Here is a 56,086-nt window from a genome sequence, read left to right as displayed (position 1 = left end):
AGGGCCGGGCAGGGGAACAGGCGGCTGTCGTAGGACAGGTCCAGCGCATACCAGGGGCCGCTGTCCAGCGGGCAGAGCATGGCTGCCGACTTGCCCAGCGGGTCGGCGATTTCGCCACGGGCCGCACGGCTGTACTGCGCCACGCTCTGACGCAGGTTGCCCACGGGCAAGCCGCAGCGTTCGGCCAGTAGTTCCAGGCTGTTGCCGCGTTTGGCGTTGAACAGCAGGTTGAGCAGCACCGGCAGGCGCTGGAAGTTCCACACCTTGCCCGGGCCGACCTGCTTGAGCGCCTGGCGCACCAGGGCGCGATTGAGGATCAGGATGGCCTTGCCGTTCTGCTCCTCGACCATGGCATGGCCGAGGGTGGCGCCGTACACCTCTTCGTTGCAGTAGCGCTGGCCGAAGCCGTTGACGATCATGCCGCGGGCCCAGGCCAGCGGTGGGTTGATAAAGCGCCAGGCGCTGACCTTGTCCATGCGTGCCAAGGTGCCCCCGGCGCTCTGGCCCAGGAGCAGGCCGCTGCCATCGCAGGCGGTGGTGCCCAGCGGCAGGCCGGCCAGGTACTGCGGCGCATGCCGGGCTACCAGGGCGCGGTTGAAGATGAAGCCGCCACAGCTGAGCAGCAGGCCTTTTTCGGCGCGGATCAGGGTGCGCACTGCATGGCGCTGCTCGATCTGCCGCAGGCGCTTGCGCAGCATGTCGGCCAGCGCCGGGGCGTACATATGGATGGCACTGGCCCAGCGCGCCAGGCGTGCATGGCGGCGGGCAGCGCGGCTATCGGCAGGCAGTTGCCAGGCCACCACACCGACTACCCGGTCGTGGTTGTCCAGAACCAGTTGGCGGACTTCGCACTGGCTGCGCAGGCGCACGCCCAGCTTCAAAGCGCTGGCGCGCAGCGGCGCAAACAGGCTGGCACCGGACATGCCCGGGCCTTTGGCCCGGTGGCCGCGCGGTGCGGGGCTTGCCTGCGCGGCGTAGGCCGGCACCGCTTCGTTGCCTGAGTAATAGAGGTAGTATCGGTCGCTGGGGTAGGAGGTTTTCTGCGGCGGCACACTGGCTTCGAAAGCCACGCCGTGGCGTTCCAGCCAGACCAGCTGCTCGCAGCTGCGCTCGCAGAAATCGCGCAAGGTGCCGGCCGATACCGCTTCGCCGACTTCCTGGTTCAAATAGTTGAACATTGCCTCGCTGTTGTCCGGGTACCCGGCGCGCTGCTGGTAGGGCGTGCCGCCGCCGGCATAGACCACGCCACCGCTGAGCGCCGTGGCACCGCCACCGGCGAAGCGGTCCAGGGCCAGCACGCTGAGCCCGCGGCTGGCGGCCTCGATGGCGGCGCAGACACCGGCGCCGCCAAAACCGACCACCACCAGCTCGGCCTGTGCGTGCCAGTGCAACTGTTCGGCACTGTCCACTCGCAGTGGCATCAACCCGTTCAGGCTGCTCATGCGCCGGCCTCAGCCCGCTGCCGCAATCATGCGCGCCGGCGCCGCCGTGGTGGTGTAGCTGCCATCCAGGTACACCAGCGGGGTGATGGTCGGGCTGGTGCGGATGCGCAGGATGCGGCCGATGAAAATGGTGTGGGTGCCATAGGTCATGCGCCCATCCTGGCGGCACAGAATCGACGATTGGGCATCGGCCAGAAACGGAATGCCTTCTTCGCTGGTCTGCCAGTCGCCACGCTCGAAGCGCGCCTCGCCCTTGATCGCGCCGCTGCACAGGTGCGCAAGGTCCTGCTGCTCGACACCGAGGATGTTCACGCAGAAGTCGGCACCGTCTGCCAGGGCGGCATGCGGTGAGGCGCTGGTGTTCACGCAGATCAGCAGCGACGGCGGCTCGGTGCTCAGCGAATCGACCGCGGTGGCGGCCATGGCGAAGCGCTGGGTGCCGTTGCTGGTACTGATGATGGTCACGGATTTGGCCAGGCGGCGCATGGCCTGGAGCATGTCGGCTTTGAGATTGTTGTTGTTCATCGCACGGCCTCTGGTTGGCTTGGAGTGCGATGAATTCTTGCAACCGGCGCAAGGCCCAACATCGTCCGAGGGGACTAGTCGAGGCGCGCCGTCGCTGCATGGTCCGTTTGAGGGATGTTGGCCGCCGGGCGCCTTGCTTGAATGCCGGGGTAGAGGCCGGTTGCGCCTCTGCTGCACGCGCGCCCCGGCGGACGGGGTGATCAGAGGAGAATAACAACATGCTCAACCAAGACCTGATACGCCAGCGTCTGGCCCAGCGCGCCCGCGAGCTGGTGCCGATCCTGCGTGAACGTGCCGCCCATGCCGCGCAACTTGGCCAGCTGCCGGCCGAAACCCTGCGCGATTTCCACGAAGCCGGCTTTTTTCGCATCCTCCAGCCGGCGCGCTGGGAAGGCTACGAGCTGCAGCCGCGGGATTTCTTCGAGGTGCAGATGACCCTGGCCGAAGGCTGCATGTCGTCGGCCTGGGTGCTCGGGGTGGTGGCCATCCACAACTGGCAACTGGCGCTGTTCGACGACCGCGCCGCCCAGGATGTCTGGGGCGAGGATTCCAGCGTGCTGATTTCTTCGTCCTATATGCCGGTGGGCAAGGTCGAGCGTGTCGAGGGCGGCTTCAAGCTCAGTGGACGCTGGGGTTTTTCCTCGGGCAGCAAGCACTGCCAGTGGGCATTTCTCGGCGCCCTGGTACCGCCCGAAGAAGCCGGCGGGGCGCCGGACTACCGGACCTTCCTGGTGCCGCGCAGCGACTACCAGATCATCGACAACTGGAACGTCATGGGCCTGGAGGCGACTGGCTCTCACGACATCCAGGTGAGCGATGCCTTCGTCCCCGACTACCGCACCCACCGCGCTGTCGACGGCTTCATGCAATACAGCCCGGGTAACGCGGTCAACAGTGCGCCGTTGTTCCGCCTGCCGTTCGGGCAGATCTTCGTGCGCGCGGTGTCGTCTTCGGCGATTGGGGCCCTGCAGGGCGCGATCGACTTGTTCGTCGAGCACAACCGCAGCCGCGTCGGCGTCAACGACGGGCGCAAGATGCTCCAGGACCCGGCGGCGCAAACCGCCCTGGCCAATGCCATGGTCTGCGTCGACGAGTGCCGCACGGTGTTGCTGCGCAATTTCGATTTCATGCTCCAGGCCGCCGAGGCCGGCGAAGCGCTGGCCATGCAGGCGCGGGTGAAGATGCGCTACGACTCGGCGCTGGTCGCCGACAAGTGCGCCAAGGCGGTGGCCGAGCTGATGTTCAACAGCGGCGCCTCGACGATCTTTCGCAGCCACGCCATCAACCGCGCCTTTCGCGACATTCATACCGGCCGCGCCCACGTCGCCAACAACCCGGCCAAGTACGCCTGGAACCTGGGCGGCGTGAGCATGGGCCAGGACAGCAGCGACTTCTTCCTCTGAACCGGTCGAACACAGAAACCGGCTAGTCCGTTTGCGGGATTCGAGCGGCGCGGCGATCCCCGAGCATGGTGGCAAGGCGCGGGTCCCAGGCGCCGACCGAGCCGTTAACAAGAACAAGGATCAAGCATGAAATTCTCATTGATTTACGAAGCACAGACGGTGGACTCCAGTCGCGAAGGCGACCGCAAGATCTTCGATGACACCGTCGAGCAGGCGGTGCTGGCCGACCAGCTCGGTTTCGACACCTTCTGGTGCGTGGAGCACACCGCACTGAGCAACTACTCGCACATGTCGGCGCCGGAAACCATGCTCGCCTTTGTTGCCGGCAAAACCGAGCGCATCGGCATTGGCCATGGCGTGGTGTGCCTGCCGCCGGCGATGAACCACCCGGTCAAGGTCGCCGAGCGCATCGCTACCCTCGACCTGCTGTCCAAGGGCCGGGTGCATTTTGGCGTGGGCAAGGGCGGCACCCAGCAGGAGGCCGGTACCTTCGGCTACGACCTGGCGACCCTGCAGCCGCAGATCGATGAAGCCATGTACCTGATCCCGAAAATCTTCGTTCAGGACGAGATCGAGCACCACGGCGACTTCGTGCAGATCCCCAAGCGGCCGATCCATCCCAAGCCGTACCAGGACCCACACCCACCGATGTACCTGGCCTGCACCAACACCGAATCGCTGAAGAACGCTGGTGGCCGCGGCATGGGCGCGCTGGTGCTGGGCTTCGGCGGCCCGGAAGAAATCGCCAAGAAGGTCGAGGTCTATCACCAGGCCTGGGACAACCGTGACGAGAAGAAGCAGGTGGGCTTTCGTCCCAACCGCCATATTGCCGCGCTGTGCCCGGCCATCGTCCTTGACGACAACGAACTGGCGCGGCGCATCGGCATCCGTGGCCAGCGCTACTTCATGGAGTCGCTGGGCTACTGGTACGGCGGCGGCGAGCGTCCGGACCCGGAAAAGTGGAAGGACGATACCTACGTCGACGGCAACGGCCAGGCGGTGATCAAGTCGCGCTTTGCCTCCGAGGAAGTCAGCGTCGACTTCTCCGACCCGACCATGGCGATGATGAACCCCAACCATGCCTATGGCACGGTCGAAGATTGCATCGGTTACGTGCAACGCCTGATCGACGCCGGCGCCGACGAGATCCTGTTCATCTGCCAGATGGGCACCGTGCCGCAATGGGCCCAGCTGGAGACCCTGCGCAACATCGGCGAGAAGGTAATTCCGCATTTTCGCAAGCAGTAAGGGTAAGCATCGCGGGTCAAAGCCGCTCCTGTGTAGGCGCGGGCTTGTCCCGCGAAACTAGCCCGCTCCCGCTAGTCCCAACAGACGATGCCCGGCCTTGCGCGTCGGGCTTGAATAGCGCTCAACACGTCGATCAACGCGAGGATAACAAGCATGGATATCCGCGGTCTGGGTTACGTCACCCTGCTGTCCACCGACCTGGCGCAATGGCGTCATTACGCAACCCAGGTGCTGGGCATGATGGTGGCCGGTGAGGGCGCTGACAGCGCGCACCTGTACCTGAAAATGGACGAGCGCCCGTACCGTATCCTGGTGCTCCGCAGCGAGCAGGACGGCTTCGGTGCCTGCGGTTGGGAGCTGGCCGGCGAGGCCGCGTTCGAGCAGGCGATCGCCGAGCTGCAGCAGGCCGATATCGCGGTTGAGCGCGGCAACGCTGCCCAGGCTGAACTGCGCAAGGTCCAGGCCCTGGCGCAGTTCAGCGACCCGGACGGCAACCGCCACGAGCTGTTCTGGGGCCCGCGCCAGGATTTTGCCCGCTTTGTCTCGCCGGTGGCGGTCAAGGGCTTTGTCACCCATGAGCTGGGCATGGGCCACGTGGTGCTGCCGGCGCCAACCTTTGAGCGCTGCCGCGATTTTTATCAGCGGGTCATGGGCTTTGGTCTTTCGGACCTGATGAAAGTGCGCTTCACCCCTGACCCGGCCGAGCCGGAAAAACGCATTCACTTCCTGCACTGCAACAACGGCCGTCACCACTCCCTGGCGATCTTCGAATGCCCGGTGCCCCATGGCTGCGTGCACATGATGGTCGAGGTCGACGGCCTGGACGAGGTCGGCCGCGCCCTGGACCGCATGCACGCCCACGGCGTCAAGCTCTCGGCCACCCTCGGCCAGCACACCAACGACCAGATGGTCTCGTTCTACATGAAAACCCCGGCAGGCTTTGACCTGGAGTACGGCTGTGACGGCCTGGTGGTCGACTGGAACCAGCACACCCCCTTCGAAAGCACGGTGGTCAGCCACTGGGGCCACGACTTCAGTGTCGGCCGCCAATGAGGACAACGATGATGGACAAACAAATGACCACGGCGCAGATGGTCGGCCAGCTACGTGACGGCATGACCCTCGGCATCGGTGGCTGGGGCCCGCGGCGCAAGCCCATGGCGCTGATCCGCGAGATCCTGCGTTCCGACCTCAAGGACCTGACCGTGGTCGCCTACGGCGGCGCCGACGTCGGCATGCTCTGCGCGGCCGGCAAGGTGAAGAAGCTGGTGTTCGCCTTCGTCTCGCTCGATTTCATTCCGCTCGAGCCGTACTTTCGCAAGGCCCGCCAGGACGCCGCCATCGAGGTGATGGAGATCGACGAAGGCATGCTCCTGCTTGGCCTGCGCGCCGCGGCCATGGGCGTACCGTTCATTCCCACGGCGGTCGGCCTGGGCACCGATGTGCTGCGCCACAACCCGCAGATCAAGCTGGTGGCTTCGCCCTATGCCGACGGCAAGGACTGGGTGGCGATGCCGGCGCTCACGCTCGACGCCGCGCTGATCCACGTCGACCGTGCCGATGCCCGCGGGGTCTGCCAGATCAGCGGCCCCGACCATTACATGGATGACCTGTTCGTCCGCGCTGCCCGCCACAGCTACGTCACTTGCGATCACCTGGTCGACAGCGACTACTTCCACAGTGCGCCGGAGCGCGCTCATCAAGTGTTCTGGGAGCGCAACCTGACCACCGCGGTGGCCCATGTGCCGGGCGGTGCGCACCCCTCGTCGTGCGCGCCGCTGTACGGCTTCGATGTGCCGCACTTCAAGGCCTACACCGCCTCGGCCCAGGCCGAGGAGGGCTGGCAGGCCTATGTCGAGCAATTTGTCGCCTGCTCCCACGAGCAGTACCTGGAACAGGTCGGTGGCCTGGCCGCCATCCGCCAGCTTCCCCTGCCGGTTTTCTAAGCGAGTTTCCCTATGACCACGCCAGCTACGACGTACAGCCTCGCCGAACTGATGATCTGCGCCGCCTCCGAGGCCTGGCGCGACGACGGTGAAGTCCTGGCCACCGGCATCGGGGTGATCCCGCGCCTGGCCGCCTCCCTGAGCATGCTGACCAGCAACCCGCAGCTGTTGATGACCGACTCGGAAGCCTACATGGTCGCTGAACCGGTACCCCTCGGCGCGCGCAACGGCTATCAAGCCAAGCGCGATAGCTGGATGGGTTTTTCGCGAATCTTCGACAACGTCTGGGGCGGCAAGCGCCACGCGCTGGTCGGTCCGATCCAGATCGACCGCTTCGGCCAGGCCAACCTGTCGTGCATCGGCGACTACGCCCGGCCCAAGGCGCAGATGCTCGGGGTGCGCGGCCTGCCGGGCAACTCGATCAGCCATGCCAACTCGTTTTTCGTGCCCAGCCACAACCGCCGGGTGTTCGTCGAAGGCGAGGTCGATATGGTCTCGTCGATCGGCTACAACCCCGCGCGCCTGGCCCGTGGCTGGGCGCTGGACGAGGTGGACATCCGCCTGATCGTCACCGACCTGTGCGTCCTCGATTTCCAGGGCCCGCAGCACCAGGTGCGGATTCGCTCGCTGCACCCGGGGGTGAGCGTCGACGAGGTCCAGGACAACACCGGCTTCGCCTTGCAGGTGGACGCCGATTGCCCGGTCACCGCCGCGCCAAGCGAGGCGCAGCTGCAGCTGATCCGTCGCCTCGACCCGCACAACCTGCGGGCCAGCCAGTTGAAAGACAACCCCGCCGGCCAGCGCAACCTGCGTTGAGCCGGGCCCGGGCAGTACGCCTTGCCGGAGAAGCAATCGATGAGCGAGCAGAACAATAACAACCAGGCCGAGGTGGTGCTGTACGAGGTCCGTGGCGAGGTGGCCATGGTCACCATGAACCGCCCGGAGTACCACAATGCCCAGAACTCGCGCATGACCTACGCGCTGGACGCGGCGTTTCGCCGGGCCTGCGCCGACGACGCGATCAAGGTCATCGTGCTGTGCGGGGCCGGCCGGCATTTTTCGGCCGGCCACGACATCGGCACGCCGGAGCGCGACGTCAACCAGAGCTTCGAGCGCGTCAGCCTGTGGTACGACCACGTCGACAAGCCGGGCGGCGAGTTTCTCTATGCCCGCGAGCAGGAAGTGTACCTGGGCATGTGCCGGCGCTGGCGCGAGATGCCCAAGCCGACCATCGCCATGGTCCAGGGCGCGTGCATTGCCGGCGGCCTGATGCTGGCCTGGGTCTGCGACCTGATCGTCGCCAGCGAGGATGCCTACTTCACTGATCCGGTGGTGCGCATGGGCATCCCCGGGGTCGAATACTTTGCCCACGTGCATGAGCTCAACCCGCGGATCGCCAAGGAGTTCCTGTTCATGGGCACACCGATGCCGGCGCCGCGCGCCTACCAGATGGGCATGGTCAACCGGGTGGTGGCGCGCGAGGCCCTGGAGCAGGAAACCCTGGCCATCGCCGAACGCATTGCGCAGATGCCGCGCCTGGGCCTGCAACTGAGCAAGCAGGCGGTGAACAATGCCGAGGACCTGATGGGCAAGCGCGCGACCATGGACATGGTATTCGGCCTGCATCACTTCGCCCACGCCCACAACGAACTGGTGTCCGGCGACCGCCTGGGTGGCTACGACGCCCGCGCCATGGCCAGTTCCCAGCGCAAGCCGGAGGGGGCGTAAGCATGACGGTCTGCCTGCAAACACCGCTCACCGAACTGCTGGGTTGTCGCTACCCGATCATCCAGACCGCCATGGGCTGGGTTGCCGAGCCGCAACTGGTGGCCGCCACCGGCAACGCCGGCGGCTTCGGCTTTCTGGCCGGGGCAACCATTGAACCGGCGCGCATGGAGGCGGCGATCGTCGAAACCAAGCGTCTCAGCGCCCAGCCGTTCGGGGTCAACTTTCACATGTACCAGGCCAATGCCGCCGACATCGTCGAGCTGGTGCTGCGCCACAAGGTCAAGGCGGTGAGTTACAGCCGCTCGCCGGGCAAGCAGATGATCGCCCGGCTCAAGGACGCCGGCGTAGTGTGCATACCCACGGTCGGCGCCCTCAAGCATGCGCAGAAAGCCGTGGAAATGGGCGCCGATGCAGTGACCATCCAGGGCGGCGAGGGCGGCGGGCATACCGGTTCGGTGCCGACTTCGCTGCTGCTCGGCCAGGTGGTCGATGCGCTCAAGGTGCCGGTGGTGGCCGCCGGCGGTTTCAAGGACGGCCAAGGCCTGGTCGCGGCCCTGGCCTATGGCGCGGCGGGCATTGCCATGGGCACGCGCTTTTTGATGAGTGCAGAAAGCCCGGTGCCAACCGCAACCCTGGCCCGTTACCTGGCGGTCAAGGACCCGGCGGCCGTGATTGTCAGCCGCGCCATCGACGGCATGCCGCAACGGATGATCCGCAACGAGCTGCTCGATGCGCTGGAAGCCAGCGGCGGCCTCAAACGCTGGTTGCTGGCGCTCAAAAGCGGCCTGGCCTACCGCCGCCACAGCGGCACCAGCCTGGCGCAGTTGCTCGCCAGCGCCCTGAAAATGCGCGGCAGCGGCGAACTGAGCGCGGCGCAGGCGCTGATGGCCGCCAACGCGCCGATGGTGATCCAGAAGGCCATGGTCGATGGCCTGCCGGCCGAGGGCGTACTGCCGGCCGGGCAAGTGGCCGCGAGCATTCATAGCCTGCCGAGCTGCGCCGAACTGATCGAACAGATCGTCCGTGACGCCGAAGCGCGCCTGGGCGAACTGAGCCGCCGTATTTCATGAAGGGGAAAGGCATGAGCACATTTAGCGTCACTATCGACAACGGCATCGCCGAGCTGGTCTTCGACCGGCCACCGGTCAATGCCTTCGACTGCCAGGGCTGGGCGGCGATCGCCAGCGCCATCGAAGCGCTGGGCCGCGATGCGCAGGTGCGGGTGATCGTCATCCGCGCCGAAGGCCGCGGCTTCTGCGCCGGCGTCGATATCAAGGAACTGGCCGCCGACGGCAACCTGATCGTCGCGGTCAACAAGGGTAACTACGACAGTTTCAAGGCCATTCACCGCAACCCGAAACCGGTGATCGTCGCCGTGCACGGCTTTGTCCTGGGTGGTGGTATCGGTATCTGCGGCGCCGCCGACATCGTCGTCGCCGCCGACTGCGCGCGCTTTGGCGTGCCTGAGGTGGACCGCGGCGCCATGGGCGGCGGTGCCCACCTGCAGCGCCTGTTCCCGGTGCAGAAGGTGCGCCACATGTACTTCACCGGCGAGATGATCGATGCCGCCCAAGCCTACCGCCTGGGCGCCGTCGAACGGGTGGTCAAGCGCGAGGCGTTGCGCGAGACCGCCCTGCAGATCGCCCGCAGCATTGCCGCCAAGAGCCCGGCGATGATCGCCCTGGCCAAAGAAGCGCTCAACGGCATCGAGGACGGCAATCTGGAAGACAAATACCGCTGGGAGCAGGGCTTCACCCTCGAAGCCTACCGCACCCAGGATTCCCAGGAAGCGCGTGACTCGTTCGTCGAGAAGCGCGATGCCCACTTCAACGGCTGAAGGCACCGCCATGGACCTGACTTACACTGCGGCCCAACAGGCTTTCCGCGCCGAGGCACGGGCCTGGCTTGCGGCCAACGTACCAGCGCAACCGCTGCAATCATTCGACACAGAGCTTGGCTTTGCCCAGCATCGGGCCTGGGAGGCCCGGCTCAACGAAGGCCGCTGGGGCATGGTCACTTGGCCGACCGAGCTGGGCGGGCGTGGCTGCGACCTGATCGAATGGCTGATTTTCGAAGAAGAGTACTACCGCGCCGGGGCGCCAGCGCGGGTCAACCAGAACGGCATCTTCCTGCTCGGCCCGACCCTGATGGAGTACGGCAGCGAAGCGCAGAAAGCGCGCTTTCTGCCGCGCATGGCCAACGGCCAGGACATCTGGGCCCAGGGCTGGTCGGAGCCGGGTGCCGGTTCCGACATGGCGGCGATCCGCTCAAAAGCCGAGCGGGTCGGCGATCACTATGTGATCAACGGCCAGAAAACCTGGTCGACCCGGGCGGTCTGGGCTGATTGGGTGTTCGGCATCTTTCGCACCGACCCCAACTCCCAGCGCCACCATGGCCTGACCTTCATCCTGTTGCCGCTCGACACCCCCGGCATCAGTGTACGGCCGATCCCGCAGCTCAATGGCTTGCCGGGTTTTGCCGAAATCTTCTTCGATGACGTCAAGGTGCCGGTGGAGAACGCCCTGGGCGGCGAGGGCATGGGCTGGCACGTGGCGATGTCTACTGCCGGTTTCGAGCGCGGGCTGATGCTGCGCTCGCCGGCACGCTTTCAGGAAACCGCCCGGCGCCTGGTACAGCTGTACCTGGCCAACCGCGAGGCCGCCGACCGAGACCCGGCCATTGCCGAGGCGGTGATGCGCGCCTGGCTGGACGCCGAGGCCTACACCCTGGCGACCTACATGACCGCCTCGCAACTGGTCAAGGGCGGCAAGATCGGCCCGGAATCCTCGACCAACAAGATTTTCTGGTCGGAGCTCGACCAGCGCATGCACGAAACCGCCCTGAGCATCCTTGGCCTGCGCGCCGAGCTGCTGCCCGAGGCGCCGGCCGCCGGCGATGTCGGCCAGTGGCTGGACGGTTTCCTGTTTGCCCAGGCCGGGCCGATCTATGCCGGCACCAACGAGATCCAGCGCAACATCATCGCCGAGCGCATGCTCGGCATGCCCCGCGCCTGAGGAGCAGACCATGGACTTTAGTTTCAGCAGCGATCAATTGCTGTTCCAGGACAACGTGCGCAGCTTTCTGCTCAATGAAGTGACCCCGGAACGCCTGCGTGAACTGTGGCAGAGCGACAGCGGGCGCTGCGCTGCGCTGTGGGGGCAATTGGTGGAACTGGGCCTGAGCGCCATCACCGTGCCGGAAGCCTGCGGCGGCATGGGCATGAACGAACTGGATTTCATCCTCCTGGCCCAGGAGTGCGGGTACGCCGGGTTACCCGAGCCGCTGGTGGACACCATTCTGGTTGGCGTGCCGCTGCTCGCCGGCCTTGATGCGCAGCATGCGCCGCTCCAGCAGCGCTGGCTGGCGCGGATAGCCGAGGGCCGGGCGCGCCTGGCGGTGGCCGAACCGGGCAATCCGCTGGTCAGCGATGCGCATGTCGCCGACCTGCTGTTGCTGGCCCATGGCGACGAGGTGCATGCCGTGGAGCGCAGCGCGGTGAGCCTCATCCGCAATGCGTCGGTAGACCCCAGCCGCCAGTTGTTCCAGGTGCAGTGGACACCGAGTGCTTCTACCTGCGTGGCCAGCGCTGAACAGGCGCAGCACTTGTGGGCTGGCGCGTTCAACCGCGGCGCCCTGGGCAATGCCGCGCAACTGCTGGGGCTGGCCAAGCGCATGGTCGACCTGGCAGTGGACTACAGCTTCGAGCGCAAGCAGTTCGGCAAACCGGTGGGCTCGTTCCAGGCGGTCAAGCACCTGATGGCTAATGTCGCAGTGCAGATCGAGTTCGCCAAGGGCCCGCTGTACCGCGCCGCCCATGCCGTTGCCCATAACCTGCCGGGCCAGGCCGTGCAGGTGTCCCACGCCAAGCTTGCTTGCGCCGAAGCGGCGGCGCTGGCGGCGAAGAACGCCATCCAGGTGCACGGCGCCATGGGTTACACCTGGGAGGTCGACCTGCAGCTGTTCATGAAGCGTGCCTGGGCCCTGGACAAATGCTGGGGCGACCGTGGCCTGCACAAGGCGCGGGTACGCGCCGCGCTATTCGACACTGGCCTGGCGATTGGCGCCGGCAGCACATTCTGATCCTGTCTTGTTGAGGTAGACCATGCCTGAAGCCTATATCGTCGACGCCCTGCGCACGCCCACCGGGCGGCGCAAGGGCGGCCTGAGCCAGATTCACGCCGCCGACCTGGGCGCCCATGTGCTGCGTGCGCTGGTCGAGCGTAACGGCATCCCCGAAGACGACTACGACGACGTGATTTTCGGTTGCGTCGACACCATCGGCCCGCTGGCCGGCGACATCGCCCGCACCAGCTGGCTGGCTGCCGGGCTCTCCGAGCAGGTCCCCGGTACCACCATCGACCGCCAGTGCGGTTCGTCCCAGCAGGCCGTGCACTTTGCTGCGCAAGCGGTGATGAGCGGCACCCAGGACGTGGTGATCGCCGGGGGCGTGCAGACCATGACCCAGATCCCGATTTCCTCGGCCATGACCGCCGCCGGACCCCTGGGTTTTCAAGACCCGTTCAGCGGCTCCGAGGGCTGGGTGCGGCGTTACGGCGCGCAGCCACCGACCCAGTTCCGCGCAGCGCAGATGATTGCCGAGCACTGGGACCTGAGCCGCGGCGAACTTGAGGCCTACGCACTGGAATCTCACCAGCGGGCCTTGCGTGCCATTGAGCACGGTTACTTCGAGCGCGAGATCGTCCCGCTGGCGGGGGTCGAGCATGACGAGACGCCGCGCCACACCAGCCTGGCGAAGATGGCCGAGCTGGAATACCTGTTTGGTTGTGACCGGGTGACGGCGGCGGTGTCGAGCCAGACCTGCGATGCTGCCAGTGCCTTGCTGATCGTCTCGGGGACGGCCTTGAAGCGCTACGGCCTGACGCCGCGGGCGCGCATTCATCACCTCAGCGTACGCGGCGACGACCCGGTGTGGATGCTCACCGCACCGATCCCGGCCACCGCCCATGCGCTCAAGCGCGCCGGCATGACCCTGGCCGACATCGACCGGGTGGAAATCAACGAAGCCTTCGCCTCGGTGGCCATGGCCTGGCTCAAGGAGACCGGCTACCCCCACGCGCAGACCAACGTCAATGGCGGCGCCATCGCCCTCGGCCACCCGCTCGGCGCCACCGGCACGCGGCTGATGTGCAGCCTGCTCCATGAGCTGGAGCGCAGTGGCGGCCGCTATGGCCTGCAGACCATGTGCGAAGGCGGCGGCCAGGCCAACGTGACCATTATCGAGCGCCTGTAGGCGCCAGCAACCACACAGGGGAGAGCGACAATGCACAGCTGCAAGAACCGCGTAGTGATCATCACCGGCGCCGGCGGCGGGCTCGGCCGCGCCTATGCCCAGGCCTTTGCCAGCGAAGGCGCGAAGGTGCTGGTCAACGATATCAACCGTGATGCGGCCCAGGCGGTGGTGGCGCAGATCCAGGCGGCAGGCGGCGTGGCGGCGGCCAACAGCGACGACATCACCCGCTATGACGACGCCGGGCTGATCGTGCGCCAGGCCATCGAGACCTTTGGTGGCCTGGATGTGCTGGTCAACAACGCCGGCATCTGCCGCGACCGGATGTTCGCCAGCCTCACCGAGGCGGACTGGGATGCGGTGATGGCCGTGCACCTCAAGGGCCACTTTTGCCTGGCCAGCCATGCCGTGCGCTACTGGCGCGAGCAGGTCAAGGGCGGCGCCAAGCTCACCGCGCGGATCATCAACACCAGTTCCGGCGCCGGCTTGCAGGGCTCGATTGGCCAGTCCAACTATGCTGCGGCCAAGGGCGGTATTGCTTCGCTGACCCTGGTGCAGGCGGCGGAGCTGGGGCGCTACGGCATCACCGCCAACGCCCTGGCGCCGGCGGCGCGTACCGGTATGACCGAAGCAGTGTTTGCCGAGGTGATGAAGCGGCCGGAGCAGGGCTTTGACTACTTCGCCCCGGAGAATGTCGCGCCATTGGTGGTGTGGCTCGGTTCGGCGGCGTCCCAGGCGGTGACCGGGCAGATGTTTGAAGTCGAGGGCGGCAAGTTGTCGATTGCCGACGGCTGGCGGCGCGGGCCCCAGGTGGATAACCAGGGGCGCTGGGCGCTGGCTGATGTGGGCGCAGCGGTGGAGCACCTATTGGCTGAGTCGCTGCCAGCACAGAAAGTCTATGGCAGTTGATTGAGGTTTTGCGCCGATGAGGCGGGCCGCGCCATCCGCGAGGGTGGCGCGGTTTTTTGCATTTATGGGCTGGCTGCACTGGCCCTATCGCTGGCAAGCCAGCTCCCACAGGTCCCGTACCAACCTTGAGGGCACTGCCAATCCAGTGGGAGCCGGACTTGCCGGCGATCGAGCGCGCAGCGGTCGCAATCCAGCCGCCACCTGATGTGCTGGCAGTGCTGGCCCTATCGCTGGCAAGCCAGCTCCCACAGGTCTCGCACCAACCTTGAGGGCACTGCCAATCCAGTGGGAGCCGGACTTGCCGGCGATCGAGCGCGCAGCGGTCGCAATCCAGCCGCCACCTGATGTGCTGGCAGTACTGGCCCTATCGCTGGCAAGCCAGCTCCCACAGGTCCCGTACCAACCTTGAGGGCACTGCCAATCCAGTGGGAGCGGGCTTGACCCGCGATCGGCTGCAATCCAGGCACATCGGCCATACGGACTAGGCGAGGCAAACGATTCTGCCGCCAACGCATCTGGCCACACTCGCCGGTACATCCGCCAGACGAGTAAAAGGCGCCGCGATGGAATTTGCATTCAGCGACGAACAGGAAATGATCCGTACTTCGGCCGAGGGCTTTCTCGCCGATGTCTCCAATTGCGCCGCCGTGCGCGCGGCCATGGGCAGCGACAAAGGCTACGACCCGGCCCTCTGGCAGCGCCTGTGCACCGAGATGTACTGGCCGGCGATTCACATCCCCGAGGCCTACGGTGGCCTGGGCCTGGGCTTTGTCGAACTGAACATCCTGCTCGAACAGATGGGCCGGCGGTTGTTCTGCTCACCGTTCTTCGCCACCGCCTGCCTGGCCACACCCGCTTTGCTGCTGACCGCTGACGAGGCGCAAAAAAACACCTGGCTTGCGCCCATTGCCGAGGGCCGCCTCACCGCCACCCTGGCGTTCACTCGCGGCAGCGGCTGGGGCGCGGAGGATATCCAGGCCACGGCCAGCGCCGAAGGCGAGGGCTTTGTCGTCGATGGCCTGTTCGGCCAGGTGATCGACGGCGACTGCGCCGGCTTGTTGATCGTTGCTGCCCGTACTCCGGGCAGCACCAGTGAGAGCGGGATCAGCCTGTTTGCCGTCGAGGCCGGCCGCGAAGGCATCGAGCGCCAGTGGCTGCCGACCATGGACCAGACCCGGCGCCTGGCGCGCCTGCAGTTCAACCGCGTCTATCTGGGCCCCGAGGCACTGCTGGGTGAGGTCGGCAACGCTTGGCCGGCCTTGCACAAGGTGCTGCAGTTGGCCTGCATTGGTCTTGCCGCAGAGCAGGTCGGCGGGGCCCAGCAGGTCCTCGACCTGAGCGTCGCGTATATGCAGGAGCGCCAGCAGTTCGGCCGCCCGATCGCCAGCTTTCAGGCCCTCAAGCACCGCGCCGCCGACATGATGCTGCAGGTCGAGTGCGCACGCTCGGCCAGCTACTACGCCGCCTGTGTGGCCCAGGAAGTGCTCGACCCGCAGGGCGACCCGCAGGTGGCCGCCGAGCTGCCGCTGGCCGCCGCCCTGGCCAAGGCGCAGTGCTCGCAAAGCTATTTTCACTGTGCGGCGGAGTCGATCCAGCTGCATGGCGGCGTCGGTTTCACCTGGGAATACGACCCACACCTGTATTTCAAGCGTGCCCGCGCCAGCGAGAGCTACCTCGGCGCACCGGCCTGGCATCTGCAGCAGATCGCCACGCTGATCATCGGAGAGCAGCCATGAAAATCAGTTTCAGTGAACAGGACGAGCGCTTTCGTCAGGAGGTCGCCGACTGGCTGGCCGGCAACCTTTGCGGTGAGTTCGAGCCCCTGCGCTTTCGCGGTGGTCCGGGCGACGAACACATGTACCCGCAGCAGCGCAAAGCCTGGGAGCGCAAGCTGGCCGAAGGCCGCTGGACCTGTGTCGGCTGGGCGCCGGAGCATGGCGGCCGGGGCTTGTCGATCAGCCAGCAGGTGATCTTCCATGAAGAGTACGCCCGCGCCGGCGGCCCCGGGCGCATGGGTCATATCGGCGAAGGCTTGGCCGGGCCGACCATCGCCGCCTTCGGCAACGACGAGCAAAGGCGCCGCCTGCTGCCCGGCATCGTCAGCGGCACGCAGTTTTGGTGCCAGGGCTACTCGGAACCAAGCGCAGGCTCCGATCTTGCCAACGTCAAGACCCGCGCCAGTCTTGAACACGGCAGATGGGTGATCAACGGCCAGAAGGTCTGGACCTCGCTGGCCCACGAGTCGGACTGGTGCTTCGTGATCGCCCGCACGGAGCCTGGCAGCGTCGGCCATCGCGGCCTGTCGTTCCTGCTGGTGCCGATGGCCCAGGCCGGCATCAGCGTGCGGCCGATCGAGCAGATGACCGGTACCTCGGAATTCAACGAAGTGTTCTTCGACAACGCCAGCACCGATGCCGCCAACCTCATCGGCCAGCCGGGTGACGGCTGGAAGATCGCCATGGCCTTGCTCGGCTTCGAGCGCGGGGTCTCGACCCTCGGTCAGCAGATGCAGTTTGCCAACGAACTGAACGAGGTCATCGCCATCGCCAAGGCCAATGGCGCAGCCCGCGACCCGCTGCTGCGCCAGCGCCTGGCCGAAGCCTGGTGCGGCTTGCGGATCATGCGCTACAACTCGCTGCGCATGCTCTCCGGTGCCCAGGACGGCGCGCTGCGCAAGGAGGCGACCATCTACAAGCTGTTCTGGTCCAGCTGGCACGCCAACCTCGGCAAGCTGGCCATGGACGTGCTCGGCCCCGACGCCGAACTGCTCGAGGCCGCGCCCTACCAGCTCACCCGGCTGCAATCGCTGTACCTGTTCAGTCGCGCCGACACCCTGTACGGCGGCAGCAACGAGATCCAGCGCAACATCATCGCCGAGCGCGCCCTGGGCATGCCCAAAGAACCGCGCCTGCGTCCCTGACCGAAGGAGTTAGTCGATGTCCACCCCCAACTATGTAGCGGGCCATGGCCTGTTGCGCGGCAAGTCCGTGCTGATCACTGCGGCGGCCGGTTCCGGTATCGGTTTTTCCGCCGCCTTGCGTGCCGCCGAAGAGGGCTGCCGGGCTTTGATGATCAGTGATATCCACGAAGGCCGCCTGTACGAGGCGGTGGGCAAGATTCGCCAGGCCACTGGGCTTGCCGAGGTATTTGGCGTGCTGTGCAACGTCACCGACGAAGCCCAGGTGCAGCACCTGGTCAGCTGCGCCGAGCGCGACCTGCACGGCGTTGATGTGCTGATCAACAACGCCGGCCTCGGCGGCTCACGGGCGCTGGTCGACATGCCCGACCAGGAGTGGCAGCGGGTGCTCGACGTCACCCTCACCGGCACCATGCGCATGACCCGCGCGATGTTGCCGAAGATGATGGAGCGCCGCGCCGGGGTCATCGTCAACAACGCCTCGGTGCTCGGCTGGCGCGCGCAGAAGGAGCAATCGCACTACGCCGCGGCCAAGGCCGGGGTCATGGCCCTGACCCGTTGCGCGGCGGTCGAGGCGGCCAGCCACGGTATCCGCATCAATGCGGTCAGCCCGAGTATCGCCCTGCATGATTTTCTCGCCCGCTCCGCACCCCAGGCAGTGCTTGAACAGCTGGCGGCCAACGAAGCCTTCGGTCGCGCCGCCGAAGTCTGGGAGGTGGCCAACGTGATGATGTTCCTGGCCAGCGACTACAGCTCGTACATGACCGGCGAAGTGCTGTCGGTTTCCAGCCAGAGGGCCTGAGTATGACCCGCATATTCGACACGCCGCACGCCTTGCACGAAGCCGTCGGCGAGGTGCTGGGCGTCAGCGACTGGCTGCTCATCGACCAGGCGCGCATCGACCTGTTCGCCGAGGCCAGTGGCGATCACCAGTGGATTCATGTCGACCCGCAGCGCGCCGCCAGCGGCCCGTTTGGCGCCTGCATCGCCCACGGCTACCTGAGCCTGGCCCTGGTCAACCTGTTCCTGCCGCAGATCGTCGACGTGCGCGGCATCGCCATGGGCGTCAACTATGGCTGCGAACGCGTGCGTTTTCCCAGCGTGGTGCCGGTGGGTTCGCGGGTGCGGGGCAATGCCCAGCTGATCAGCGCCGAGCAGGTCAGTGGCGGCGTGCAGGCGGTGATCCGCGTCAGCGTCGAAATCGAGGGCCAGCAGCGCCCGGGTTGTGTGGTCGACACCATCAGCCGTTATTACCCCGCCTGAATCCAGGCATCGGAGCACTTGAACATGAATGAAGCCGTTATCGTTTCTACCGCCCGCACGCCGATCGGCAAGGCCTTTCGCGGTGCTTTCAACGACACCGAAGCGCCTGCTCTCGGCGGCCATGTGCTGCGCGAGGCCGTACGGCGCGCGGGCATCGAGGCCGACCAGGTCGATGATGTGATCATCGGCGCCGCCGCCCAGCAGGGCACCCAGGGCTACAACCTCGGGCGCTTGTGCGCGATTGCCGGCGGCCTGCCGTCGTCGGTGGCCGGGATGGCCGTCGAGCGCCAGTGCGCCTCGGGCCTGATGAGCATTGCCCTGGCGGCCAAGGGCATTATCTGCAATGAAATCGACATCGCCGTTGCCGGCGGCCTGGAGTCGATCTCGCTGGTGCAGAACAAGCACAAGAACCTCTACCGCAATCAGTCCAGCGCCGTGCTTGAGCGCGACCCGCAGGCGTACATCCCGATGATCGAAACCGGCGAAATCGTTGCCCAGCGCTACGGCGTGTCGCGCCACGAGCAGGATGCCTATGCCTTGCAGAGCCAGATGCGCACCGCCCAGGCGCAAGCCGCTGGCCTGTTCGACCTGGAACTGGCGCCGCTGAGCACACGCAAGGCGATCGTCGACAAGGCCAGCGGCGAGACCCGCTTCGAGACCGTGACCTTGCTGCACGACGAATGCAATCGCGCCGACACCACCCTGGCCAGCCTCACCGCGCTGGAGCCGGTGTGGCAGGGCGGGCAGTGGACCGAGCCCGGGCGTTTCATCACTGCCGGCAACGCCTCGCAGCTGTCTGACGGCGCATCGGCCTCGGTGTTGATGAGCGCCAAGCGGGCCGAACAACGCGGCCTCGCACCGCTGGGTATCTATCGTGGCCTGGCGGTGGCCGGTTGCAATGCCGATGAGATGGGCATCGGCCCGGTCTACGCCATTCCCAAACTGCTCAAGCGCCATGGCCTGAGGGTTGAGGACATTGGCCTGTGGGAGCTCAATGAAGCCTTCGCCAGCCAGGTTTTGTACTGCCGCGATACTCTGGGTATCGACAACCAGCGCCTGAACGTCAACGGCGGGGCGATTGCCATCGGCCACCCGTTTGGCATGTCGGGTGCGCGCATGGTTGGCCACGCCCTGATCGAGGGCAAGCGCCGCGGCGTGCGCTATGTGGTGGTAAGCATGTGTATTGGCGGTGGCATGGGCGCCGCTGCATTGTTCGAGGTGGCTTGAGCATGAACCTACCGACTGCGCAGGAAGTCCAGGGCCTGATGGCCCGTTACATCGAGCTGGTCGATGCCGGGGATATCGAGGCGATCGTGCAGATGTACGCCGATGACGCCACGGTCGAAGACCCGTTTGGCCAGCCGCCGATCCACGGCCGCGAGCAGATTGCCGCGTTCTATCGCCAGGGTTTGGGCGCGGGCAAGGTCCGCGCCTGCCTGACCGGGCCGGTACGGGCCAGCCATAACGGCTGCGGGGCGATGCCGTTTCGCGTCGAGATGGTCTGGAACGGCCAGCCCTGTGCACTGGATATCATCGATGTGATGCGCTTTGATGAGCACGGCCGGATCCAGACGATGCAAGCCTACTGGAGCGAGGTCAACCTCAGCGTGCGCGAGCCGCAGTAGGGTTCAGGCAAGGCCCACCCCACCGGGGTGTGGCCTTGCGGGAGGCAGCGCTTACTGCGACTTTGCCGCGTCGAGAAACGCCGGGCGCTCGCCGCCACCATGCACGGCAATGTCGGCGCCGCTGACATAACGGGCCAGTGACGAGGCCAGGTACAGGCAGCTGTCACCGATGTCTTCGGGGCTGGCCAGGCGTTGCAGCGGGATGGTCGCCGCGACCTCGGCCAGGTCGCCTTCATCGCCATAGTGCAGGGCTGCCTGCTCGGTGAGGATCAGCCCGGCGGTGACGGCGTTGACCCGTACCTTGGGTGCCCACTCTACCGCCAGCGAGCGGCTCAGGTTGAGCAAGCCGGCCTTGGCCGCGCCGTAGGCGGCAGTGCCGGGGGAAGGGCGGGTGGCGCTGACGCTGCAGATATTGATGATGCTGCCGCCGTCGGCCTGGGCCTGCATGATGCGGTTGGCCTGCTGACTGAGGTTCAGCGGTGCCAGCAGGTTCAGGCGGATGATCGATTCGCTGAAGCGCGGCGAGGCGCTGGCGGCTTCGGCATAGGGGGCGCCACCGGCGTTGTTGATTAGCACGTCAAGGCGGCCGAAGCGCTCGACGATCGCCACCATCATCTGCTGGACCTGCTCGATGTCCCGCACGTCGCAGGCCAGGAACAGCGCCTCGCGCCCGGCGCTGGCAGGCAATGTGGCAGGCGCCTGGCGCCCGCAGATCACCACCTCGGCGCCGCACTCGAGAAAGCGCCGGCTGATGCCGCGGCCCACACCTTTGCCACCACCGGTGACCAGAACCACCTTGCCGCGAAAATCCATAGGGTCGTGCATGCCTGCCTCGTGTTCGCCACAGTAATGAGCTGGATGCTAGGCAGCGCACGGGCAGGGGCCAACGTCCGAAGGGACTAGTAGTCCTGTCGGACGATGTTGGCGCGGCGGCCGATCTCAATAATCCCGGTACAACAACAAGCCGGGAGGACACCTCATGGGCGCATCAGCGCAAGGGCACGTGGTAACGCTGCCCGATGGTTTGCAGCTGCATTACCAGGATGTTGGCACGGGCGAGGCGGTGGTGTTCATCCACGGCAGCGGCCCGGGCGCCAGCGGGCATAGCAACTTCAAACAGAACTACCCGGCATTCGCCGCGGCCGGGTATCGGGTGATTGTCCCCGACCTGCCCGGTTACGGCGCTTCGAGCAAGCCGCAAACGGTCTATAGCCTGGACTTTTTCGTCAGTGCCCTGGGCGGGTTGCTCGATGCCCTGGATATCCAGCGCTGCGTACTGATCGGCAACTCCCTGGGCGGTGCCATCGCCATCAAGCTGGCGCTGGACCAGCCGCAGCGGGTCAGCCGGCTGGTGCTCATGGCCCCAGGTGGGCTGATGGACAAGGAGCAGTACTACCTGCAAATGGAAGGCATCCAGAAGATGGGCGCCGCCTTTGCCAACGGCGAGCTCAACGATGCCGCCGGCATGCGCCGCCTGCTCAGCCTGCAACTGTTCGACCCGGCGCTGATCAGCGACGAAACCGTGGCCGAGCGCGTCGCGGTGGTGGGCCAGCAGCCGACCTGCGTACTGTCGAGCATGCAGGTACCCAATCTGGCGTCGCGCTTGCCTGCGCTGCAGTGCCCGATCCTCGGCTTCTGGGGCATGAACGACAAGTTCTGCCCGGCTTCCGGCGCGCAGACCCTGCTTGCCGCCTGCAGCCGGATTCGTTTCGTGCTGCTCAGCGAATGCGGGCACTGGGTGATGGTCGAGCACCGCGAACTGTTCAACCGCGAATGCCTGGCGTTCCTCGCGGAGGCACGGGCATGAGCGAGCATTTGCATCGCCAGTATGGCGAAGAGCTGTACCAGGCCCTGTGCAGCGGCAGCACCCTGGTGCCGTTGAGCGAGCGTTGGGCGCAGATCAGCATCGAGGATGCCTACCATATCTCGCTCTACAGCATCGAGCGGCGGGTGGCGGCGGGTGACCGCATCGTCGGCAAGAAGATCGGCGTCACCTCGGCGGCGGTGCAGCGCATGCTCGATGTGCACCAGCCGGATTTCGGTTTTATCACCGAGCAGATGGCCTTTGCCGATGACGCGCAGATTTCCCTGAGCGCCAATCGCCTGATCCAGCCGCGCGCCGAAGGCGAGATCGCCTTCAAGCTCAAGCATGACCTAGTCGGCCCCGGCGTCACCGAGGCCGACGTACTGGCGGCGACCGAGTACGTCATGCCGTGTTTCGAGATCGTCGATTCACGCATCCAGGACTGGCGTATCCGCATCCAGGACACCGTCGCCGACAACGCCTCCTGCGGGGTTTTCGTGCTCGGTGACAGCCAGGTCGATCCGCGCCAGCTCGACCTGCCCAACCTGCGCATGCAGGTGTTCAAGAACGGCGAGCTGATCAGCGAAGGCCTCGGCTCGGCGGTGCAGGGCAACCCGCTGACCGCGGTGGCCTGGCTGGCCAACACCCTGGGCGCCTTCGGCATCCCGTTCAAGGCCGGGGAAATCATCCTTTCCGGCTCGCTGGTGCCGTTGGAGCCTGCCAGGGCCGGCGACCAGTTCTCCCTGACCATCGACGGCCTGGGCTGCGCCCGGGTGTCGTTCTGTGCCTGACCTGCGAGGTTGACGCGAATGAGCAAGAAACTGAAAGCGGCCATTATCGGGCCGGGTAACATCGGCACGGATTTGCTGATGAAAATGTGTCGCTCCGAGTGGATCGAACCGGTGTGGATGGTCGGTGTCGACCCACAGTCCGAAGGCCTCAAGCGCGCCCGCGAACTGGGCGTGAAGACCACCGCCGACGGCCTGGACGGGTTGCTGCCGCACGTACTCGACGATGATATTCGTATCGCCTTCGATGCCACTTCGGCCTATGTGCATGCGCACAACAGCCGCAAGCTCAACGCGCTGGGGGTGATCATGGTCGACCTCACGCCGGCGGCCATCGGGCCGTTCTGCGTGCCGCCGGTCAACCTCAAACAGCATGCGGCGACGCTGGCGATGAACGTCAACATGGTCACCTGCGGTGGCCAGGCGACCATCCCCATGGTTGCGGCGGTGTCGCGCATCCAGTCGGTGGCCTATGGCGAGATCGTCGCCACGGTGTCTTCCGGCTCGGTGGGCCCGGGCACCCGGCAGAACATCGACGAATTCACCCGCACCACCGCCGGTGCCGTCGAGCAGATCGGTGGCGCCCGGCGCGGCAAGGCGATCATCGTCATCAACCCGGCCGAGCCGCCGCTGATGATGCGCGACACCATCCACTGCCTGACCGACGAGGAGCCCGACCGCGAGGCCATCCGCGCTTCGGTGCTGAGCATGGTCAAGGAAGTGCAGCGCTACGTGCCCGGCTACAAGCTGATCAACGGGCCGATTTTCGATGGCCGCAAGGTGTCGATCTTCATCGAGGTCGAAGGCCTCGGCGATTTCCTGCCCAAGTCCGCCGGCAACCTCGACATCATGACCGCTGCGGGTTTGCGCACTGCCGAGATGTTTGCCGAAGAAGCCCACAAGGGCACCCTGCAATTGCCCGTCCGTTGAGTGGAGAACTGCCATGAATCTGCAAGGTAAAAGCGTCCGTCTGCACGACATGAGCCTGCGCGACGGGATGCACGCCAAACGTCACCAGATCAGCCTGGAGCAGATGATCGCGGTGGCCAGCGGCCTGGATGCGGCCGGTGTGCCGCTGATTGAAATCACCCATGGCGATGGCCTGGGTGGGGCTTCGCTGAACTACGGATTTCCTGCCCACAGCGATGAGGAATACTTCGCGGCGGTGATCCCCAGGCTCAAACAGGCCAAGGTGTCGGCCTTGCTGCTACCGGGAATCGGCACCCTTGATCACCTGAAAATGGCCCATGAACATGGCGTCTCGACCATTCGTGTGGCGACCCACTGCACCGAGGCGGATGTTTCCGGCCAGCACATCGGCATGGCGGCGAAGATGGGCCTGGACACCGTCGGTTTCCTGATGATGGCGCACATGGTCAGCGCGGAAAAACTGCTGGAACAGGCGCGGCTGATGGAAAGCTACGGCGCCAACTGCATCTACTGCACCGACTCCGCGGGCTACATGCTGCCGGCTGAAGTCAGCGAGAAGATTGGCCTGTTGCGTGCCGGTTTGAATGCCAGCACCGAAGTCGGTTTTCATGGCCACCACAACCTGGGCATGGCGATTGCCAACTCGCTGGCGGCTATCGAGGCCGGCGCCGTGCGCATCGACGGCTCGGTTGCCGGGCTGGGAGCGGGGGCGGGCAACACGCCGCTGGAAGTGTTCGTCGCCGTGCTGGAGCGTATGGGCGTGAGCAGCGGCGTTGACCTGTACCGAATCATGGACGTGGCCGAGGACCTGGTGGTGCCGATGATGGACCAACCCATTCGTCTCGACCGTGATGCCCTGACCCTGGGTTATGCCGGGGTCTACAGTTCGTTCCTGTTGTTTGCCAAGCGTGCCGAGCTCAAGTACGGCATTGCCGCGCGGGACTTGCTGGTAGAGCTAGGGCGGCGGGGCACGGTGGGCGGTCAGGAAGACATGATCGAAGACCTGGCCCTGACCCTGTCGCGGGCGCGTGGGGTGATGCCGACCTGAGAGGCGCGCTGGCTTCATCGCCGGCAAGGCCGGCTCCCACAATGGATCTGAGTACAGCGCTGAACCTGTGGGAGCTGGCCTTGCCAGCGATCGAGCGCATAGCGCTCGTAGTTCAGACAACTCCTTGCTGCGCAGGCTGCCCCGGCCTCATCGCGGGTCAAGCCCGCTCCCACAGGCCCCCATGGCCATGAACAACGCAGCAATCGCCCGGGCCTCATGCAACTCCCCACTGGCCACCCGTTCCGGGATCTGCGCCAGCGGTACCTTGATGCATTCCAGCGGCTCGGGCTCATCTCCGTCCAGGGCACAAGGGCTCAGGTCCTGGGCCAGTACCACGCGATAACGATGACACAAATGCCCCGGTGCCAGGGTCAGTTCGCCCAGTTCGGTCAGCCGTGCCGCGCGCAGGCCGACTTCTTCGCACAGCTCGCGCTGCGCCGCCTGCAGGTAGCTTTCATCCGCTTCGGCACCGCCCTTGGGCAGCCCGAGGATGGTGCCCTCTACACCCACGGCGTACTCGCGCACCATCAGCACATGCTCGGGATCGGGCATCGCCACCAGCATCACCGAGCGGTAGCCGGTACCGCGCAAACGTTCGTAGATGCGCCGCTGGCCATTGCTGAACTGCAGGTGCAGGGCTTCGATCTGGAAATGGCTGCTTTCAGCCAGCAGTTCGGTCTTGAGGATGGTCGGACAATTACGCATATGCAGGCCCACGCGGTGACGGAGGGTGGATGCCTGCACTGTGCGCTGTACTTGGCGGCCCGCCATCGTCCAAGCGGACGAGGGCGCCGCTTCAGCCGAGGGTCGCCACGCTGCGCAAAATCAAGCGCACCAGCATGGTCTGGCGGGTCACGCCGGTCTTGGAAAAGGTCGAACGCAGATGGGCACGCGAGGTGTTGCGGCTGATACCCAGTTCTTCCGAGGCTTCATCCAGGGTCAGGCCGTTGGCCAACAGCATGGCCAGCTGGGTTTCGGCCGGGGTGAAATCGAACAGCGCACGGACGATCTCCTGCGGCGCTGACGATTGCTGCTCCGGGTCGCTGATGAAGATCACCACGGTCGGGCATTGCTTGCCTTCGCTCCAGGTCGACAGCGGTACCGAGCGCACGATGATGCCAAGGTCGGCGCGCCCGGACGGGCGTTGCACGCGCATGGCCTCGACCACCGAGGGGTTGCTGCTTTTCTGCGACAGCAGTGATTGCTTGACCAGGCGGCGGAACTCCTGGGTGTCGCGCGCGGTACCGACCTGCAGGCCGTCGTTGACCAGCTTGATGCCGTCCTTTTCCTGGATCAGCCGCTCGGCAACCTGGTTGGTCTGCAGCACCTTGCCGGTTTCGTCGAGGATGATGGTGCCCACCGCCATCTGGTCGACGGCGCCGGCGTAGAGGTTGCGTTCGGTTTCGATGCGGTTGAGCTGCATGTGCAGCTTGATCGAGCGTTCCAGGTGCGGGATGAAACGCGCCAGCAGGGTTTTTTCTTCATCGCCGAAGGGCTGGTCGTTACGCCCGCGGCTGATGCGGATGCGGCACTGGGCGCCATCACAGGTGTTGATGTCGGCACCGAGGATATGGAACACGTCCACCGGCTCGAGAAAATTCTTGTAGAACTCCGATTGCAGCAGCTCGTCGTTGGAAACGTAGCTGGCGAGGGTCACCACTTCACGGTTGGGCAGGTCGACGAATGGGTCGAGGGCAAAGAAATGCTTGTTATAGGAGGCGGTGGTTTCGCTCGAACTGCCGGTGGTGTTGACCATCAGGCCGTCGACGTGGGCGCTGGGCGGGCGCAGGATGAAGGTGACGTATTTGCTGTGCAGCTGCAGGTTGAGCTGGTTGAGGAAGGTGACCCAGGGAATGTTCTCCATTGGCCCTTGATAGAGGTGACCGAGCAAGTCGCTGAACGACTCTAGGGTGAGGCACGGCTGCATAGGGAACTACCATTTTTTATTATTAGCGTTGGCGATGGCAGAGAATAATCGTCGTCGACGCGTGCACGCAACGCTCCGTACACGCATCCGGACAGGCGTAACGCACGCCTGTCCGAAGCTGTCGGCAAGGCTCAGGCACGCTCGCCGTCAAGTACCACGAAACGCTTGTTGTCACGGGTCTCGGCAGGCAGCAGGGCGACGTCGGTATAGAACTGTTCGTACCAGCGCCGCAACTGGTAGACCGGGCCATCGCCGTCGCACAGCAGCGGGTTGTCGACCCGGGTCTTGCTGTGCCAGATCGCCACGTCTTCGTAGAAGGCGGCCTGGGCCTGTTGCACATAGGCCTTGGCCATGGCCTGGTTCTGTTCCTCGCTCAGCCCGGGGATCTTTTTCACCAGCACGCCATAGCGCAGGGTGAAGCTGTTGAGATCGATCGGCACATGGCAGTTGAGCAGGATCGAGTGGATCGGCTGGCCGTTCATCGCCCCGGTCATTTCGGTGATCTGGTAGGCCGGGCCGAAGTAGGTGGCCACGGTGCTCAGCTCGCTGTCGCCAGACAGGCGCTCGCTGCGGGCACGCATGATCTGGGTGGCCAGGTGGCCTTCGAAAACGTTGCTGAACTCGGCCACCGGCGCGCCATGGACCGTGCCGAAGTGCGCCATGTCGGCGACGTTGTCGATCAGCTCGCGGCAGTTGGTGTCGATCTGCAATTCGGCCACTTCCCAGCTGGCCCACTCGTCACTGAAACAGGCGTCGATGCGCGGGATCGCCTGCTCGGCGATCGGCGGGTTGCCTTGCGGGTCGTTCCAGACGAACAGCAGCTGGTTTTCCTCCATGATCGGCCAGCGCTTGACCTTGGCCCGTGGCGGAATGCGCTTGGCGTAGGGAATGTCGTCGCACACGCCATCGGCGCCCCAGCGCCAGCTGTGGAACGGGCAGCGGATCGAGTTGCCTTCGATGCAGCCGGTGCTCAGATCAGCGCCCATGTGCGGGCAGAAGCCGTCGAGAATGTTCAGTTGGCCGTCTTCACCCTGGAACGCCACCAGGCGGGTGCCAAACACGTCCAGGCGGTGGGCCTTGCCATCACGGTATTGCGCGGCCAGGCCCAGGCAGTGCCAACCACGGGCGTAGCGGTCTTCCAGCAGCTTGGCTTCAATGCGGTGCAGGGTGCTCATCTTATTGTTCTCCGGTGTATCACGGGGTGTGCTGTGCGAGTGATTCTGCCGCCCCTGTACTGGCGGGCATCGTCTGAACGGACGATGGCCGCCCGCTGGCTGACGGCTCTACTGGTGCAATCAAGCCAGCAGCGGGAGAGCAAAATGAGCAACGAGCAGGGGCGGGTGGCGGTGATTACCGGCGCAGCCAGCGGTATTGGCCGGGGCCTGGCCGAGCATGCGGCAGGGCTGGGCATGCAGTTGGTGCTGGCCGATGTCGATGGTCCGGGCTTGCAGACGCTCTGCGCGCAGCTGCAAGGGCAGGGGGCGCAGGCGATCGCCCAGGTGACCGATATCAGCGATGTGACCCAGGTCGAGCGCCTGCGCGATGTCGCCCTGGCGCATTTTCAGCGGGTCGACCTGCTGTTCAACAATGCCGGGGTGATGCAGACCGGCTACAGCTGGGAAATCAGCCACGAGCAATGGCAGCGCATGCTCGCCATCAACCTGCAGGGGACGATCAATGGCATCCGCAGTTTTGTCCCGCTGTTGCTCAAGCAAGGCCACCCGGCACAGGTGATCAATACCGCGTCGCTCGCCGGGCTGCTCAGCAGCCCGTTGATGGCGCCGTACAACGTCACCAAGCAGGCGGTGGTGGCGTTGTCCGAGACCCTGCAGTTCGAGTTGAGCATGCTCGGCGCCCAGGTCTCGGTGTCGGTGCTCTGCCCGGGGCCGGTGGCCAGTGACATCATGGCCTCGAACCAGGCCCGCGATCAGGCCGGCGCAGCGTTCAGCGCCGTACTTGACGACAGCATCCGCCAGGGCATGACGCCCCGCGCCTTGGCCGCCCAGGTGTTTGCGGCCCTGGCCGAGCAGCGCTTCTGGATCTTCCCCCATAAAGACTTCAAACCCGCCCTGGAGCTGCGCCTGCGCAGCATCCTTGAAGAAACCAACCCGCAGTTCCAGATGATCGATGTGCAAGGAGATGCCCATGCCGCTCGATAAGCAGATCGTCGCTGTGCTTGAGCCGTTCAGCGCCCGGGGTGAGCCCGACTACGACCAGCTCGATGCCGCGCAGTACCGCCAGTATGCCGACCACCTGTTGCCGCCGATCCTGGGCCCGGTCATGGCTGAAGTGCGCGACCTGCGGGTGGCCGGCGCTGCCGGTGAGCTGGATGCCCGGCTGTATCGGCCGCTGGATCAGGACAACCTGCCGCTGCTGGTGTTCTTCCATGGTGGCGGCTTTGTCATCGGCACACTCGAAACCCATGACCACCTGTGCCGGGCGCTGGCCAGTGCAACCGGCGCGGTGGTGGTCTCGGTTGCCTACCGGCTGGCACCGGAGGCGCGCTTCCCGGCGGCGCCGCTCGATTGCTATGCCGCCACCTGCTGGCTGGTCGAGCAGGCCGGCAGCCTGCGGGTCGATGGCAGCCGCCTGGCACTGGCCGGCGACAGCGCCGGGGCCAACCTGGCGATCGCCGTCAGCCGCCTGGCCGCACAGCACCAGGGCCCGCGGATCCGCTATCAGTGCCTGTTCTACCCGGTCACCGATGGCCGTTGCGACAGCGCTTCATACCAGGCGTATGGCGAAGGTTATCTGTTGTCGCGGGCGATGATGGCCTGGTTCTGGCGCAGCTACCTGCAACGCCCGGAGCAGGTTGAGGATCCATTGGCCTCACCGCTGCTCGCCGAGTCGCTGAGCGGGATGCCAGCCACCACGCTGATCTCTGCCGAGTACGATCCGCTACGCGACGAAGGCGAAGCCTTTGCCGAGCGCTTGCAGCGGGCGGGTGTGGCGACTCGGGTCGAGCGCTGCGCGGGCATGGTGCATGGTTTCATCAGCATGACGGCGTTTGTCGAACGCGCTGCCACGACCCTGGCCGGCGCCGCGGCAGACCTGCGCCGGGCGCTGGTCTGAGCGGCGGTTTTCTAGTCCGTTTGGACGAAGCAGGTTGTCGCAGCAGTTTTTAGTCTGGGGCGCACAACGTCTTTTCCTCGTCTGTGGTGGAATGGCCATGAAAACAACAAAAACAATTTGCCTTGCCTTGACTGTCTGCGCCTTTGGCGCAGTCTATACCGCTCTTCTGAACCGCCCGTTACCGGCGCCAGTGACCATGGCTTACTACTGCCAACCCGGCTTCCAGCCTTGTTACATCCCGGTGCCGAGTGTTGCCAGGTTGATGCCCTAGGCTTTCTTGCCCAACGCCAGCAGCGCTCTCTCGTGGCTCAGTGGCTGCATGACTCCGGGCGAATCGCTGATGTGCACATACAGGTAGTGCTGGCCTTGGTCATCGCGCAGTATCCGGTGCACCTGGATCGCCTCCGGGTGATAGCGGCGCTGGGTGCGGTCTAGCAGCACTTCGTGGTGATCAATCCGGAGCCGTCGCAGCGCCGTTTCGAACTCGCTGTCGACGGCCTCGCGCAGCTTGCGCATGCGGCGTATCGACAGATAGCCAAGGCCAAAGGTCAGCGCGAAGAAGAACAGCGCCTGCAACAGTGATTTGTAGTGCTCCATCCTGGATTTGATTAACTCTTGATTCGTGTGGTGAGCGGCGCTTGCTTGACCTGACCGTGGAGCACAATGGCTATCCCTGCCAGTATTTGCCACACAGTACTCGAGTTTGACGTCGAATGCTGTTGCCTCAATCCAGATCCTGCGCCGAATGCCGCTCTGCCACCTGACTCGCTTCATCGCCCCAGGTGCGGTTCACCCGCAGGCCGCGGAGCACCGCCGGGCGTTCGGCAATCGCTTGTGCCCAGCGTTGCACGTGGGTGTAGTCCTGCACGCCGAGGAACTCGCCCGCCGAGTACAACCTGCCCAACGCCAGCTGGCCATACCAGGACCAGACGGCAATATCGGCGATGGTGTAGCTATCACCGGCCAGGTACTTGCTTTCCGCCAGGCGGCGGTCGAGCACATCCAGCTGACGCTTGGTTTCCATGGTGAAGCGGTTGATCGGGTACTCGAATTTTTCCGGCGCGTAGGCGTAGAAGTGACCGAAGCCGCCGCCCAGGTAGGGCGCCGAACCCATCTGCCAGAACAGCCAGTTCATGGTCTCGGTACGACCGGCCGGGTCGGTCGGCAGGAACTCAGCGAATTTTTCGGCAAGGTAGAGCAGGATCGAACCGGACTCGAACACCCGCAGCGGCGGCTGCACGCTGTAGTCGAGCAGGGCAGGGATCTTCGAGTTGGGGTTGACCTCGACGAAGCCGCTGGAGAACTGCTCGCCTTCGCTGATGCGAATCAGCCAAGCGTCGTACTCGGCGCCGGTATGCCCGAGCGCCAGCAGCTCTTCGAGGAGGATGGTGACCTTCACGCCATTGGGCGTGGCCAGGGAATACAGTTGCAGCGGCTGCTTGCCCACGGGCAGGGCCTTGTCGTGGGTCGGGCCGGCCAGCGGACGGTTGATGTTGGCGAACTCGCCGCCAGACGGCGCGTCGTGCTGCCAGACCCGAGGCGGGACATAGGGTGCCTTGCTCATGCGATGAACCTCCTGGTGTGCTCGAGGGGCTCATGTTCCGGTCTGGCGCGCGCGGTTGTCAAACAGGGCTGCTGGTGCTTCCCGGGGAGCCTGCGGCACAGGCTCCGGGGCTAAAGGGCGGGCGTTCTAGAAGCTGTACTCGAGCACGCTGGCGATGGAGGTTTGCACCCGGCGGTCGACGATCGGACTGTCACTCACATGCCCGGAGAGGTTCTGCACATCCAGCAGGGTATGCAGGCGGGTGTTTTCGCCCAGTGGCAGACTCCAGGTCAAGTTGACGCCCTGACTTACCAGGCCGCTGTGGGTCTTGTGTGCGGCAAAGCGGCTGTTGGCGGCTTGCTGCTCGCTGACGCCGTACCAGGTGCGGACGTAGTCGGCGTCACCAAACAGCGCATTGATGTTGCCGGTCAGGCTACCAAAATCACCTTCGTACAACGATGTGCCGACACTCAGCTCCAGGGTCTGGTAGGCGGAGCCGGTGTCTTTGTTGCTGTCTTTTTTCAGCGCATGTTCGAACGTCGCACCGAAGGTGACCGGCCCCCAGGTGTAGGACCCTTCCATGCCCACCAGGGCGCGGGATTTGATCGATCCCATGCCACGCAGGCGATCGGAGCCGCGGTAGCCTTTTTTGCGGTCTTTTCGCTCGTCGCTGGTGCCGATGTAGGTGCTGAAACTGGCGTCATCCCATTCCTGTTTCCAGCCTAGGCCTTTGTCCTGTAGGAAGAATCCATAAGGGCTTTCGATCTCGAAGCCGAGCATCGGTACTGTCGAGCGCTCACTGCTGCCGCTGTAACGGGGTGCATTGGCCGCGCCGCCTTGCAGGGTAAATAGCCAATCGTCAGCCAATAAGTCCGCCGAGGCGGTCACCAGGCAGAGGCCGGTCAATGCAGTGTAAATCCTTGTTATCTTCATGGTGGTTTACGTTGTTCTCGTGGGCTAAAGTTTGTTTAGGGTACGGGACTTGGTTGTTATCATCAGTGTGCAGAATGTAAAACTCTGTTAGTGCCATTGATTATTCAATGGGCTTCCAGTTTTTGTAGAACATCCGGCGAAGCCCGAAGACCAACTTCGAGAACAGCAGCACTAGGCCGCTCAGTAGGCGGTGAACAGGGGAAGGGCGGACGATGTCGATAAACAGGCAATAACGTTTGCCACTGCTGTTGTTGTACGAGGCATGTAGCAGGGTGTCATCGAAAATAAACAACGGCTGGTCGTGCCAGTAGTGCTTTTCCTGTTTTACCTGGATGTATACACCTTCGTTGTGCAACGGTGGGCTGATGTTGTAAAGCACCCGCAGCATCAAACGCAACGGCCCAAAATGAAAAGAGGTTGACTGGTTTTCATTGAACACCGACACGCCCACCGTCTTTACATAAGCGAACGGTTGCTGAAGCGCAGGAATATTCAGTTGCGTGCTGGACGAGCGCCCGTACCACTGGAAGAACAACATCCCGCGCTTGTTGTTGTGCATCCGCGATTCCAGGTGTCGGATGATCTCGAACTTGTGCCGCAGCGAAATCTCGATCACTTGCCGGACCTCGCGATTGCAGGCGTCAGGCAGGTCATGCAACTGATAGATGTGCTTGTTGGGTTTGCACAGCAGGTCGATCAGGGTGTTGAAGGGTGACAGCACCCAGGTATTGCGCCCGCCACCGAGAAAATATTTTTTGACGATGTGTTTGTCGACCGCACCGTTACGGCCGAGGTCATAAACACCGCAGGCGACAAACATCAGTATTAACCCTAGCGTCAGCAGGGTGTTCGAGTAAATTAGAAAAGCCACTACAGCGAAGCTCGCCAAGTGGACGATTTGTTTGCGAAGTTTTTTGCTCATGCGTACCGCCTGAAAGAAGTCAGCTGTCCCGGATTGCAGCGTATCGGGAGTTGCTGTAACGTTCTTTCAGGCAAATGTAATAGAGTTTACATCTGCTGTTTGCGGGTGCTCATTAAGTACTCCGGGTGGCCGGTGTGTTCATCCACGGATTCGTTGATGATGGTAAAACCCTGTGCCAGGTAAAACTGCACGCTGGCGCTGTTTTCTTTATACACCGACAGCGTCAATTCTGTGCAGTGCTGCTTGGCATGGGTAATCAACGCTTTGCCAATACCTTGACCTTGGCACGCCGGGCGGACAAAGATCGCCGCCAGGTTATTATCATGTACTGCATAAAAGCCAGTCGTTCTGCCTGCTGCTTCGAATACATAAACCTGCGAGGCGGGTAAGTAGAGCGTGCGCATGTTGTCGACCTGGTCTTGCCAAACGGCCGGGTCGACAAAGTCATGCGCCTGGATCGAGGCCGTTAACCAGATATCCAGAACTGCATCCATGTCGTTTGCTTCAAATTGTCTGATCATTGCGTGCCTCTGTTAGTTGCTGTTGCGCTGCAGCCCGGTCTTGCGCGGTCACGGAAGTGAGTTTTGCCAGGCGCGGGGCCAGCCAGTTGTTCAGGTCGTCCATATAGCTGAAGACCACCGGTACGAAGACCAGGCTGAGCAAGGTCGACGTCACCAGTCCGCCGATAACGGCAATCGCCATGGGCCCGCGAAAGCCCGCATCGGCGCCGCTGCTGAGGACCGCTGGAATCATACCGGCGACCATGGCGATGGTGGTCATTACGATTGGCCTGGCACGTTCGGCACCTGACTGTATCAGTGCCAGGTGCCGGGGCATGCCGGCGCGGCGTTTTTCGATGATGAATTCGACCATCAGAATCGAGTTCTTGGTGACGATGCCCATCAGCATCAGCAAACCGATAACCACCGGCAGGTCGATGGCGGCGCCATACAACAGCAGGCCGCCGATGGCACCGCCGACTGCCAGGGGCAGGGAGACGAGGATGGTCACTGGCTGCAGGAAGTCGCGAAACAGCAGGACCAGCACGGCAAATACCATGAGGATGCCGAAGGTCATGGCCGTGGCGAACCTCTCGAACATTTCATTCATGTACTCGGCGTCGCCATACTCCACCTCGCGCACGCCAAGGGGCAGGTGCTGCAAGGCGGGTGTGGCCTGGATCGCTTCCAGGGCCGAGCCAATGGTCACCCCGGCCAGATCGGCGTCCACCGAGATTCGCCGCAGCCGGTCGAAGCGTTCGATCCTTGTCGGGCCACTGCCGTAGTCGATGTCGGCGACACTGTACAGCGCCAGCGTGCCGCCATTGTCGCTGGCCACCCGCAGGTTGCGCAGCGTGTCGAGGTCGCCTTGCTGCGCCTCGGCAAGTTGCACGCGAATCGGTACTTGCCGGTCGTGGAAGTTGAAGCGCGCTGAATTGGCATTGATATCGCCCAAGGTGGCAATTCGCGCCACGGTGCCGATGGCCTGGGCACTGACGCCAGAGCGCGCGGCCTCATCCAGGCGCGGGCGGATCAACAGCTCCGGGCGCGGCAAGGGTTCGTTGACCTGGACATTGGCCAGTCCCTTGATCATGCGCATATCGCTTTGCAGCGCGTAAGCGGCTTGGGACAGTTGCTGGGCGTCGGCACCGACGAGAATCACCGAGATGTCTCGCGCCGCACTGTCGCTGCGAAAGGCAAAGCGCACATCGGCGAACTCACCGAGGACCGGTCGTAGTGCGTGTTCGAATGCCTTCTGGCTCACCTCGCGCTGCTCGGGTGGCACCAGGCGCACCAGCAATTGGCCGCTGGCGACATCGGTGGCGCCGGAGGCATCTTCGCCGCCTGCGGTGCTGAAAACGAACATCACTTGTGGCTGCTGGCGCAGTTTCGCGGCCATCTGTTGCAGGGTCCGGTCGGTCTGCGCCAGGGGCGTGCCGGGTGGCAGGGAGACATCGATGCGGCTCAGGCTGGTATCGCTGACCGGCATGAAACCCGAAGGCAGCAACGGTACCAGGGCAAAGGAGGCCAGCAGGAAAACCGCCGCGATCACCAGGCTCTTGCGTCGATGCGCCAGTGCCCACTCAAGCAGGCGCAGATAGCGAGCGAGCAAACCAGTGGGCGCTTGCGTTGCCTGCTGCTGATGTTCAGTCGATTTGGGCTTGAGCAAGTAGGCGGCCATCAGCGGCGTCACCAGCCGTGCCACCAGCAGTGAGCTCAACACCGCTGCCGACACGGTGATGCCGAAGGGGGTGAAATACTGGCCGACAAAGCCGCCGATAAAACTGACCGGCAGGAATACCGCAACGATGGTCGCGGTAATTGCCACCACGGCAAAGCCGATAGCATCGGAGGCATCAATGGCCGCCTGGTAGGGGCGCTTGCCTTGATCCAGGTGACGCTCGATGTTCTCGATTTCGACAATTGCATCGTCGACCAGGATGCCGATTACCAGGGTCAGGGCCAGCAAGGTGATGCTGTTGAGGCTGTAGCCGAACCAGGCCATGGCGGCGAAGGTCGGCAGGATCGACAAGGGCAGGGCGATGGCCGCCACCAGGGTCGCGCGCCAGTTGCGCAGGAACAGGAACACCACCAGCACCGTCAGCAGCGCGCCTTCGATCAGGGTCATGATCGCGGCGTTGTAGCTGGCCAGCGTGTAGTCGACCATCGAGGCGACCTGCTGGACTTCGATATCCGGGTGATGTTGCTGCAGGCGCTGGAGCGCAGCCTCTACCCCTGCGGCCACCCGGGTATCGCTGGAGCCCTTGGCGCGAAACACGGCAAAACCGACCACCTGCTCACCGTTCAGGCGCGCCAGCGAGCGCATTTCACCGGCGCCATCGACCACGCTTGCCAGCTCGTTCAACCGCGCCCAGCGTCCGTCCGGCAGGGCGATTGGGGTGTCGCCCAGGGCTTGCACGGTCAGGGCGCTGCCCAGTGTGCGTATGGATTGCTCGCTGTCGGCGAGAATCGCCCGCCCGCCAGGCACGTTGCTGTTGCTGTGCAGCAGCTGGGTGTTGACCTGGTCGGCCGAGATGCCCAGCGCCTCAAGGCGATCGGGCTTGAGTTCGACCTTGACCTCACGCTCGAGGCCGCCCAGGCGCTGCACTTTTTGCACCCCGGGCACGCCAAGCAGTTCCCGGCCGAGTACATCATCGACAAACCAGGACAGGTCCACGGCATTGCGGGCGCTGGATTTGACGGCGTAGTTGAGGATCGCTCCGCCCTCGACATCAATGCGCGTGACCAGCGGCTCTTCGATAGTCTGCGGCAAGTCCGCGCGAATTTGCCCGATGGCGTCGCGGATGTCGTTGGCGGCCCGGTCGGGGTCGACACCGAGCTGGAACTCCACGGTGGTGACCGAGATGGCATCGGCGATCGTCGAGGTGATGTGACGGATACCGGCCAGGCCGGACACCGCGCGCTCGACCCGCTGGGTGACCGCATGTTCGAGTTCGCTCGGCGCGGCACCGACCTGGACTACGGCGACGGTGATCACCGGAAAGTCGACCCGCGGGTTGGCGTTGATCGGCAGGTCGGCAAAGGAAATCCAGCCCGCCACGGCCAGCACCAGGAACAATACCAGGGTAGGGATGGGCCGCCGAATGGCCCAGGACGACACCGCCAGGTTCATTGCTCCAGCTCCTGTGCCAGGCTGACCACGTCGCCGTTGCGCACGAAGGCCGAGGCGCTTGCCACTACCCGCTCACCGGCGGCAAGGCCGCTGCTGACCTGCACCCGCAGGCTGTTGCGCTGGCCGAGGACCACGCTACGCACGCTCGCCTGGCCCTTGATGTCCAGGACCATGACGGTGGCGCCGCCATCGTCGGCAAAGGTCACCGCCCGTAGCGGAATGACCACCGCGGCCGCGGTAGTGCCGGTTTCGATCCTGCTGCTGGCGAAACTGCCAGCGCGCACATCGGCCGTTGCCGCGAGGCTGATGCGCACGCGTCCGAGCCGGGTGCCGGCATCCACCTTGGGCGCCAGCAAACGCACCGTGCCGGCAACGCTATCGGCCATGCCGGCAACTTGCACCTGTACCTCGGTACCGACCCGGATGGTCTGCAGCGCACTTTGCGCCAGCTCGCCATCGAGCTCGAGTTGCCCGTCACGTATCAGTTTGAACAGCGGCTCACTACCGGCCATGGCACCCAACCGCGCGTGGCGTTCGGAGATGATGCCGTTGACCGGGGCCAGGATGATGGCCTTGTCGCGGCGAGTACGGGCGTCAGTCAGTTGCGCGATGGCCTGTTGGTGCTCGGCCTGGGCGGCAGCCAACGCGGCGGCGCTGGAGTGGGCCTGGGCGCGTTGCTGGTCGAGTTGCTGGGCGCTGACCGCACCGATGCTGCCCAACTCATTGATTCGCGCCAGGCTGGCCTGTGCCTCGGTGTCGAGCGCTTGCTGCTGTTTGATCAGGGCGGCATTGCGATTGAGGGTGGCCTCGGCCTGGCGTACCTGGGCGTCGAGGGTATCGGTTTCCAGCTGCGCCAGCAGTTGCCCGGCCACCACTGTGTCGCCTTCTTCGACCAGTACCCTGGCAATGCGCGTGTCTTGCAGCGCGGTACCAATGGACACCTCGTCGCGGGCCACCAGGCTGCCGGTGACGTGGAGGGTCTGGCTCACGGTGCCGGGTTCGGCCAGCACGCTGCTGACCTTGAGCAATGGCACTTGCGGGGGGGCGATATCCGGTTGCTCGCTGGCAGGCATCACCAGCACCCAGCCAGCCACGAGCAGTAGCAACAGGCCGGGGATCAACAGGCGGGGTTTGTCTCGCAGCACAAAAGCCATCGCGATCAATCTCGAGTGGGCATATCAACAAGGGGAGGTAACAACGAGTACAACAGGCCGATATCGGGCTGCTTATGGCTGCAACTGCAGGAACCTGCGGATGATCGTACGCAGCATCGGTTTATGGGCTTTGGCCTTGAAGCCTGGCTCGAGCACGACGCGGCCGATGCCGCCTTCGGTCAGGGCGATCAGCCAGGTCGCGGCTATCGGTGTATCCAGCGTCGGGTCAATCTGCCCGGCTTCGATGCCGCGCTTGAGCAAGGCCTGGAGATCGGCCTTGACCTTGGCGTCATTGGCGGCAAGCAGGGCGCCGACCTCGGGGTTGCGCAAGGCTTCGGCGGCGACTTCGAGGCTGATCCGGGCGTAGGTGGGGTCGCTGCACAACTCCATCATGTCGATGGCGATGTTCTCGATTGCAACGAGGGTGTCCTTGGCCTTGGCGTGGTGGGCGATCAACTCGGCCATGCCATGCTGGTCGTCCTGGGCAATGGCTTCGATGATCGCGTTCTTGCTGGGGAAGTAGTGGAACAGGTTGCCCGGGCTCATGCCCGCAGCGGCGCAGATTTGCGCCGTCGAGGTGGAGTGAAAGCCATTGCGGGCGAAGCATTCGATGGCCGCATCGAGGATCTGCTTGCGTTTGGCGGCGACTTTTTCCGGGTCTACGGTTCTCATACCTGGCTCATTAATAGACTGACTGATCGATCTATTATTGGCCTGCCGCTGCACGCCGTCAAGCGAGCAAGGCGGCGGGTTGGATTACTGCCGGGTATCGGGCATGTTCTTGCTGATGCAATGAATCCCGCCGCCACCGGCGGCAATCGGGTCGATGTTGACCTGCTCGATGATCCGCCCCGGGTACAGTTTGCTGAGCAATTGCTTGCAGTGCTGGTCGGCCTGCGGGTCGCCAAATTGCGGCGCGATCACCGCGCCATTGATCGGCAGGTAGTTGATGTAGCCGGCGGCAAACTCCGGGTTGTCGCGGGTGAAGCGGTTGCTGCGCAGTTTGCTTGGCGGCGGCAGCAGGTGCACGGTCAACGGGCGGCCGTCGGCGTCGGTGGCCTGCTTGAGGATCTCCAGGTGCTTGCGGGTGACTCGGTAATCGTAGGAGTCAGGGTCATTGTCGAGGTTGGCGATCACCACCCCCGGTTTGACGAAGCGCGCATAGAAGTCGACATGGGCATCGGTGATGTCCTGGCCCTTGATACCCGGCAGCCAGATGATCTTGCGCAGGCCAAGGTTGGCTTTAAGCTCGGCCTCGACGTCGCGGCGGCTCCAGTCCGGGTTGCGGTTGGCGTTGACCCAGCAGCTTTCGGTGATGATCGCCGTGCCATGGCCATCCACTTCGATGCCGCCGCCTTCGCCGGTCAGCTCGCTTTGCAGGTAGGGCACGCCCAGGGTTTCGCTGAGCGTTGCCGCCACCCGGCTATCGTTGCGGTGGCGTTGCTTGTTGCCCCAGCCGTTGAAGTTGAAGTCCATCAGCGCGCTGTTGCCGTCGTCGTCGATGACAAAGCAGCCGCCGTAATCGCGGATCCAGATGTCGTCCAGTGCCACAGGCAGGAACTCGATGTTGTCGGTGCCGCATTGCTGGCGTGCCTCAGCCAGGTCTTCGGGACGGCAGAGTACGGTGACCGGCTGGTACCGGGCGATGGTACGGGCCAGTTGCGCGATACAGCTGTTGACCGCGTCCGCCTGGTCTTCCCAGACAATTTCGGCGGCGGCGAAGGCCAGGAAGATCCGTCGCTGGGCCTGGTCTTCTTCGGGCATGAACCAGCGCTCGTCAGCGGCCATGGCCAGGCGCAACGGGCCGAGGCCGAGGCCGGCGATGCCGGCGGCGACTGACAAATGTTTGAGAAAGGTACGACGGGGTGTCATCGGTATGGCTCTCGTGGTGGCGGCTCAATGGGCCGAGGAAGTCTTGAGGGTGGTCCAGGTGCGCATGCGCGCGCGCATGTCTTTCTGGGAAATGTCCTTGCCCGGGACCAGCCGCGCGTAGGTTTCATCGCTGACATAGATGTCCGGGTTGTCACGCATCTGCGGCTCGACCAGCGGCCGCGCCTTGGCGCTGGAGGTGGGGTAGCCGGTGAACGAACTGATGGCGGCCATCTGCTGCGGCTGCATGACGAAGTTGATAAAAGCGTAGGCGTATTCCGGGTGGGCGGCGTCGGCAGGAATGGCCATGCTGTCCATCCAGATGGTCGTGCCTTCAACCGGGATGTGGTAACGGAACTCGACCTTTTTACCGGCGGCATCGGCGGTGCGCTGGGCCTGGATCATGTCGCCGCTGTAGCCGAGCGAAATGCAGGTATCGCCATTGACCAGCTGGGTCACCGGCTGCGACTGGAACTTGCGGATGTACGGCTTGATCGCCCCCAGCATCTGGCGGGCGGCGAGCAGGTCGTCGGCCTTGCCGCTGCGCGGGTCCTTGCCCAGGTAGTGGAGCACCACCGCCAGCACTTCGTCGGGGGAGTCGATCATCGAGATACCGCAGTCGGCCAGCAGCGCAGCGTTCTCTGGCTTGAACAACAGGTCGAGGCTGTTGACCGGGGCATTGGCGATGCGTTGCTCGATGGCTGCGCGGTTGTAGGTCAGGCCGATGCTGCCCCAGGTGTAGGGCACGGTGCTCTCGCGTGAATTGGGGTAACGCTGGTGCAGGCGCTGCAGGCCAGGCTCGATGTCTGCCAGGTGCTCGAGCTTGCCCGGGTCGAGCTTCTGCAGGGCCCCGGCGCGGGCCAGGCGCTCGGCCACGGTGTCGCCGGGGAAGATCAGGTCATAGCCGCTGTTGCCTGACAGCAGCTTGGCCTCCAGGGTTTCGCTGCTGTCCATGACGTCGTAGATGACCTTGATGCCGGTCTGGGCGGTGAAGTCCTTGAGGGTGTCTTCGGCAAAGTAATCCGCCCAGTTGTACAGGCGCAGCACTTTGTCTTCGGCGCCGGCCAGGCTGCAGCTCAGGGCCAGGGAAACGGCGATCAGGGTTTTCAGGCTGTTCATGCGCCTTGCCTCCAGGTGGTGTGCGGGTGACGGCCATCCAGGCTCAACAGCGTGCCGTACATCTCCGGGCGACGGTCGCGGTAGATGCCCCAGGTCAGGCGCTCCTCGCGCATCTGCGCCAGGTCCAGCTCGGCCAGCAGCATGCAGGTGTTGTCGCGATCGGCTTCGGCCAGCAGGCGGCCCTTGTGGTCGGTGATAAACGACGAGCCGTAAAAGCGCATGTGCAGGTCGGCATCGCTGCGCGCCACTTCAACGCCGGTGCGATTGGCGGTGATCACCGGGAGGATGTTGGCGGCGGCGTGGCCGCGCTGGGTCAGTTGCCAATGGTCGCGTGAATCCAGGGCCGCGGCGCCGGGTTCGGAGCCGATGGCGGTGGGGAACAGCAGGATTTCCGCGCCCTGCAAGGCCAGACAGCGAGCGGTTTCGGGGAACCACTGGTCCCAGCAGATGCCCACGCCGAGGCGCCCGGCGGCGGTGTCCCAGACCTTGAAGCCGGTATCGCCGGGGCTGAAGTATTCCTTCTCCTGGTAGCCGATGGCGTTGGGGATGTGGGTCTTGCGATAGACACCGAGCAAGCGCCCGTCGGCATCGGCCACGGTCAGCGAATTGAAGTAGGCGTTGCCGGCCTGTTCGAACCAGCTCAGCGGCAGCACCACCCCCAGCTCTGCGGCCAGGGCGGCAAAGCGTTGCAGCAGCGGGCTGTTGTCATAGGGTTCGGCCAGCGCCAGATGCTCGTGGCATTGCTCGATGCAGAAGTAGGGCGTGGCGAACAGCTCCGGTAGCAGGATCAGCTTGGCCCCGGCTGAGGCTGCCTCGCGCACCAGTTGCTCGGCTTTATCGAGGTTGCCTTCAAGGTTCCAGCTGCAGGCGAACTGCAAGCTGGCGACAGTCAGCGCGCTCATTGCTTGCCTCCCGTCAGGGGCCAGGCCGGTTGCTGCTGGGTGATGCAATGTACGCCGCCACCGCCGTGGGCCAGCTGGTTGATCTGCACCGGTACCACGGTGCGGCCGGGGAAGGCCTGCTGCAGGGTGGCAGCCGCCTGCTGGTCGGCGTCGATGCCGTAGGCAGGCATGATCACCGCGTCGTTGCACAGGTAGAAGTTGGTGTAGGAGGCGCAGAACACTTCGGCGTCGGTATCGACGGCAGCCGAGGCTTCGTACAGGTCGATCAGCTCGAAGCCACGGCCACGGGCGTCGGTCGCCAGCTCAAGGGCGCGGCGGTTCTCTTTGGCCACCTGGGCGTAGACGGAGGATTTGTCGTGGGTCGCGTCGACCAGCAATACGCCGGGTCGGGCGAAAGCACAGACGCCGTCGACGTGGCCATCGGTCATGTCGCCCGTGACGTAATCCGGGTCGCCCGGCAGCCAGATGACTTTGTTCACCCCCAGCAGGCGCACGAAGATTTCCTCGATATCCTTTTTGCCCAGGCCCGGGTTGCGGTTGGGGTTGAGCAGTACCGATTCGGTGGTGATCAGCGTGCCGTCGCCGTCGACATGAATGGCGCCGCCTTCGTTGGCCAGGAAGCTGCCAAAGCAGGGCAGGCCCAGGCCATTGAGCACACGGCGGGCCAGGCCTTCATCAAGGTCATGGGCCGACTTGTCACCCCAGGCGTTGAAGCGCCAGCTGACCCCGGCCAGGCCCTGTTGCGGGTGGCAGATGAAGCTTGGACCGGAGTCGCGGCACCAGCTGTCGTTGACGGCGATTTCGATCAGCTCGATGTTGGCCCCGCACAGCGCCCGGGCCTGGTCGACTGCGCTGGGGTCGACCACCATCTTCACCGGCTCGAAGCGGGCGATGGCGTTGGCGACCCGGGCGAAATCGACCTGCACATCCGCCAGGGTCACGCCCCAGGTCGACTCCCACAGGGCCTGGTTGTGCGGCCAGACCATCCAGGTGGCGGCGTGTCGGGCCCATTCGGCGGGCATGAACCAGCCGTTGTTGTTGGCGCTGTCGTTGTGCATTGCAATAACCTTCAGTTAAGTAATTGTTTTCAGCGTTGTTGCCTGGGTGTCCATGCTATAACTGGGCTTTGCACCTGAACAAACGATGGATTTTGCCGATATATGATTAGCTGGACTTATCAATCATGCTGAAACACTGGCCACCCCTCAATACCTTGCGCGGCTTTGAAGCGGCAGCGCGCCTGGGCAGTTTTCACAAGGCCGCCGAAGAGTTGCACCTGACCCAGTCGGCGATCAGCCAGCAGATCCGCAGCCTGGAAAACTACCTGGAGCAACCGCTGTTCTTTCGCGAAGGGCGCAGTGTGTCGCTCACCGATGCCGGCCATGACCTGCTCAGCACCACTCAGGTAATGCTGCAACAACTGACCGTAGGCATTCGCCGCCTGGAGCAGTACCGCAAACCCAACCAACTGGTGGTCAACACTACTCCGGCGTTCGCCCGGCACTGGCTGGTGCCGCACCTGGGCGACTTCCATCGCCGGCACCCGGAAGTGGACCTCTGGCTGTTCACCAGCGATGAAATCCCCGACATGACCACCCAGACGATTGACGTCGCGGTGCGTGACGACATCAGCGCCCAGGCCGATTGTGGCTTTCGTGTGTTGTTGCAGGATCGCTTGTATCCGGCCTGTCACCCGCGCTTGCTGGCGCAAGAGGTGCAGCAGCGGACCACTTTGCATGGCGAGCGGGAAATGGACTGGAGCTACTGGCACACCCAGGGTGGCGAGGGCGTAGGGCAGAAGCTGCAGGGCCTGAATTTTTCCGACCCTGGGCAGTTGCTCGACGCTGCCAGCCAGGGCTTGGGTATTGCGCTGGTGAGTGCCTTGCTGGCCGAGCAGGCTCGTGTGCAAGGCAGCCTGGTGGCCCTGACCGAGCAGACCGTGCGCGGTCCCAAATGGGCATGGCTGGTGCACCGCAACAGTGAAGGGGAGGCCTTGACTGTGAGCTTCTGCCAATGGCTGGAGCAGCGCCTGGCGGGCAGCTCAGGGCTTAATGGTGACCCAGCGCCAGCGCGTTGATGATGCAGATTGAACCGTCAGTGCTGGGGGTGCTGTCGCTGTAGTCGATCTGGTTGTAGACCCCGCCATGGAAGTTGAAAGTGCGGCTGTTCCAGCTGCTGTCCATCTGCAGTGCGCCGCTGCTGCCGGTAGTGCCGTTGCAGGTGGCGACGAGGGTGACCACGCCTTGGGCGGTGACATCGAGGATGATCTCGAACGCGGCGCCCAGCGGCACGTTGGCCAGCAGGGTGACGCTGGCCGGGGCAGCCTGGTTGTAGCTCTGGCGAAAGCCGTAGGTGAGCTTGCCCTTGTTCCAGAACACCTTGACCGCCGGGCTGTCGTCGTTCTTGACGTGCAATTGGGAGATCACCACCTTCTGCGCCGAGTTGACCTTGCTCAGGGTCATGGTCTGGTGGTTGTGGTGTTTGGCGGCGCTGCTGAGTGACCAGTAGGTGGGTTCTTTCCATTCGCAGCGGGTGCGGTGAGTGCTTTTGCTTGAGGCGCCCTTGGTCGGGGCGGTGAAGCGGACCGAGCCGTCGCTCAAGGTGGCGATGACCTGTGGCAGTTGTTCAAGCGCCTGGGCACCGGTCAATTCCAGGGCGGTGGGGTCGGTGCTGGACTTGGGCACCGGGGTGGTGATGGTGAGTCGGTCGATGTTGACGCTCATGTGTTTCTCCTTCGGTTTTGGATGTGGGCCCTCTCTGAAATGAATGTGGGCTTGAGCTAATATTTAGCTGTAAGCTAAATATTCGTCAATGGCTAAATTAATTGCTGGCTGCAATTTCTGTGAGAGGTGCAAGACCTGTGGGAGCGGGCTTGACCCGCGATGAGTCCACTAGATGGACAGATTCAGCACCCGCTCGCCCTGGGTATTCCCCGCAGGCTGCCTGCGATTCACCGCCAGCTCGCCCATCTTGATCAACCGGGTACGGGTGACGTTGCGACTCAGCCCGAGCAGGTTCGCCGTATGCACCTGGTTGTAATGACTGAACCGATACGCCGCCCGCAACAGCGCATCCTCGACCTTCTCGTGCAAGGCGCCGCCGGGCTGCTCGAAGAGTTTCTGGAAGGCCCGCTCCAGCAGCCCCTCAGCCGAGTCATCACTGCCGGGGCTGTCGTCGGCGCGTTCGATGCGCATGTTCGACAGGCGCAGGTCCTCCTGGCGGATCACGCCGTCGCGGCAGATCAACAAGGTGTGATGGATGACGTTTTCCAGCTCGCGAATATTGCCCGGCCAGCCATAGCCGCGCAGCTTGGCTTCGGCCTCGCTGCTGAGGCTGACCTCGCCATAGCCCAGGCGCTGGCTGTAGGCCTGGATGAAGTGGCGGGTCAACGGCAGGATGTCGCCCGGGCGTTCGCGCAGCGGCACCAGCTCCAGGCTGACCACGTCGAGACGGTAGTACAGGTCTTCGCGAAAATGCCCGGCGTTGATGGCTTTTTCCAGCTGCACGTTGGTCGCCGCCAGCACCCGCACATCGATGGGGATGCTCTTGCGCGAGCCCAGGCGCACCACTTCGCGCTCTTGCAACACGCGCAGCAGCTTGACCTGGATCGGCATCGGCAAGTCGCCGATCTCGTCGAGGAACAGGGTGCCGCCGTTGGCTTCTTCGAACCAGCCGGCCTTGGAGCTGAGGGCGCCGGTGAATGCGCCTTTTTCGTGACCGAACAGCTCGGCCTCGACCAGCGATTCGGAAAACGCCCCGCAGTTGACCGCCACGAAAGGCTTGTCGCGCCGGCCGCTCAAGTTGTGGATGTGGCGGGCCACCAGCTCTTTGCCGGTGCCGGTTTCGCCGATGATCAGTACGCTGGCTTCACTCGGCGCAACCCGCTGCAGGTGCGCCAGCAAGGCCCGCGACTTGGGGTCTTCAAACACTTGCGCAGTGGCGCGGATCGAGGTGGCCAGGGCCGGGGAGGGCGGTAGGGTCAACAATTGCATGGCGGTCACACTATGAGTAGAAGGTCGGAGTCGGCAATTGCCCACGCAGGGCCCATTCACCGAGTTCGTGCAGCTTGTAGTCGAGCGGGTCGTGCAGGCTCTGGGTGCGCAGGTTGCGCCAGTGCCGGTCGAGGCCCACCGAGGCCTGGGTGGCGCGGGCACCGGTGACTTCAAACACCTTGCTGCAAATCTCCAGGCCATCACGGCTGGCGGCAACCTTGGCGGTGGCAATGGTTACGGCCAGGCGCCCGCGTTGTTCGGCACTCAACGCCGCGCCCCTGCCCCAGGCCTGGTCCAGCTCGAGGGCGGCCTGCTCGACCAACAAACGTGCGCCCTGCAGGCGCACCCAGAAGTCGCCGAAATGGTTGAGCACGTAAGGGTCGGCGCTGCTCTGCTCGGCGGGTGACTTGAACCATGGCCGCGATTCGCGCAAGGCGTAATGCCGGGCCTCGTCGAAGGCGCCTTCGGCGATGCCAAGGAAGATATTGGCGAAATGCAGCTGGGCAATCAGCGGCCGCAGACAGGCGAACGGCGTGCTCAAGGGGCCGGGCTCGAGCAGCAGGTCGCTTTCTTCCACCCGGACCCGTTCGAAGGTGGCGCTGCCACTGTCGGTCTGGCGCTGACCCATGTTGTGCCAGTCGTTGTGCAGGGTGATACCGGTGCGGCCGCTGGGAATCGCCGCGATCAACAGCTTGCCGCCCGCGCTTTCGTCCACCGCCGAGGCGATGAGCATTTCCGAATCGCTGGCGCCGGAGCAGAAGCTCTTTTTGCCGGAGAATTCACGAAAGCTGCCGCGGTCCTTGACCACCGTGCGGGTGTCCAGCGGGTTGAGGGCGTTGCCCCAGAACCAGCTCTTGCGCGCGGTCAGTTCGAACCACGGCTGCCACTGCGCCGGGGTGGCAAACAGACGCACGGTGGCGAGCATCAGGTGGTGAAAGCCGAACACGTGGGCCAGCGAGCTGTCGACACGGGCGAATTCACGGACCACGTCGAAGGTTTGCGTCCAGCTGGCGCCCAGCCCGCCGAAGTCGCGGGGGATGCTCAAGGCCAGCAGGCCGCTGTTGCGGATGGCATCGCGCTCGGCCTTGGGCGTGCCGCCCTGGCGGTCGCGCTCGACTGCGGTGCGGGCGAACTCACTGGCCAGTTCCCGCGCGATTTGCAGAGGGGTCGATGGAGTGCTGTGCAAAGGTGGCGCTCACTTGCTCTATGAGGGTGGCACCGATGCTAAAGGATCTAAAAAACTGAAAATAAATAACTTATGGATCTTTCTATATGACGATTTTTATATTTCTTTTGGTTCTATATTCGTAAGTATTTATTCTTTTTAATTTTATCTGCCCAGGCGCACTCTGCACCTCAAGCACTGCGCGGCAGTGCACCCCAGGACGAGGAAGCAGCGCATGACCATCAAGGCGATCAACGTACGCAATCAGTTCAAAGGCACGGTCAAGGAGATCATCGAAGGCCCGGTGGTCTCGGAAATCGATGTGCAGACCTCCGCTGGCATCGTCACCTCGGTGATCACCACCCGCTCGGTGCACGAGCTGGAACTGCGGGTCGGCAGTGAAGTGATTGCCTTCGTCAAATCCACCGAGGTATCGATCGCCAAGCTATGAAGGACAGGAACAAAAACAGGCCGAGCCCCGGCGACGGGGCTCGGCCTTTTTGTTTCAGGATTGGCTGCTTTGCGGCAGGATCATCTGCGCCGGGGCATCGGCGGCCTTGCGCCGTGCAACCAGGTAATACAGCACGCTCGGCACCACCAGGCCGATGATCCACGACAGGTCGACGCCGCCCAGGTGGGCAACCATGGGGCCGGTGTAGAGCTTGGTGGAAATGAACGGCATCTGCACCAGCACGCCAATGGTGTAGACGATGATGCCGGGCATGTTCCAGCGCCCGTAGCGGCCGTTGGGATTACCCAGTGCCGGCACGTCGTAGCGCTCCTTGGTGATGAAGTAGTAGTCCACCAGGTTGACCGCACTCCAGGGCACGAAGAAAGTCAGCAGGAACAGGATGAACGACTTGAACGCAGCCAGGAACGAATGCTGGCCGAGCAGGGCGATCAGGGTCGAGGCACCGACAATGGCCAGGACGAAGAACAGGCGCTGGCGCCGGGTCACTTCGATGTGCCCGCGAAAGCCACTGATGATGGTGGCGATGCACATGAAGCTGCCGTAGGAGTTGAGGGTGGAGATGGTCACCTTGCCGAAGGCGATGCTGAAGTACAGCAGCGCGGCGGTGGCGCCGGTACCGCCCAGGCCAACGATGTAGGCCACTTCACGGCCGGAGAACTGGCCGTTGGCAATCGCTGCGGCAAACACCCCGAGCACCATCGACGCCTGGGCGCCGACCACCGAGCCCAGGCCCGCGGCGAGGAAGGTCTTGACCGATGAGGTGTTGCTCGGCAGGTAGCGCGAGTAGTCGGCGACATACGGGCCGAAGGAAATTTGCCAGGACGCCGACAGCGACACTGCGAGCAGGAACGAGGCCCAGGTGAAGTGGCGGTTCTCCAGCAACTGGCTGATGTCGCTGATGACCATGATGCGGCTGAACAGGTAGACGAAGGCGATGATCCCCAGCACGCTGGCGACCCGGCCGATCCAGTGGATCATGCGGTAGCCGAACACCGTGGCGAGGACGATGACCCCGGCGAAGATCAGGATGCCGGCGCTGTCACTGACACTCAGCAACTGGCCGATGGCCTGGCCCGAAAGCACTGTGCCGGTGGCGGTGAAGCCCAGGTACATCAGGCACACCAGGGCAATCGGGATGGCCGCGCCATACACACCGAACTGCACGCGGCTGGAGATCATCTGTGGCAGGCCGAGTTTCGGCCCCTGGGCGGCGTGCAGGGCCATGACCGCGCCACCGACCAGTTGGCCGAGCAGCAGGCCGATCAGCGACCAGAACACATCGCCACCAAGCACCACGGCCAGGGCCCCGGTGACGATTGCGGTGATTTGCAGGTTGGCGCCCAGCCACAGGGTGAACTGGCTGTAGAGGCGTCCGTGTCGTTCGTTTTCCGGGATGTAGTCGATCGAGCGCCGCTCGATCAGGGGCTTGCTGCGCGAGGCATTGGCCTGGGTCATTGCTCGGGATCTCCGCCTATTGTTGTGTTGTCGCGGTCGGGTCGCCAGCCGAACGCAGGTGGGCGACTGAAACAGATATGAGCATGTATATACAAATACAGTCAAGTGAAGGTGTCGACTTTGCTGCACCCATCCGTCGCGATGGATGAAGGTGATCAATTCAGTGGTCGGGGCAGGGCTTCGCAAGCCTGCGTCGGCAAAGCATGACCGCCGACAATGTTTTACCTGAGCAGGGTGGTTAGCGTTCTGTGGGTTGTGCATTGGCAGGCACGGCTCTAATATCCAAGTGTTTTCTTGTGTTATTGCGCTCAACCACCACGGACGTTCAAATGGATTTGCACACTTCCCTCTGGCTGTTCCAGGCCGTTCAGGCCATTGGCCTGAGCCTCTGGCTCGGCATCGCGGTACTCAACAACCTGCAGGCGTTTCGCGCTTCCCTCGGCGCGGTTGGCGCGACCATGGCCATGGCGCCGTTACGCCAGGCACCGGCCATCGATATTCCGCTGTTGTCCCGGGCCCTGCACGCCACTGCTGCCCACCGCATCGCCTTGCTGGTGGTGCTGGTACTGCAGGTGGTCGCGGCGGTCGCGGCCCTGATCGGCACCTACGTCCTGTTGATCGGTACCGGGCTCGAGCCAGCGCGGCCCTGGCTGAACCTGGCCCTGAGCGCGTTTCTCGGTTTTTCCTTCGCCATGCTCCTGGGCGGATTGTGGTTCGGCTACTGGATTCGCCAGGAAGGCTTGCAACTGACCCATCTGGTACTGGTGCTCTGGGCCCTGCTGGCCTTCGTGGTGTTCAACGTGCAGTGGGCCTGAGGCCAGCCTCACAGGGAGTGATGGATGAACAGGAAGAACCTCGCGCTCGGCACCGTACTGGTGGGCGCAGCAATAGCGTTGCTGGTGGTCTGGCAACAACCGCATGGCGCACAGGCTTCGGCGCCGCCGGCCAGGTCGCTTATCAAGGTGGCATTGGGCACGGTGCAGCGTGGCCCGGCCAACGGTTTTTTCGCCGGGGTCGGCGAGCTTGAGGCGGCGCGCCAGGTGCTGGTCTCGGCTGAGATCGGCGGGCGGGTGACGCGGATCAACTTCGTCTCCGGGCAAAAGGTGCGCCGTGGCGATGTGCTGATCACCCTCAACGACGCCCCCGAGCAGGCCGAACGCATTCGCCTGCAGGCGCAGTTGCACAATGCGCAGATCAACCACCGCCGGGTCCGTGAGCTGGTGGCGGAAAACGCCGCCACCCAGGAGCAGCTCGACAACGCCCTGGCCGCCCGCGACATGGCCAGCGGCGAACTGGCGCACACCGAGGCGGTAATCGCGCAGAAGACCATCCGCGCGCCCTTCGACGGCGTGCTGGGCATTCGCAAGGTCAACGAAGGCCAGTACCTGAATGTCGGCGATGCCATCGTCAGCCTGATCGACACCCGCACCTTGTATGTGAACTTCTCCCTCGACGAGCAACTGAGCATCCACCTCAAGCCCGGGCAGCCGGTCGAGGTGCTGCTCGATGCCTATCCCGAGCGAACATTCCCGGCGCGCATCACCGCCATTGACCCATTGATCGGCCGTTCGCGCACGGTGCAGGTGCAGGCCACCCTGGACAACGCCGATGCGCTGCTCAAGGCCGGCATGTATGCCAGCGTCAAGGTCGCCGACCCGCAGGTGGCCGAGATCCTCAGCGTGCCGGAAACCGCCGTGACCTACACCGCCTATGGCGACACGGTGTTCCTCGCCCGCCATGACGAACAGCAACAGGCGCTGGTGGTGCAACGGGTGCCGGTGAAGATCGGCGAGCGCCAGGACGGCCGGGTGATCATCCTCGAAGGGCTGGACGAGGCCGACCAGGTGGTGACCTCCGGCCAGCTCAAGCTCAGTGACGGGGTAGCGGTGGAAGCCACCGCAGACACCCTGCAAGCCCCGGCGCTGTCCGGCTCCTGACCGATCGCCCAGAGACCTTCCGATGAAATTCACCGATCTGTTCGTGCGTCGGCCGGTGCTGGCGCTGGTGGTCAGCATCCTTATCCTGCTGCTGGGCATCCTCTCCCTGCGCCAGTTGCCGATCCGCCAATACCCGATGCTGGAAAGTTCCACCATCACCGTCACCACCGAATACCCCGGCGCCTCGGCCGAGCTGATGCAGGGCTTCGTCACCCAGCCGATCGCCCAGGCGGTGTCGTCGGTCGAGGGCATCGACTACCTGTCGTCGTCCTCGGTGCAGGGCCGCAGCCTGGTCACCGTACGCATGGAGCTCAACCGCGATTCGACCCAGGCGCTGACCGAAGTCATGGCCAAGGTCAACCAGGTGCGCTTTCGCCTGCCCGAGCAGGCCTATGACCCGGTGATCGAACGCTCGTCCGGCGAGTCGACGGCGGTGGCCTATATCGGCTTTGCCAGCAACAGCCTGTCGACTCCGGCGATGACCGACTACCTGGCGCGGGTGGTCGAGCCGATCCTGACCACCATCGACGGTGTGGCCAAGGTTCAGGTGTTTGGTGGCCAGACCCTGTCGATGCGTCTGTGGATCGACCCGGCGCGCCTGGCTGCACGCGGCCTGACGGCTGCGGATGTCGCCGAGGCAGTCAGGCGCAACAACTACCAGGCAGCGCCCGGCAAGGTCAAAGGCCAGTTCGTGGTCTCCAACATTCGGGTCAACACCGACCTGACCAGCGTCGGCGAATTTCGCGAGCTGGTGATCCGCAACGACGGCAATGGCCTGGTGCGCATCAAGGATGTCGGCACCGTCGAGCTGGGCGCCGCCTCGGTGGAAACCAGCGCCTCCATGGATGGCGTGCGTGCCGTGCACCTGGGCCTGTTTCCGACCCCCGGCGGCAACCCGCTGGTGATCGTCGACGGTATCCGCAAGGTGCTGCCGGACATCCGCAAGACCCTGCCGCCGGACGTCAAGGCCGAGCTGGCGTTCGAGACCGCGCGCTTCATCCAGGCGTCCATCGACGAGGTGACCAAGACCCTGCTCGAAGCGCTGCTGATCGTGGTGATCGTCATCTACCTGTGCCTGGGTTCGCTGCGTACGGTGCTGATTCCGGTGGTGACCATTCCGCTGTCGATGCTTGGCGCGGCGGCGCTGATGCTGATGTTCGGCTTCAGCCTCAACTTGTTGACCTTGCTGGCCATGGTCCTGGCCGTTGGCCTGGTGGTGGACGATGCCATCGTCGTGGTGGAGAACGTCCACCGCCATATCGAGGAGGGTAAGACTCCGGTGGCCGCTGCCCTGGTGGGGGCGCGGGAAGTGGCCGGGCCGGTGATTGCCATGACCATCACCCTGGCTGCGGTGTACGCGCCGATCGGCATGATGGGCGGGTTGACCGGCGCGCTGTTTCGCGAGTTTGCCCTGACCCTGGCCGGGGCGGTGGTGGTCTCCGGGGTGGTGGCCCTGACCCTGTCGCCCGTGATGAGCTCGTTCCTGTTGCAGTCCAAACAGTCGGAAGGGCGGATGGCCCATGCCGCCAACCGCTTCTTCGACGCCCTGGCAACGCGCTACAGCCGGGCGCTGGAGTTCTCCCTGGCACGGCGCTGGCTGAGCGTGGGTTTTGCCTTGCTGGTGCTGCTCAGCTTGCCCTGGCTGTACGGCTTGCCCCAGCGCGAATTGGCACCGACCGAAGACCAGGCCGGGCTGCTGACCGCGATCAAGGCGCCGCAGCACGCCAACCTCGAGTACGTCGAGCGCTTTGCCGACAAGCTCGACCAGGTCTACAACCGCCTGCCGGAAACCGTCAGCACCTGGATCATCAACGGCAGCGACGGCCTGGCCTCGGGCATCGGCGGCATCAACCTGTCGTTGTGGGACGAACGGGAGCGTACCGCTGCGCAGATCCAGGTCGACTTGCAGGCGGCGGTCAACGATGTCGAAGGCACCAGCATCTTCGCCTTCCAGCTGCCGGCCTTGCCGGGTTCCACCGGTGGCTTGCCGGTGCAACTGGTGCTGCGCAGTTCCCAGGATTATCAGGTGCTGTACCAGACCATGGAGGAGATCAAGCAGAAAGCCCGAGACAGTGGTCTGTTCGCTGTGGTCGACAGCGACCTGGACTACAACAACCCGGTGGTCCAGGTGCGGGTCGACCGGGCCAAGGCCAACAGCATGGGCATTCGCATGCAGGACATCGGCGAGTCGCTGGCGGTGCTGGTGGGGGAGAACTACCTGAACCGCTTCGGCCTGGAAGGGCGCTCCTACGACGTGATCGCACAGAGCCCGCGCAGCCAGCGCCTGACCGCGCAAACCCTGACCCGCCAGTACGTGCGCAGCGAAGACGGCACCCTGGTGCCGCTGTCGACGGTGGTGCAGGTGTCCGAGCAGGTCGAGCCGAACAAACTGACCCAGTTCAACCAGCAGAACGCCGCGACCTTTCAGGGTATTCCGGCGGCCGGGGTGACCCTGGGCGATGCGGTAGCGTTTCTCGACCAGGTGGCGGCGTCATTGCCGGCCGGCTTCAGCTATGACTGGCAGTCCGATGCGCGTCAGTACACCCAGGAGGGCAGTGCGCTGATGCTGGCATTCCTGGCGGCGGTGATCGTCATCTACCTGGTGCTGGCGGCGCAGTACGAAAGTCTGATCGACCCGCTGATCATCCTCATCACCGTGCCGCTGTCGATCAGTGGTGCGCTGATTCCGCTGGCACTGGGCTATGCGACGGTGAACATCTACACCCAGATCGGCCTGGTGACCCTGATTGGCCTGATCAGCAAGCACGGCATCCTCATGGTTGAATTCGCCAACACCCTGCAGGAAGAAGAGCAGCTTGACCGTGCTGCGGCGATCAGCAAGGCGGCGCAGATTCGTTTGCGGCCGATCCTGATGACCACTGCGGCCATGGTGGTAGGCCTGATCCCCTTGCTGTTCGCCTCCGGCGCCGGGGCCAACAGCCGTTTCGGCCTGGGCCTGGTGATTGTCTGCGGCATGTTGATCGGCACCCTGTTCACCCTGTTCGTGCTGCCCACGGTGTACAGCCTGTTGGCGCGCAAACACTCGGTGGCCGCGCGCACGCCGCGTGCGGTGTCCCTGGCTGATGCGCTGAGGAGCGAAGGATGAACAGAGCGAACCTGGCCCTGGCCTGTGTGCTTTCGAGCCTGGCAGTGGCGGGCTGCAAGGTCGGCCCCGACTATGAAAAGGCAACCCCTGCGCCAATCCCCTTGAGCACGCCGCAACAGCAGCAGTTTGCCGCGGGTGCGCAGTTGCCGGCGCAGTGGTGGTCGTTTTTCGATGACCCGCAACTCGATCACCTGGTCGACACCGCGCTCAAGCACAACCACGACATCCGCCAGGCCCAGGCCAACCTGCTGGCGGCGCGGGCGCTGTTCGATGACCGGCACCTGGACCAATATCCAGGGGTGACCGCGCGCACCGGCTTCAGCCAGAGCCTTGAGCAACAGCAACTGGCCGATGGCAGCGAGCCGCAGGGCATGTTCTCGCGCAGCTATCGCGCAGGTTTTGACGTGCAGTGGGAGATCGACCTGTTCGGCCGTTTGCAGCGCCTGACCGCTGCGGCTGAGGCACGCTCGGAGGCGGCGCGGGCGGACCTTGAGCAGATGCGCCTGAGCATCGCCGCCGAAGTCGCCCGGGCCTATTACCAGCAACAGGGTTTGCGCCGCAGCCTTGAAGTGGCGCAGGCCCAGGTCGAGGCCTGGCGCGAAACCCTGAAACTCACCAGTGCCCAGGTGCGTGCCGGCAGCGGCCAGTACGAGGACGAGCAAAGTGCCCATGCCAACCTGCTGCTCAGCGAAGCGGCGGTGCCACCGTTGCAGGCATCGATCCAGGAGGCCGGGTACCGCCTGGATGTACTCACCGGACGTGCGCCCAGCCTTGCCCAAGAGCCTGCGCAAGCACGGTTTTTGCCACCGCTGGCGCGGCAACTGCCTTTGGGCGACGTCAACGCGCTGATCAACAATCGCCCGGATGTCGCCAGTGCCGAACGGCAACTGGCGGCCAGCAGCGAAGACGTCGGCGTGGCCACCGCCGAGCTGTACCCGCGCCTGGACCTGGGCGGCTTCATCGGCTTCTTTGCTTTGCGCAGCGGCGACCTGGGCAGCGCGGCGCGGGCCTACGAACTGGCGCCAACGGTGACCTGGCCGGCGTTCCGCTTGGGCAATGCCAAAGCCCGTTTGCGAGCTGCCGAGGCGCAATCGCAAGGAGCGCAGGCGCGCTATGAGCAGTCACTGTTGCTGGCCCGCGAAGAAGTGGAAAACGCCGTCACTCGCCTGGCCCGCAACCAGACCCGCCTCGGCGCGCTGATGCAGTCGGCGGCCCATGGCGCTGATGCCATCGACATCGCCTCCAAGCGCTATCGGCGCGGGGCGGGTACCTACATGGCGGTGCTGGAAAACCAGCGCGCGTTCTTCTTGATCAAGCGTGAAGTGGCGGAGGCGGAGACCGCTTCGTACCTGAATGCGATTGCCTTGTACAAGGCGTTGGGCTGGGGCAGTGGTGGGGTGCAGTGATCGGCTCATCGCGGGTCCGGCGCACACAGATCCACTGTGGGAGCTGGCTTGCCAGCGATGAGGCCGGTCCAGCCAGCACTTCAGTGTTGCCTGGATTACGACCGCTGCGCGCTCGATCGCTGGCAAGGCCAGCTCCCACAAGTCCGGCGTACAGAGATCGATTGTGGGAGCTGGCTTGCCAGCGATGAGGCCGGTCCAGCCAGCACATCACGTGGTGTCTGGATTGCGACCGCTGCGCGCTCGATCGCCGGCAAGGCCAGCTCCCACAAGTCCGGCGTACAGAGATCGATTGTGGGAGCTGGCTTGCCAGCGATGAGGCCGGTCCAGCCAGCACATCACGTGGTGTCTGGATTGCGACCGCTGCGCGCTCGATCGCCGGCAAGGCCGGCTCCCACAGGTCCGGCGTACACAGATCCACTGTGGGAGCTGGCTTGCCAGCGATGAGGCCGGTCCAGCCAGCACATCACGTGGTGTCTGGATTGCGACCGCTGCGCGCTCGATCGCCGGCAAGGCCAGCTCCCACAAGTCCGGCGTACAGAGATCGATTGTGGGAGCTGGCTTGCCAGCGATGAGGCCGGTCCAGCCAGCACATCACGTGGTGTCAGGATTACGACCGCTGCGCGCTCGATCGCCGGCAAGTCCGGCTCCCACAGGT

The 56,086-nt window shown here is 64.4% G+C and carries 52 protein-coding genes (1 of these 52 cut by a window edge); 30 read left to right on the top strand and 22 right to left on the bottom strand.

Annotated features, from left to right (window positions below; translation table 11 throughout):
* Both JV241A_RS14680 and JV241A_RS14675 read right to left on the bottom strand, forming a co-directional pair.
* Positions 1–1,442, bottom strand: partial view of an FAD-binding protein gene (locus JV241A_RS14680; RefSeq protein ID WP_134063240.1) — the 5' portion only. It extends 238 nt beyond the left edge of the window; 1,442 of the gene's 1,680 nt are visible here — the first part of the coding sequence; the start codon lies at positions 1,440–1,442; the stop codon falls past the left edge of the window.
* A gap of 9 nt (positions 1,443–1,451) precedes the next feature.
* Positions 1,452–1,967, bottom strand: coding sequence for a flavin reductase family protein (locus tag JV241A_RS14675; RefSeq protein WP_115085952.1), 516 nt, complete (start codon positions 1,965–1,967; stop codon positions 1,452–1,454).
* 218 nt (positions 1,968–2,185) lie between these two features.
* Here JV241A_RS14675 and JV241A_RS14670 point away from each other — a divergent pair, with 218 nt between their 5' ends.
* From JV241A_RS14670 to JV241A_RS14585, 18 genes are all read left to right on the top strand, one after another.
* Positions 2,186–3,370 (top strand): flavin-dependent monooxygenase, encoded by a 1,185-nt coding sequence (locus JV241A_RS14670; RefSeq protein ID WP_134063238.1) that lies wholly within the window; start codon positions 2,186–2,188, stop codon positions 3,368–3,370.
* Positions 3,371–3,496: 126 nt separating this feature from the next.
* Positions 3,497–4,618: an LLM class flavin-dependent oxidoreductase gene (locus JV241A_RS14665; protein WP_115085954.1), complete on the top strand. Its 1,122-nt coding sequence runs from the start codon at positions 3,497–3,499 to the stop codon at positions 4,616–4,618.
* Positions 4,619–4,771: 153 nt separating this feature from the next.
* Positions 4,772–5,671 (top strand): VOC family protein, encoded by a 900-nt coding sequence (locus JV241A_RS14660; protein WP_134063236.1) that lies wholly within the window; start codon positions 4,772–4,774, stop codon positions 5,669–5,671.
* Positions 5,672–5,682: 11 nt separating this feature from the next.
* A complete protein-coding gene (locus tag JV241A_RS14655; protein WP_115085976.1) occupies positions 5,683–6,564 on the top strand; it encodes a CoA-transferase in 882 nt (293 codons plus the stop codon).
* A gap of 12 nt (positions 6,565–6,576) precedes the next feature.
* Positions 6,577–7,380, top strand: a complete 804-nt coding sequence (locus tag JV241A_RS14650) for a ketoacid CoA transferase (protein WP_115085956.1) — start codon at positions 6,577–6,579, stop codon at positions 7,378–7,380.
* A 39-nt stretch (positions 7,381–7,419) separates the two neighbouring features.
* Positions 7,420–8,292: an enoyl-CoA hydratase gene (locus JV241A_RS14645; protein ID WP_115085957.1), complete on the top strand. Its 873-nt coding sequence runs from the start codon at positions 7,420–7,422 to the stop codon at positions 8,290–8,292.
* A gap of 2 nt (positions 8,293–8,294) precedes the next feature.
* Complete coding sequence (locus JV241A_RS14640) at positions 8,295–9,362, top strand: nitronate monooxygenase (protein ID WP_115085958.1); 1,068 nt, start codon at positions 8,295–8,297, stop codon at positions 9,360–9,362.
* 11 nt (positions 9,363–9,373) lie between these two features.
* Entirely contained in the window at positions 9,374–10,129 is a 756-nt protein-coding gene (locus tag JV241A_RS14635; RefSeq protein WP_115085959.1) for an enoyl-CoA hydratase family protein, read from the top strand.
* Positions 10,130–10,139: 10 nt separating this feature from the next.
* Positions 10,140–11,306 carry an acyl-CoA dehydrogenase family protein gene (locus JV241A_RS14630; RefSeq protein WP_134063414.1) on the top strand — a complete coding sequence of 389 codons (1,167 nt, stop codon included), beginning with the start codon at positions 10,140–10,142 and terminating at the stop codon, positions 11,304–11,306.
* A gap of 10 nt (positions 11,307–11,316) precedes the next feature.
* On the top strand, positions 11,317–12,372 hold the full coding sequence (locus JV241A_RS14625; protein WP_134063234.1) for an acyl-CoA dehydrogenase family protein: 1,056 nt from the start codon (positions 11,317–11,319) through the stop codon (positions 12,370–12,372).
* Between the two features lie 22 nt (positions 12,373–12,394).
* The gene (locus tag JV241A_RS14620) at positions 12,395–13,543 is read left to right on the top strand and encodes an acetyl-CoA C-acetyltransferase (protein ID WP_115085962.1); all 1,149 of its coding nucleotides are present in this window, start codon (positions 12,395–12,397) and stop codon (positions 13,541–13,543) included.
* A gap of 30 nt (positions 13,544–13,573) precedes the next feature.
* Positions 13,574–14,449: an SDR family oxidoreductase gene (locus JV241A_RS14615; protein WP_115085963.1), complete on the top strand. Its 876-nt coding sequence runs from the start codon at positions 13,574–13,576 to the stop codon at positions 14,447–14,449.
* A 563-nt stretch (positions 14,450–15,012) separates the two neighbouring features.
* Complete coding sequence (locus JV241A_RS14610) at positions 15,013–16,185, top strand: acyl-CoA dehydrogenase family protein (RefSeq protein WP_134063232.1); 1,173 nt, start codon at positions 15,013–15,015, stop codon at positions 16,183–16,185.
* On the top strand, positions 16,182–17,369 hold the full coding sequence (locus JV241A_RS14605; RefSeq protein WP_134063230.1) for an acyl-CoA dehydrogenase family protein: 1,188 nt from the start codon (positions 16,182–16,184) through the stop codon (positions 17,367–17,369). Before JV241A_RS14610 ends, JV241A_RS14605 begins: the two co-directional genes overlap by 4 nt.
* A gap of 16 nt (positions 17,370–17,385) precedes the next feature.
* On the top strand, positions 17,386–18,168 hold the full coding sequence (locus JV241A_RS14600) for an SDR family oxidoreductase (protein ID WP_115087513.1): 783 nt from the start codon (positions 17,386–17,388) through the stop codon (positions 18,166–18,168).
* Positions 18,169–18,170: 2 nt separating this feature from the next.
* Complete coding sequence (locus JV241A_RS14595) at positions 18,171–18,629, top strand: MaoC family dehydratase (RefSeq protein ID WP_115087512.1); 459 nt, start codon at positions 18,171–18,173, stop codon at positions 18,627–18,629.
* 24 nt (positions 18,630–18,653) lie between these two features.
* Positions 18,654–19,856: an acetyl-CoA C-acyltransferase gene (locus tag JV241A_RS14590; protein ID WP_115087511.1), complete on the top strand. Its 1,203-nt coding sequence runs from the start codon at positions 18,654–18,656 to the stop codon at positions 19,854–19,856.
* Positions 19,857–19,858: 2 nt separating this feature from the next.
* Complete coding sequence (locus JV241A_RS14585; protein WP_134063228.1) at positions 19,859–20,254, top strand: steroid Delta-isomerase; 396 nt, start codon at positions 19,859–19,861, stop codon at positions 20,252–20,254.
* Positions 20,255–20,305: 51 nt separating this feature from the next.
* Here JV241A_RS14585 and JV241A_RS14580 read toward each other — a convergent pair whose 3' ends face one another.
* Positions 20,306–21,079 (bottom strand): SDR family oxidoreductase, encoded by a 774-nt coding sequence (locus JV241A_RS14580; RefSeq protein WP_115087509.1) that lies wholly within the window; start codon positions 21,077–21,079, stop codon positions 20,306–20,308.
* Between the two features lie 154 nt (positions 21,080–21,233).
* Between JV241A_RS14580 and JV241A_RS14575 the strand changes: the two genes are divergently transcribed.
* Genes JV241A_RS14575 through dmpG form a run of 4 tightly spaced genes read left to right on the top strand, consistent with a single transcriptional unit; the run spans position 21,234 to position 24,824 of the window.
* Complete coding sequence (locus tag JV241A_RS14575) at positions 21,234–22,061, top strand: alpha/beta fold hydrolase (protein WP_115087508.1); 828 nt, start codon at positions 21,234–21,236, stop codon at positions 22,059–22,061.
* Entirely contained in the window at positions 22,058–22,849 is a 792-nt protein-coding gene (locus tag JV241A_RS14570; RefSeq protein WP_134063226.1) for a fumarylacetoacetate hydrolase family protein, read from the top strand. Before JV241A_RS14575 ends, JV241A_RS14570 begins: the two co-directional genes overlap by 4 nt.
* A gap of 18 nt (positions 22,850–22,867) precedes the next feature.
* Positions 22,868–23,776 carry an acetaldehyde dehydrogenase (acetylating) gene (locus tag JV241A_RS14565; RefSeq protein WP_115087506.1) on the top strand — a complete coding sequence of 303 codons (909 nt, stop codon included), beginning with the start codon at positions 22,868–22,870 and terminating at the stop codon, positions 23,774–23,776.
* Positions 23,777–23,789: 13 nt separating this feature from the next.
* Positions 23,790–24,824, top strand: coding sequence for a 4-hydroxy-2-oxovalerate aldolase (gene dmpG, locus JV241A_RS14560; protein ID WP_115087505.1), 1,035 nt, complete (start codon positions 23,790–23,792; stop codon positions 24,822–24,824).
* Positions 24,825–24,971: 147 nt separating this feature from the next.
* On the opposite strand, the gene nudE is transcribed toward dmpG, so the two are convergent.
* The 3 genes from nudE to JV241A_RS14545 all read right to left on the bottom strand — a co-directional run bounded on the left by nudE (position 24,972) and on the right by JV241A_RS14545 (position 27,926).
* On the bottom strand, positions 24,972–25,529 hold the full coding sequence (gene nudE / locus JV241A_RS14555; RefSeq protein WP_115087504.1) for an ADP compounds hydrolase NudE: 558 nt from the start codon (positions 25,527–25,529) through the stop codon (positions 24,972–24,974).
* Between the two features lie 91 nt (positions 25,530–25,620).
* Positions 25,621–26,751, bottom strand: coding sequence for a LuxR C-terminal-related transcriptional regulator (locus tag JV241A_RS14550; RefSeq protein WP_115087503.1), 1,131 nt, complete (start codon positions 26,749–26,751; stop codon positions 25,621–25,623).
* Positions 26,752–26,882: 131 nt separating this feature from the next.
* Positions 26,883–27,926, bottom strand: a complete 1,044-nt coding sequence (locus JV241A_RS14545; protein ID WP_115087502.1) for a Rieske 2Fe-2S domain-containing protein — start codon at positions 27,924–27,926, stop codon at positions 26,883–26,885.
* Between the two features lie 144 nt (positions 27,927–28,070).
* On the opposite strand from JV241A_RS14545, the gene JV241A_RS14540 reads away from it, so the two are divergent.
* Together JV241A_RS14540 and JV241A_RS14535 are read left to right on the top strand one after the other, a co-directional pair.
* On the top strand, positions 28,071–28,910 hold the full coding sequence (locus JV241A_RS14540) for an SDR family NAD(P)-dependent oxidoreductase (RefSeq protein ID WP_134063224.1): 840 nt from the start codon (positions 28,071–28,073) through the stop codon (positions 28,908–28,910).
* Complete coding sequence (locus tag JV241A_RS14535; RefSeq protein WP_134063222.1) at positions 28,897–29,823, top strand: alpha/beta hydrolase; 927 nt, start codon at positions 28,897–28,899, stop codon at positions 29,821–29,823. Before JV241A_RS14540 ends, JV241A_RS14535 begins: the two co-directional genes overlap by 14 nt.
* A 267-nt stretch (positions 29,824–30,090) precedes the next feature.
* Here JV241A_RS14535 and JV241A_RS14530 read toward each other — a convergent pair whose 3' ends face one another.
* The 12 genes from JV241A_RS14530 to JV241A_RS14475 all read right to left on the bottom strand — a co-directional run bounded on the left by JV241A_RS14530 (position 30,091) and on the right by JV241A_RS14475 (position 42,956).
* On the bottom strand, positions 30,091–30,420 hold the full coding sequence (locus tag JV241A_RS14530; RefSeq protein ID WP_115087499.1) for a hypothetical protein: 330 nt from the start codon (positions 30,418–30,420) through the stop codon (positions 30,091–30,093).
* Positions 30,421–30,547: 127 nt separating this feature from the next.
* Positions 30,548–31,387, bottom strand: coding sequence for a glutathione-dependent disulfide-bond oxidoreductase (yghU, locus tag JV241A_RS14525; protein WP_115087498.1), 840 nt, complete (start codon positions 31,385–31,387; stop codon positions 30,548–30,550).
* Positions 31,388–31,513: 126 nt separating this feature from the next.
* Positions 31,514–32,299, bottom strand: a complete 786-nt coding sequence (locus JV241A_RS14520; protein ID WP_166675704.1) for a MipA/OmpV family protein — start codon at positions 32,297–32,299, stop codon at positions 31,514–31,516.
* Positions 32,300–32,399: 100 nt separating this feature from the next.
* Positions 32,400–33,221, bottom strand: a complete 822-nt coding sequence (locus JV241A_RS14515; protein ID WP_115087497.1) for an aspartyl/asparaginyl beta-hydroxylase domain-containing protein — start codon at positions 33,219–33,221, stop codon at positions 32,400–32,402.
* 86 nt (positions 33,222–33,307) lie between these two features.
* On the bottom strand, positions 33,308–33,742 hold the full coding sequence (locus tag JV241A_RS14510; protein ID WP_134063220.1) for an N-acetyltransferase: 435 nt from the start codon (positions 33,740–33,742) through the stop codon (positions 33,308–33,310).
* On the bottom strand, positions 33,726–36,854 hold the full coding sequence (locus JV241A_RS14505) for an efflux RND transporter permease subunit (RefSeq protein ID WP_115087495.1): 3,129 nt from the start codon (positions 36,852–36,854) through the stop codon (positions 33,726–33,728). Before JV241A_RS14505 ends, JV241A_RS14510 begins: the two co-directional genes overlap by 17 nt.
* On the bottom strand, positions 36,851–38,008 hold the full coding sequence (locus JV241A_RS14500; RefSeq protein WP_134063218.1) for an efflux RND transporter periplasmic adaptor subunit: 1,158 nt from the start codon (positions 38,006–38,008) through the stop codon (positions 36,851–36,853). The genes JV241A_RS14505 and JV241A_RS14500 overlap by 4 nt, the downstream gene beginning before the upstream one ends.
* Positions 38,009–38,080: 72 nt before the next feature.
* The gene (locus JV241A_RS14495; protein WP_115087493.1) at positions 38,081–38,680 is read right to left on the bottom strand and encodes a TetR/AcrR family transcriptional regulator; all 600 of its coding nucleotides are present in this window, start codon (positions 38,678–38,680) and stop codon (positions 38,081–38,083) included.
* 84 nt (positions 38,681–38,764) lie between these two features.
* Positions 38,765–39,880 carry an agmatine deiminase family protein gene (locus JV241A_RS14490; protein WP_134063216.1) on the bottom strand — a complete coding sequence of 372 codons (1,116 nt, stop codon included), beginning with the start codon at positions 39,878–39,880 and terminating at the stop codon, positions 38,765–38,767.
* A 24-nt stretch (positions 39,881–39,904) separates the two neighbouring features.
* On the bottom strand, positions 39,905–40,996 hold the full coding sequence (locus JV241A_RS14485) for an extracellular solute-binding protein (RefSeq protein ID WP_134063214.1): 1,092 nt from the start codon (positions 40,994–40,996) through the stop codon (positions 39,905–39,907).
* Positions 40,993–41,898, bottom strand: coding sequence for an N-carbamoylputrescine amidase (gene aguB, locus JV241A_RS14480; protein WP_134063212.1), 906 nt, complete (start codon positions 41,896–41,898; stop codon positions 40,993–40,995). Before aguB ends, JV241A_RS14485 begins: the two co-directional genes overlap by 4 nt.
* Entirely contained in the window at positions 41,895–42,956 is a 1,062-nt protein-coding gene (locus tag JV241A_RS14475; RefSeq protein ID WP_134063210.1) for an agmatine deiminase family protein, read from the bottom strand. The genes aguB and JV241A_RS14475 overlap by 4 nt, the downstream gene beginning before the upstream one ends.
* 125 nt (positions 42,957–43,081) lie before the next feature.
* On the opposite strand from JV241A_RS14475, the gene JV241A_RS14470 reads away from it, so the two are divergent.
* Positions 43,082–43,975: a LysR substrate-binding domain-containing protein gene (locus JV241A_RS14470; RefSeq protein ID WP_115087488.1), complete on the top strand. Its 894-nt coding sequence runs from the start codon at positions 43,082–43,084 to the stop codon at positions 43,973–43,975.
* Here JV241A_RS14470 and JV241A_RS14465 read toward each other — a convergent pair.
* From JV241A_RS14465 to JV241A_RS14455, 3 genes are all read right to left on the bottom strand, one after another.
* Entirely contained in the window at positions 43,947–44,621 is a 675-nt protein-coding gene (locus tag JV241A_RS14465) for a polysaccharide lyase family 7 protein (protein ID WP_115087487.1), read from the bottom strand. The two genes, JV241A_RS14470 and JV241A_RS14465, sit on opposite strands and share 29 nt — an antisense overlap.
* A 168-nt stretch (positions 44,622–44,789) precedes the next feature.
* Positions 44,790–45,890 carry a sigma-54 dependent transcriptional regulator gene (locus JV241A_RS14460; RefSeq protein ID WP_115087486.1) on the bottom strand — a complete coding sequence of 367 codons (1,101 nt, stop codon included), beginning with the start codon at positions 45,888–45,890 and terminating at the stop codon, positions 44,790–44,792.
* Between the two features lie 10 nt (positions 45,891–45,900).
* On the bottom strand, positions 45,901–47,076 hold the full coding sequence (locus JV241A_RS14455; RefSeq protein ID WP_115087485.1) for an acyl-CoA dehydrogenase family protein: 1,176 nt from the start codon (positions 47,074–47,076) through the stop codon (positions 45,901–45,903).
* Between the two features lie 214 nt (positions 47,077–47,290).
* On the opposite strand from JV241A_RS14455, the gene JV241A_RS14450 reads away from it, so the two are divergent.
* Positions 47,291–47,506 (top strand): TOBE domain-containing protein, encoded by a 216-nt coding sequence (locus JV241A_RS14450; protein ID WP_010227092.1) that lies wholly within the window; start codon positions 47,291–47,293, stop codon positions 47,504–47,506.
* Positions 47,507–47,560: 54 nt separating this feature from the next.
* Here JV241A_RS14450 and JV241A_RS14445 read toward each other — a convergent pair whose 3' ends face one another.
* Complete coding sequence (locus tag JV241A_RS14445; RefSeq protein ID WP_134063208.1) at positions 47,561–48,982, bottom strand: cytosine permease; 1,422 nt, start codon at positions 48,980–48,982, stop codon at positions 47,561–47,563.
* Positions 48,983–49,311: 329 nt separating this feature from the next.
* Between JV241A_RS14445 and JV241A_RS14440 the strand changes: the two genes are divergently transcribed.
* Genes JV241A_RS14440 through JV241A_RS14425 form a run of 4 tightly spaced genes read left to right on the top strand, consistent with a single transcriptional unit; the run spans position 49,312 to position 55,431 of the window.
* The gene (locus JV241A_RS14440; protein ID WP_134063206.1) at positions 49,312–49,797 is read left to right on the top strand and encodes a DUF2165 family protein; all 486 of its coding nucleotides are present in this window, start codon (positions 49,312–49,314) and stop codon (positions 49,795–49,797) included.
* Positions 49,798–49,821: 24 nt separating this feature from the next.
* Positions 49,822–50,919 (top strand): efflux RND transporter periplasmic adaptor subunit, encoded by a 1,098-nt coding sequence (locus JV241A_RS14435; protein ID WP_115087482.1) that lies wholly within the window; start codon positions 49,822–49,824, stop codon positions 50,917–50,919.
* Between the two features lie 22 nt (positions 50,920–50,941).
* Positions 50,942–54,025, top strand: coding sequence for a MexW/MexI family multidrug efflux RND transporter permease subunit (locus JV241A_RS14430; RefSeq protein WP_115087481.1), 3,084 nt, complete (start codon positions 50,942–50,944; stop codon positions 54,023–54,025).
* The gene (locus JV241A_RS14425; protein ID WP_134063204.1) at positions 54,022–55,431 is read left to right on the top strand and encodes an efflux transporter outer membrane subunit; all 1,410 of its coding nucleotides are present in this window, start codon (positions 54,022–54,024) and stop codon (positions 55,429–55,431) included. Before JV241A_RS14430 ends, JV241A_RS14425 begins: the two co-directional genes overlap by 4 nt.
* The last annotated feature ends 655 nt before the right edge of the window (positions 55,432–56,086 follow it).

The sequence above is a fragment of the Pseudomonas sp. JV241A genome (assembly GCF_900275665.1).
Taxonomy (GTDB): Bacteria; Pseudomonadota; Gammaproteobacteria; order Pseudomonadales; family Pseudomonadaceae; genus Aquipseudomonas; species Aquipseudomonas wadenswilerensis.
Note: the sequence above shows the minus strand (reverse complement) of the source record. Positions and strands in the feature narration are given on the sequence as shown.

Excerpts from the sequence above, each read along its gene's own strand:
- JV241A_RS14675 (WP_115085952.1), bottom strand. The coding sequence starts at position 1,967 with ATGAACAACAACAATCTCAAAGCCGACATGCTCCAGGCCATGCGCCGC.
- JV241A_RS14670 (WP_134063238.1), top strand. The coding sequence starts at position 2,186 with ATGCTCAACCAAGACCTGATACGCCAGCGTCTGGCCCAGCGCGCCCGC.
- JV241A_RS14665 (WP_115085954.1), top strand. The coding sequence starts at position 3,497 with ATGAAATTCTCATTGATTTACGAAGCACAGACGGTGGACTCCAGTCGC.
- JV241A_RS14660 (WP_134063236.1), top strand. The coding sequence starts at position 4,772 with ATGGATATCCGCGGTCTGGGTTACGTCACCCTGCTGTCCACCGACCTG.
- JV241A_RS14655 (WP_115085976.1), top strand. The coding sequence starts at position 5,683 with ATGGACAAACAAATGACCACGGCGCAGATGGTCGGCCAGCTACGTGAC.
- JV241A_RS14650 (WP_115085956.1), top strand. The coding sequence starts at position 6,577 with ATGACCACGCCAGCTACGACGTACAGCCTCGCCGAACTGATGATCTGC.
- JV241A_RS14645 (WP_115085957.1), top strand. The coding sequence starts at position 7,420 with ATGAGCGAGCAGAACAATAACAACCAGGCCGAGGTGGTGCTGTACGAG.
- JV241A_RS14640 (WP_115085958.1), top strand. The coding sequence starts at position 8,295 with ATGACGGTCTGCCTGCAAACACCGCTCACCGAACTGCTGGGTTGTCGC.
- JV241A_RS14635 (WP_115085959.1), top strand. The coding sequence starts at position 9,374 with ATGAGCACATTTAGCGTCACTATCGACAACGGCATCGCCGAGCTGGTC.
- JV241A_RS14630 (WP_134063414.1), top strand. The coding sequence starts at position 10,140 with ATGGACCTGACTTACACTGCGGCCCAACAGGCTTTCCGCGCCGAGGCA.
- JV241A_RS14625 (WP_134063234.1), top strand. The coding sequence starts at position 11,317 with ATGGACTTTAGTTTCAGCAGCGATCAATTGCTGTTCCAGGACAACGTG.
- JV241A_RS14620 (WP_115085962.1), top strand. The coding sequence starts at position 12,395 with ATGCCTGAAGCCTATATCGTCGACGCCCTGCGCACGCCCACCGGGCGG.
- JV241A_RS14615 (WP_115085963.1), top strand. The coding sequence starts at position 13,574 with ATGCACAGCTGCAAGAACCGCGTAGTGATCATCACCGGCGCCGGCGGC.
- JV241A_RS14610 (WP_134063232.1), top strand. The coding sequence starts at position 15,013 with ATGGAATTTGCATTCAGCGACGAACAGGAAATGATCCGTACTTCGGCC.
- JV241A_RS14605 (WP_134063230.1), top strand. The coding sequence starts at position 16,182 with ATGAAAATCAGTTTCAGTGAACAGGACGAGCGCTTTCGTCAGGAGGTC.
- JV241A_RS14600 (WP_115087513.1), top strand. The coding sequence starts at position 17,386 with ATGTCCACCCCCAACTATGTAGCGGGCCATGGCCTGTTGCGCGGCAAG.
- JV241A_RS14595 (WP_115087512.1), top strand. The coding sequence starts at position 18,171 with ATGACCCGCATATTCGACACGCCGCACGCCTTGCACGAAGCCGTCGGC.
- JV241A_RS14590 (WP_115087511.1), top strand. The coding sequence starts at position 18,654 with ATGAATGAAGCCGTTATCGTTTCTACCGCCCGCACGCCGATCGGCAAG.
- JV241A_RS14585 (WP_134063228.1), top strand. The coding sequence starts at position 19,859 with ATGAACCTACCGACTGCGCAGGAAGTCCAGGGCCTGATGGCCCGTTAC.
- JV241A_RS14580 (WP_115087509.1), bottom strand. The coding sequence starts at position 21,079 with ATGCACGACCCTATGGATTTTCGCGGCAAGGTGGTTCTGGTCACCGGT.
- JV241A_RS14575 (WP_115087508.1), top strand. The coding sequence starts at position 21,234 with ATGGGCGCATCAGCGCAAGGGCACGTGGTAACGCTGCCCGATGGTTTG.
- JV241A_RS14570 (WP_134063226.1), top strand. The coding sequence starts at position 22,058 with ATGAGCGAGCATTTGCATCGCCAGTATGGCGAAGAGCTGTACCAGGCC.
- JV241A_RS14565 (WP_115087506.1), top strand. The coding sequence starts at position 22,868 with ATGAGCAAGAAACTGAAAGCGGCCATTATCGGGCCGGGTAACATCGGC.
- dmpG (WP_115087505.1), top strand. The coding sequence starts at position 23,790 with ATGAATCTGCAAGGTAAAAGCGTCCGTCTGCACGACATGAGCCTGCGC.
- nudE (WP_115087504.1), bottom strand. The coding sequence starts at position 25,529 with ATGCGTAATTGTCCGACCATCCTCAAGACCGAACTGCTGGCTGAAAGC.
- JV241A_RS14550 (WP_115087503.1), bottom strand. The coding sequence starts at position 26,751 with ATGCAGCCGTGCCTCACCCTAGAGTCGTTCAGCGACTTGCTCGGTCAC.
- JV241A_RS14545 (WP_115087502.1), bottom strand. The coding sequence starts at position 27,926 with ATGAGCACCCTGCACCGCATTGAAGCCAAGCTGCTGGAAGACCGCTAC.
- JV241A_RS14540 (WP_134063224.1), top strand. The coding sequence starts at position 28,071 with ATGAGCAACGAGCAGGGGCGGGTGGCGGTGATTACCGGCGCAGCCAGC.
- JV241A_RS14535 (WP_134063222.1), top strand. The coding sequence starts at position 28,897 with ATGCCGCTCGATAAGCAGATCGTCGCTGTGCTTGAGCCGTTCAGCGCC.
- JV241A_RS14530 (WP_115087499.1), bottom strand. The coding sequence starts at position 30,420 with ATGGAGCACTACAAATCACTGTTGCAGGCGCTGTTCTTCTTCGCGCTG.
- yghU (WP_115087498.1), bottom strand. The coding sequence starts at position 31,387 with ATGAGCAAGGCACCCTATGTCCCGCCTCGGGTCTGGCAGCACGACGCG.
- JV241A_RS14520 (WP_166675704.1), bottom strand. The coding sequence starts at position 32,299 with ATGAAGATAACAAGGATTTACACTGCATTGACCGGCCTCTGCCTGGTG.
- JV241A_RS14515 (WP_115087497.1), bottom strand. The coding sequence starts at position 33,221 with ATGAGCAAAAAACTTCGCAAACAAATCGTCCACTTGGCGAGCTTCGCT.
- JV241A_RS14510 (WP_134063220.1), bottom strand. The coding sequence starts at position 33,742 with ATGATCAGACAATTTGAAGCAAACGACATGGATGCAGTTCTGGATATC.
- JV241A_RS14505 (WP_115087495.1), bottom strand. The coding sequence starts at position 36,854 with ATGAACCTGGCGGTGTCGTCCTGGGCCATTCGGCGGCCCATCCCTACC.
- JV241A_RS14500 (WP_134063218.1), bottom strand. The coding sequence starts at position 38,008 with ATGGCTTTTGTGCTGCGAGACAAACCCCGCCTGTTGATCCCCGGCCTG.
- JV241A_RS14495 (WP_115087493.1), bottom strand. The coding sequence starts at position 38,680 with ATGAGAACCGTAGACCCGGAAAAAGTCGCCGCCAAACGCAAGCAGATC.
- JV241A_RS14490 (WP_134063216.1), bottom strand. The coding sequence starts at position 39,880 with ATGACACCCCGTCGTACCTTTCTCAAACATTTGTCAGTCGCCGCCGGC.
- JV241A_RS14485 (WP_134063214.1), bottom strand. The coding sequence starts at position 40,996 with ATGAACAGCCTGAAAACCCTGATCGCCGTTTCCCTGGCCCTGAGCTGC.
- aguB (WP_134063212.1), bottom strand. The coding sequence starts at position 41,898 with ATGAGCGCGCTGACTGTCGCCAGCTTGCAGTTCGCCTGCAGCTGGAAC.
- JV241A_RS14475 (WP_134063210.1), bottom strand. The coding sequence starts at position 42,956 with ATGCACAACGACAGCGCCAACAACAACGGCTGGTTCATGCCCGCCGAA.
- JV241A_RS14470 (WP_115087488.1), top strand. The coding sequence starts at position 43,082 with ATGCTGAAACACTGGCCACCCCTCAATACCTTGCGCGGCTTTGAAGCG.
- JV241A_RS14465 (WP_115087487.1), bottom strand. The coding sequence starts at position 44,621 with ATGAGCGTCAACATCGACCGACTCACCATCACCACCCCGGTGCCCAAG.
- JV241A_RS14460 (WP_115087486.1), bottom strand. The coding sequence starts at position 45,890 with ATGCAATTGTTGACCCTACCGCCCTCCCCGGCCCTGGCCACCTCGATC.
- JV241A_RS14450 (WP_010227092.1), top strand. The coding sequence starts at position 47,291 with ATGACCATCAAGGCGATCAACGTACGCAATCAGTTCAAAGGCACGGTC.
- JV241A_RS14445 (WP_134063208.1), bottom strand. The coding sequence starts at position 48,982 with ATGACCCAGGCCAATGCCTCGCGCAGCAAGCCCCTGATCGAGCGGCGC.
- JV241A_RS14440 (WP_134063206.1), top strand. The coding sequence starts at position 49,312 with ATGGATTTGCACACTTCCCTCTGGCTGTTCCAGGCCGTTCAGGCCATT.
- JV241A_RS14435 (WP_115087482.1), top strand. The coding sequence starts at position 49,822 with ATGAACAGGAAGAACCTCGCGCTCGGCACCGTACTGGTGGGCGCAGCA.
- JV241A_RS14430 (WP_115087481.1), top strand. The coding sequence starts at position 50,942 with ATGAAATTCACCGATCTGTTCGTGCGTCGGCCGGTGCTGGCGCTGGTG.
- JV241A_RS14425 (WP_134063204.1), top strand. The coding sequence starts at position 54,022 with ATGAACAGAGCGAACCTGGCCCTGGCCTGTGTGCTTTCGAGCCTGGCA.